The sequence below is a fragment of the Planctomonas sp. JC2975 genome (assembly GCF_012985205.1).
Lineage (GTDB): Bacteria > Actinomycetota > Actinomycetes > Actinomycetales > Microbacteriaceae > Humibacter.
Map to the genome: position 1 here is coordinate 459,121 of NZ_JABEKS010000002.1, position 57,297 is coordinate 516,417.

Below are 57,297 nucleotides of genomic sequence, written 5' to 3' on the forward strand. Positions count from 1 at the left end.
GCAGCAAGCAGGCGTTCGGACACAACGGCAGCAATTGCTGCGTCGCGTGGGCGGATCCCACCCGTGGCCTCGTGTTCGTGCACCTCACCAACCGTCTCGGCGAAGGCCTGGACGCGATCGGGCACCACTCGGCTGTCGCCGACGCCGTGATCGCCTCGTGCGACGCGACGGATGTGGCTGCCGACATCGGCGCCGACGGCTGACGGATCGCACAGCGCGCGGACCCGGCCGTGCGAACCCGCCAGCGCCGAGCCGAAAGCCCGAAGCGTCGGCTCGAGGGCGACTCAACGGGATCCAGCTCGACCGTGGCGGCTCAGTGGTGGCGGCTCAGTGGCGTGGGCTCGACAGCGTCGGCGCGCCGGCGTCGACACGGCTGCGTCGGTTCAGAGCGGCGGGAGCAACTCCGCACGGTGCACGAGCGCGGCCGCGCCGATGAGCGGACCCTCCCCGGAGAGTCCGGACGGCACGACCCGCACCTTGCGCACGAAGCCGAAGTAGTGCGACGCGATCGTCGCGTTGATCACGTCGAAGAGGTCGGGCGTCGCCTGCGAGAACCCGCCGCCGATGGCCACCAGCTCCAGGTCGAGGAGCGCGGTGGCGCTGGCGATGGCCTGTCCGACCGCGTGACCGGTGCGCTCGATGGCCTCACGCGCGATCGGATCGCCGGCCGCGTAGGCCGCAGCCAGGGTCTCGCCGGTCTCTCCGGCGAACCCGCGTCGGCGTGCCCAGGCGACGGTGTGCGGACCGCTGGCGATGGCCTCGAGCGACGTCGCCTTGCCGAACGTGTCCTCGCCTTGGAAGTCGGCGACCTCGACGTGTCCGATGTGGCCCGCGTTGCCGGTGGGCCCGGTGATGACCCGTCCGCCGACGATGAGGCCGCCGCCGATGCCTGTGGAGATCACCATGCCCATCACGTTGTCGACGCCCTGGGCCGCCCCCACCCAGTGCTCGGCCATCGTGATGGCGACGCCGTCCATCTCCAGCGTCACCGGTGCGTCCACGCCCGCGTCGGCGAGCACTGATGCGGCGAAGGAGCGGAGGTCGTAGTCGCGCCAGTTCGGCACGTTCAGGGGCGAGACCAGCCCGCGGGCGCGATCGATCGGCCCGGCGCATCCGATTCCGACGCCGACGATCGACCGCCCGTCGAGCGCCCCGAGCGCGGAGGTCATGACCTCGCGCACAGAGGTCTCCAGCTCCGAGACGGTCGCGTGGCGTCCGGTGGGTGCGCGGTGCCGCGAACCCTCGATCACCTCGCCGTCCGACGCGACGAGGGCTGACTCGACTTTGGTGCCGCCGAAGTCGACGGCGAGAGCGAGGGGCGTGGTCATGCATCAAGGCTATTGGAGCGACGGGCGTGTTCTGAGCGCGCACCGGACCGATGCGTGCTGTGCAGTCCCGACGCGTGGTCACCCTCGCCACGACGTGGGCGCAACAGCTGGAAGCAGAGCAGACCTCAGCGACTCAGTCGCGCGCGACGAGGGCGAGCGACGGAATGCGTCCGCGTCGCTTCAACGCGAGTCGCAGGCGCGACCGCTGCATCATCAGCGCTCCGACGACGATCGCCGTCGTCAGCGGCACGAGACCGGAGACCGCGAGCCCCCAGTCGGGTCCGTACCGTTCGACGATCCATCCCATCACCGGGCCGCCGAGCGCCTGTCCGCCCAGCTGCACGAGGATGTACAGCGCCATCACACGCCCGCGGATGCCGAGGTTCGTCGACATCTGCACCAGCGAGTTCGCGCTCGTGAGGAACAGCAGGCTCGCCGCACCACTGGCCATCATGAGCACCGCGAACACGATCATGTCGGGGGAGAGGGCAGCGGATGCCTGCACCACCCCGAGCACAGCGGCCCCGCCGATCACGAGCCGCAGGCTCACCCCCATGCGTCGTGTCGACAGCACGGCCCCGGTGAGGGCGCCAACGGCGACCAGGGCGTTGAAGAAGCCGTAGCCGGCGGACCCCACCTTGTAGACATCGTTCGCAAAGGCGGCGAGGAGCACGGGCATCGTGTACGCGAACATCGCCACGGCGCCCAGGATGATGATCGTGAACAGGATCGACGGTTTCTGAGCCGCGTACCGCAGGCCTTCGGCGAGCTGCCCTTTGCCTCGCGCGGCGACGGGTGTGTGCAGCAGTTCCTTCGTGTTCATCATGCCGAGTGCGCCGACCACGACGAGGCAGGCGAACGAGTTGATGACGAAGGCCCATCCGCTTCCGACCGCCGAGATGGCGATGCCGCCGACGGCCGGTCCGATCAGCGCACCGAGCTGGAACGTCGATGAGTTGAGGCTGATCGCGTTGCGAAGCAGGCGCGGCCCGACGATCTCGTTGACGAAGACCTGGCGGGCCGGGTTGTCCACGACGGTGACGAACCCGCCGACGAACGCGAGCGCCCAGATGTGCCACACCTGCACCGTTCCGGTCAGGATGAGCACGGCGAGGATCGCCGCGAGCAGGGCCGCGGTGGACTGCGTCAGCATGAGCAGCATCCGCTTCGAGTAGCGGTCGGCGATGACGCCGCCCAGCAGGCCGAAGATCAGCATCGGCGCGAACTGCATCGCGACGGTCACCCCGACCGCCGTCACGCTGCCGGAGAGCTGCAGCACGAGCCAGTCCTGGGCGACGCGCTGCATGCCGAGCGCCGTCGTGGCGACCACCTGAGCGCCGGCGTACAGCCGGTAGTTCGGAACGGCCAGCGAGGAAAACGTCTCGCGCCACGGAGGGCGGTGCTGGGGTACGGGTACGGGTGCGGTGAGGAGCGTGTCGACGGATGAGTGCGCAGGAGCGGTCACGATGGCTTTTCGAGTAAGTGGCTGATCGAACGTGTATTTCAACGCTAAGGTTCGAGCGACCATTCCGCGAACTAATCGGAGCTATAACTACTATTGCGTTCGCGAATATATAATCCGAACATGTTCGATCCGGATCTCCTCGCCACGTTCCTCGCCGTCGCCGAAACCGGCAGTTTCACCAGGGCCGCCGAACGGCTCGGGCTGAGCCAACCGACCGTGAGCCAGCACGTCGCGCGTCTTGAACGGGCAGCGGGCCGTACGCTCGTCGACCGCGACACCCGACAGGTGCGACTGACCGACAACGGGGATGCCATGGCAGGGTTCGCGCGCAGCATCCTCGCCGCGCACGCGGCGGCCGACAGCTACTTCACGGGAACCGCGATGCGGGGACGTCTGCGTTTCGGTGCTGCGGACGACCTGGCCATCACGCAGCTGCCGAGCATCCTCCGCGACTTCCGGCAGGCGTATCCGCAGATCAACCTCGAGCTCACGGTCAGCCAGTCCACGCCGCTCTATCGGCGGCTGAAGGCCGGGCAGCTCGACCTCATCTTCATCAAGCAGATGGCCGGATCGCCTGACGGGGATCGGGTGAGCACCGACGACCTGGTCTGGATGGGGCTCGACAAGACGGAGCTGGGGCCAGGCGATCCCGTGCCGCTCATCGCGTACCAGGATCCGAGCATCAGCAAGCAGATGGCCATCGACGCGCTCGAGGCCGCGGGCCGTGTCTGGCGCATCACGTGCAACACGCGAGAGGTCAACGGCGTGCTCGCAGCGGTCCGCGCCGGACTGGGCGTCGCGCCCTTCCCTCGCACGATCATCCCGAACGACCTCGTCAAAGTGACGAACCGTCTCGGGCTGCCGGAGCTTGGCCAGGTCGAATTCAGCCTGCTGTCGAATCCGCGTGCGGCAGCTGAGCCGGTCGCAGCGCTCACCCGAGCGATCATGGGCCGAACGCTGCACTGAGCGCCGGACCCGTCCGCTCATCCCTTCACCGGTTCCTCGGCGCCTTCGCTCGAACCGTTGCCCGGTCCGGATGCTCACCCCGCTCGAGTGTGCAGATAATGCTCTTCGGGAGACGGGTGCGAGCGTTTTCTGCACGCTCAACGGGAGCCTGGTCTCATGCCAGCGCTCAGATGAGCACAGGATGCCGCACGCGTTGCTCATAAGTGGAGCCGGTTCGTATTCTGGAAAGCGCTATGAACTCCTCAGACGAACTGCTCGCCGTGCGGGCCGCAGAGCTGTATTACGACGAGGGACGCACGCAGGACGAGATCGGAGCCGCGCTGCACATCACGCGCTGGAAGGTCGGTCGCCTGCTGGCGCAGGCGCGGGCCGCCGGCATCGTGCGCATCGAGATCGTGCATCCGCGCGCCCGCCGCGTGCTCGCCGAGCAGGCGGTGAAGAAGCGGTACGGACTGAACGACATCGTCGTCGCCTCGTCGGCCGGCGTCTCCTCGCCCGACGAGCTGCAACGCCGTGTCGCCCAGGCCGCCGCCGACTACCTCGCTGCGATGCGCCCTGCACCCCAGACGCTCGGCGTGAGCTGGGGCCGCACGATGCACGACGTCGCGGCATGCCTTCCGCGAGGATGGGCGCACGGCGTCGGCGTCGTGCAGATCAACGGCGGGCTCAGCCTCACGAAGTACGGGGACACCGCGTCGGCGACGGCGCTCGTGATCGCGCAGAAGGCGGCGGGATCCGCTCACGTGCTGCCGATCCCCGCCATCCTCGAGCACACCGCCACCAAGCGCAGCATCGAGCGGGACCGCGCCATCGCCGGCGTGCTCGACCGGGCGGCGCACGCAGAGGCGTACCTGTTCAGCGCCGGCGTCGCCGGTGCGGACTCCGCGCTCGTGCACAGCGGATACCTGACGGCCGCGGAGGTTGACGCGCTCGTCTGCAAGGGAGCGGTCGGCGACGTCATCGGCCGCTTCGTCGGTGCGGACGGCAAGCCCGTCGACGCGGAACTGGACTCGCGAACGGTCGGCCTCTCGCTCGACCGCATCAAGGCCGCCAAGACGGCGATCGCGGTCGTCGCAGGCGATGGCAAGCACGAGGTCGCGAGAGCGTTGGTCACCAACGGCCTCTGCACGGTGCTCATCACCGACGACCAGACGGCCGCCGCCCTGCTCGAAGAGCCGGCCGTCGCGGACCAGACCCTCGGAAAGCAGGCGTCATGACCCTCGACCTCGCCCGCACCGTCGTCGGCACCGAGCTCAGCGAGCGCAGCCTGCGCGGATTCGTGCTCGGGCTGCCGGGAGTGGACGCCGTCGGCCTCGAGCAGCGCGCCGCATCTCTCGCGACGCGGTCCATCAAGACGACGTCGAAGAAGCAGGCGCTGGACACGATCGTGTCCCTCATCGACCTGACTACGCTCGAGGGCGCCGACACCCCCGGCAAGGTGCGATCCCTCGCCGCCAAGGCCGTGCTGCCGGATCCGTCGGACCCGACCTGTCCGCGCGTCGCGGCCGTGTGCGTGTACGGGGACCTCGTGCCCGTCGCCGTCGAGGCGCTCGGTGCCGCGCACGTCGCCTCAGGCGGCACGGTGTCCGTCGCCGCCGTCGCGACGGCGTTCCCGAGCGGGCGTGCCTCGCTGAACGTGAAGCTTGCGGACACCGCCGACGCGGTGGCCGGCGGTGCCGATGAGATCGACATGGTCATCGACCGTGGCGCCTTCCTCTCTGGCCGCTACACCGAGGTGTTCGACGAGATCGTGGCCGTCAAGGAGGCCTGCCGCCGTCCCGACGGCTCGAGCGCCCACCTCAAGGTCATCCTGGAGACCGGCGAACTCGCCACCTACGACAACGTTCGGCGAGCGTCTTGGCTGGCGATCCTGGCCGGCGCGGACTTCATCAAGACGTCCACCGGAAAGGTGTCGCCGGCGGCGACGCTCCCGGTGACGCTGCTGATGCTCGAGGTGGTGCGGGACTGGCATCGCCTCACCGGCGAACTCGTCGGGGTCAAGCCGGCCGGCGGCATCCGCACGTCGAAGGATGCCGTTCGCTACCTCGTCACGGTCGCGGAGACCGCGGGCGAACGCTGGCTCGACCCTCACCTGTTCCGCTTCGGCGCGTCCAGCCTGCTCAACGACGTGCTGCTGCAACGACAGAAGCTGACGACCGGTCATTACTCCGGCGCCGACTACGTGACCATCGACTAGCGGGCTTCCACGCGTGCGAACCCGACTAGCGGATGCCATCCCCTGAGCCCGACTGGAGCCTCGATGACCTTCCTCGATTACGCGCCGGCTCCCGAGTCGCGCGCCATCCTCCACCTCAAGCCCTCGTACGGGCTCTTCATCGACGGAGAGTTCGTCGACGGACACGGTGAAGCCTTCCGCACGATCTCCCCGGCCTCCGAGGAGACCATCGCGGAGATCTCCACCGCCGACGACCACGACGTCGACCTCGCCGTGCAGGCGGCACGGCGTGCGTTCGATCGGGTCTGGTCGAAGCTGAGCGGCGCGGACCGCGGCAAATACCTGTTCCGCATCGCGCGTCTCGTGCAGGAGCGAGCGCGCGAGCTCGCTGTGGCGGAGAGCCTCGACAACGGCAAGCCGATCAAGGAGAGCCGCGACGTCGACGTCCCCCTCGTCGCAGCCTGGTTCTTCTACTACGCGGGATGGGCCGACAAGCTGGACTACGCCGGCCTCGGGCCGTCGCCGCGAGCGCTCGGGGTCGCCGGGCAGGTCATCCCGTGGAACTTCCCGCTGCTCATGCTGGCCTGGAAGATCGCGCCTGCGCTCGCCGCGGGCAACACCGTCGTGTTGAAGCCGGCGGAGACCACGCCCCTGACGGCGCTGCTCTTCGCGGAGATCGTGCAGCAGGCCGGTCTTCCTGCAGGCGTCGTCAACATCGTGACGGGTGCGGGGGAGACGGGCCGCGCGGTCGTGAACCATCCGGATGTCGACAAGGTCGCCTTCACCGGATCGACGGCCGTCGGCCGCGAGATCGCCCGGTCCATCGCGGGCACGAGCAAGAAGGTGACCCTCGAGCTCGGCGGCAAGGCTGCGAACATCGTGTTCGACGACGCACCGATCGACCAGGCCATCGAGGGCATCGTCAACGGCATCTTCTTCAACCAGGGACACGTCTGCTGCGCCGGATCCCGCCTTCTCGTTCAGGAGAGCGTGCACGACGAGGTCGTCGACCGGCTGAAGACGCGACTCGGCACGTTGCGGCTCGGCGATCCGTTGGACAAGAACACCGATATCGGCGCCATCAACTCGGCTGAGCAGCTCCAGCGCATCCGTGAGCTGAGCGACATCGGCGAGGCGGAGGGCGCCCAGCGCTGGACGGCGGACTGCGCCATCCCCGACAACGGCTTCTGGTTCGCGCCCACCATCTTCGACAACGTGTCCACGTCCAGTCGCATCGCCCGCGAGGAGATCTTCGGACCCGTGCTGTCCGTGCTCACGTTCCGCACGCCGGACGAGGCCATCGCCAAGGCGAACAACACCCCGTACGGGCTCTCCGCCGGCATCTGGACCGACAAGGGCAGCCGCATCCTCGCCGTCGCCGACAGGTTGCGTGCCGGCGTGGTGTGGGCGAACACGTTCAACAGGTTCGACCCCGCCTCGCCGTTCGGCGGGTACAAGGAGTCCGGATACGGCCGCGAGGGTGGTCGCCACGGGCTTGCCGCCTACTTGAAGCAGTCGACATCCGTCGTGCGAGTGACGGCCACTTCGAAGGCCCTGATCCCGTCGGCTGCGAAGGCTGTTGCCGGGTCGGCCGCGGACACCGGCAAGACGCAGAGTCGCACGACGTCGGCCACAACCGCCCGGAGGGCGACCGGCGCGAAGGCTTCCGGCGCGAAGACTTCCAGCACGAAGAAGGGATCCGCACAGTGACCCGCCTCGCCGTCCCCAAGACGTACAAGCTGTTCATCGGCGGCGCGTTCCCGCGCAGCGAATCCGGCCGCACCTACGAGGTCCTCGGTGCAGACGGGTCGTTCCTCGCCAACGCCGCACTGGCATCCCGCAAGGACGCCAGGGATGCTGTCGTCGCCGCCCGCAAGGCCGTGTCCGGTTGGGCGGGCGCGTCCGCGTACAACCGCGGTCAGGTGCTCTACCGGGTGGCCGAGCTGCTCGAGGGCAGACGCGAGCAGTTCGTCGAGGAGGTGCGGGCATCCGAGGGTCTTTCCCGGCAGGATGCCGCTGCGCAGGTCGACGAGGCGATCGACACATGGGTCTGGTATGCGGGCTGGGCGGACAAGTTCGCGCAGGTGACAGGCAACGCGAATCCGGTGGCAGGGGCCTTCTTCAACATCTCCGTGCCGGAGCCGACGGGCGTCGTCGCAGTCATCGCGCCTCAGGGCGGGCTGTCGCTGCTCGGGCTCGTCGCCGTCGTCGCGCCGGCGCTCGTCACAGGCAACTCCGTCGTCGTGGTCGCGGACCAGGAGCACCCGCTCTCGGCGATCTCGCTCGCCGAAGTGCTGGCGACGAGCGACGTGCCGGGCGGCGTCGTCAACGTGCTCACCGGATCCGCGGCCGAGCTCGCACCGTGGCTGGCCTCGCACGCCGACGTCAACGCCCTCGACCTGACCGGTGCCGCGGCGTTGGACTGGGTCGAACTGCAGATCGCCGCGGCCGACACGCTCAAGCGCGTGCTCCCGCCGGACGGCGGCTCCGTCGATCTTCGCTCGCTGGAGCGCATTGCCGCCTTCACCGAGACAAAGACGGTCTGGCACACCAAGAGCATGCGCTGACTGAGCGTTCCACCTCCGCCGGAGGTCCGGCCACGCGAGACCGGCCGACCACGAGGAACGCGCGCGGCTGTGACCGGTGGGTGCGAACGCTCGGGGTGGCTGCGTTCCGCCGATCGGGTCGCGTCGAGCGCAACCTGTGACATCAACCGGTGGCGTGTTGCGGCCTTCCCGGGTCAAGATGGATGTCGGGCAGAAGGAGCGACATGTCGGAAACGGCGGGGACGGTTTTCGTCGGAGACAGCATCACTGCGAGCGGACGCTGGGACGAGTGGTTTCCAGAGGACCGCACCCGCAACCTCGGGGTGGGCGGCGACACGACGGATGCGGTGATCGCGCGCCTCGACGAGGTGGTCGCCCTGCAGCCGGACACGATCGTGCTGCTCATCGGAACGAACGATCTGGCGTGGCGCCGATCGGCCGAGCACATCGTGCGCAACATCGAGACCATTCTCGTGACGTTGCGCAAGGCGCTGCCCGGCGCACAGCTGCTCGTGCAGTCGGTGATGCCACGCGAGGCGGCGTACGCGGACACGATCAAGGACGTGAACCGCCATCTGTGGCAGTTCGCCTCCACGGTGCGGGCGCAGTACCTCGACCTCTGGCCGGTGCTCGCAGGACCGGACGGCGCGATCGACCCGGACTGCTCAGACGACTCGCTGCATCTCACAGACCGCGGATACGAGGCATGGCTGTCGGAGCTGCGCGGAGCGCTCGAGACGCTGCACGACGTTCCGCCGACGAGCCGGCCGATCTTGCTGCCGAAGGAGCACATGCGGCACCGCCACTAGGTGCCGATAGATGGGCATCGATCCAGAGGCCACGCGTGGCGGTCCAGACGTCCGGAATGGTCTGTTGGTTTCTCAACCGCTTGACATCGTCAGCTCGCGGTCGAACGCGCTGAGCGCCCGCTCGGAGAAGAGCACGAAGCGCACGAGGGCGAGGCCGGGCACGGCATCCGCTCGCCCGCGTACGGTGCGAACGGCGACCCTGGCGGCGTCGTCCATCGGCCATCCGTAGATTCCCGCCGAGATGGCCGGGAACGCCACGGATGCCGCGCCCAGCTCCCCGGCGACCGCCAGCGACCGCGCGTACGCGCTGACGAGCAGTCGGGTCCTGTCCTCGTGGGTGGAGTACACCGGACCGACGGCGTGGATCACAAAGCGTGCCGGCAGGCGGCCCGCCGTCGTGGCGACGGCGTCACCGGTCGGCAGGCCGTCGGGGAAACGCGTCTCGCGCAGCATCCTGCACTCGGCGAGGATCTCGGGACCGCCGACTCGATGGATGGCGCCGTCCACGCCCCCTCCGCCCATGAGCGCCGAATCGGCAGCGTTGACGACGGCGTCCACGTGCTGCTCGGTGATGTCGCCCGGCACGGCTTCGATGCGAACCGAACCGACGACGGTGGCGCCCGTTTCAGCCTCTGTTGTTCGAGAGCTCGAAGACGCGCAGCAGCTCTTCGATCGCTCGCTCGCGCTCGTCGCCGCCGGCCTCGAACTGCGCCGCAACGTGGGTGCGCAGATGATTCTCGACGAGAAGCTTGTTGAGCGATCCGAGCGACTTCTGGATGGCGAGCGACTGCGTCAGGATGTCGACGCAGTAGTCCTCGTTCTCGATCATCTTCTCGAGCCCGCGGAGCTGGCCCGAGAGAATGCGCGTGCGGTGCAGCGCCCGCTTCTTGATGTCCTCGATCACGGTCTCAGGGTAGGCCACGTGCCGCCTGGCGCCAGCGGAGTTCGAACGACGCGGGGACGGTTCCGGATGCCTGCCGACCCGCGAATCCGAGCCGAATGCGCAGATGAGCGCGATCGACCGATCCGGAGAACGCTTACCCGCGTCTTGACGGGCCTGGAGAACGTTTGCTCGTGCCTCGAAGAGGGGCGCACCGACTAGTGCGCTCCCAAAGGGGGACTGCCTCGAGACCAGAGGCTTGCATACCCTCGGCTCAGGTGCTATCCGGATGCAGCTTCCGACCCGAAGAACGAGGTTGCGTTGTCCGGCCTGCGGAATGTTCCGACCCGAGGGGAAAGTGGGGTGCCCGGGTGCTCAAGAATCTCTCACCGATAGTGTCCGGTGCGCTCCTTCGTGCACTCGACGAGACCCCGAGTTCGGCATGGATCGCGATCGTGAGCCCCGAGCACGACGCGCCCCACGGCATCCGGGTGGCACACGACTCCGTCGAGGAGGTCGTGACGGCGCTTCTGACCGTGACCCCGCTCGATGACGACGCACCCATCGTGATCGAGGGGGAGCACGATCTCGAGGACATCGCCTTCGCCGTCGCCGGTCTGGCAGCGGATGCCGAGGGCCACCGTGTCGAGACGCTTGCCGTCTCCGAGGCGGCGTTCGGTGCCCTTCTCACGGTGAGCAAGGTGACGGTGGTCGTGGACACCATCGACTCCTTCGGATTCCTGCTCTGCAAGGGACGTTGCTGAGCCGACCGGATGTCGTCGGCGAGGCGTTCCTCGGCCGGCACCGTCGCGGCCACTCATCCGGGCGCACCTCTGGGAATGGGCTCGCGCCGTGCGACCTAGACTTCTTGTGACATGTCGCGCCCTGCCCAAGAAACCTCGTACGCCCGACTCGCCCTGCTGCCGGGGCTGCTGGGTGCCATCATCCTCATCGCCGCGCTGGCACTGATCGGCGGCGCCTGGTACGTCTGGGTGCAGTTCGCCGTCGCGATCCTGGCTCTGATCATGTGCGTCTTCGCCGTGCAGGGCAAGGCGTACTGGTGGCTGATCGGCCTCGTGCCGATCGCCGTGGTGTTCAATCCGGTGTGGCCGTTGCCGATCGACGATCTCTGGTTGCGGATCCTGCACCTGGCGGGTGCCGTCGTCTTCATCGCCGTCGGGGTCTCCATCAAGGTCCCGGTCGAGGCGAAGACCGCCGGCCCGGCCGGCCGGTACGACGGCAAGGCGACGTCCAAGCAGAACACGCGCGGGGGAAGCGCGCCACGAGGAAGCGGCACGAAGGGGAAGTGACGTGTCGTTCGTCATCAAACGTGCATACGATCCTGCATCGCCTGAGGACGGGCACCGCGTGCTCGTGGACCGGCTCTGGCCGCGGGGCGTGAGCAAGGAGCGAGCGGATCTCGCGGAGTGGGACAAGGACGTCGCCCCCAGTACCGCCCTCCGCGAGTGGTTCGACCACGACCCGGCGAAGTTCGACGAATTCCGGGTTCGGTATCTGGCCGAGCTGCACGGCAGCCCGGAGCTGGAGCGGCTGCGTGAGCTCGGCGAGTCCGAGCCGGTCACACTCGTGTACGCGGCGCGCGACCCGAAGATCAACCACGCCGTCGTCTTGAAGGACGCGCTCGAAGGCGCCGCCTGACATCATCCGACGCACGGCCGGAGCACGTGTGATGCGATCCGTTGCCGCGCGAGAGTGGCGGCGCGCCGCGCCGAGGTGACGAGCGGGCGCCGCGTGCCGTAAAATGGTTGCTCGTCGGGGTCCTGGCATCCGCCGGACACGTCTCGTCGGCTGCATCGCAGACGACCTTCGGGCCTGGTTCACGCATTCGCAGCGGTCCGAACACCCGCATCGGTCTCGTCGCTCACGGCCTTTCACGGCCCGAGAAGGACGCATGCGGGTGATCACTTCCGGGCGCCCCGACGGCACACCCACGAGTGCCCGTGAAGCACGGGCCCTCACGCACAGGAGGATCATGCCGCACACCGGCGATCGCACCGCTCAGGTTTCCCGTCGTTCCGGCTCTCGCCACTCGAACAACGACGGTCTCATTCCCGTCCTCGCGCGCCGCGTGCGCGAGGTCGAGGCGAAAGCGACAACGGGCAAGAAGCTCGGGCCGACCAACCGCACGAAGTTCCAGGTCATCGCGTTGTTGATGCGCGAAGAGCGGGCACGCGCCAAGTCCGATCCGACGCTCGGAGACGCGGCTCGCGCCGAGCAGCTGAAGCGTCTCGACGGCATCGCCACGATTCTGGCGAAGACGGCCGCGCGCGACACCTCGCTCATCTCGTTGCTGGAATCGACGGCCCCGCCGAGCGCCGCAGCGCAGAAGATGCGCAGGGACTGGCTGCTCGAGTCGGGAGCCGAGCTCGAGCCGGACGACCTCATCATCACCACTGAAGCACCGAAGCCGAAGCAGGAGGTGCTGCTGTCACCGGAACTGGCCCAGAAGCAGGTCGTTCCGCAGTCGGTCCGTGCCCGTCAGCTTTCGAACCCGTTCCTGGCCCCGGACTTTGCGCTGGCGCAGCATTCGACGCCCGCACCGCGTCGACGGCTCGACTCGTGGGAGCTGCTGGGTCCGCTGTTCAAGTCGTTCGAATACGGGTCCGGCAAGGCGGCGAGCATGGAGCTGCCACCGGCGCCCAAGCTCGACCGCTACTCGCCTTCCGGTCTCGAGCTCATGAAGCACCAGGCCAGATTCATCGAATCCGTGCGGCTCGGGCACCGCTCGTTCCTGCTCGCAGACGAGCCCGGGCTCGGCAAGACCGCGCAGTCGGTGCTGGCGGCGTCCGTCGCCGGCGCGTATCCGCTGCTCGCCGTCGTGCCGAACGTCGTGAAGATGAACTGGGCCCGCGAGGTGGAGAGGTGGACGCCGCACCGCCGTGCAACGGTCATCCACGGCGACGGCGAGGGGCTCGACGCCTTCGCCGACATCGTGATCGTCAATTACGAGGTGCTCGATCGGCACCTGTCGTGGCTCTCCGAACTCGGATTCCGTGGCATGGTCGTCGACGAGGCGCATTTCATCAAGAACCTGCACTCCCAGCGCTCCCGGTACGTGCTCGGACTCGCGGATGCCATCCGGCGCTCCGTCTCCGACCCACTGATGATCGCGCTCACCGGTACGCCGCTGATCAACGACATCGACGACTTCCGCGCCATCTGGCAGTTCCTCGGCTGGATCGACGGATCCAAGCCGACGTCCGAACTCATGGAGCGCCTCGACGAGAGCGACCTCACCCCGGCCGACCCCGGCTTCTACACGTCGGCGCGTGAGTCCGTGATCGACATGGGCATCGTGCGCCGCAAGAAGATCGACGTCGCGGCCGATCTCCCGTCTCGAAGGGTGGTCGACCTGCCGGTCGAGCTCGACGACGAGTTGGGACGCTCGATCAAGGCGGCGGAGCGCGAACTCGCCGCGCGACTCGTGCAGCGATTCCGTCGCGCTCAGGAGGCCGGTGTCGGTGACTCCCATTCCGGCGACGACGATGAGCGGCGAGAGCATCTCATCCGCATGGTGGCGCACGCGGAACTAGAAGAGTCCAAGGGCCAGAAGTCGGGCGAGAACGTCTTCACGATGGTGCGCAAGATCGGCCAGGCCAAGGCCGGGCTCGCCGCCGACTATGCGGCCCAGCTGGCGCGCTCGGTGGGCAAGGTCGTGTTCTTCGCCAAGCACATCGACGTCATGGATCAGGCGGAGGAGGCGTTCGCGTCGCGCGAGCTGCGCTCCGTGTCCATCCGAGGCGACCAGACGGCGCTGGCCAGGCAGCGGGAGATCGACGCGTTCAACAACGATCCGGGTGTCGCCGTCGCTGTGTGCTCCCTGACAGCTGCGGGGGTCGGGCTCAACCTGCAGGCGGCATCGAACGTGGTGCTCGCCGAGCTCAGTTGGACGGCGGCGGAGCAGACGCAGGCGATCGACCGCGTGCACCGCATCGGTCAGGAGGAGCCGGTGACGGCGTGGCGTATCATCGCGGCGCAGACCATCGACTCCAAGATCGCTGAGCTCATCGACGCGAAGCAGTCACTGGCGCTGCGCGCGCTGGACGGCGTGGACATCGAGCCGGGCTCGGCGGACTCCGTGCAGCTCGACGCGCTCATCTCGCTGCTGCGCGACGCACTCGACGCGTAGGCCTCAGGCGTCGTCCGCGTCCGGCTCGTCGTCGAAGACGACGATGCGGTCCTCATCGGGGAAGCCGTCGTCATCCAGATCGTCGACGGGTCGCTCGTCCTCGTCGGCAAGGCCCTCTGCCTCGTCGACGTCCGGCTCGTAGTCGCCGTCCTGAGCGGCGGCGAACTCGTCGAAGTCCGCATCGGAATCTTCGTGCCGTGCCTCGCTGTGCTCGGTCATGCTGCCAGGGTAGCCCTGCACCGAGACGCTGCCCAGGGTCTCGTCGAAAGGCGGTCGTCGCACGGACCCGTAGGCGCCGCCCGGCTCGTCCGGCAGCATGGTCATCGGGTCCGCGGTACCTGCGCAAGACTGGGGCGATGACGAAGCACGGAACCTCCACGATCGAGATCGAGCGCAAGTACGACGTGACCGAGACGGCCGAGGAGCCGCGTTTCGTCGGCGTCGGCCCGATCGCGGTCGTCGAGGCGCCCGAGATCCGCGAGCTGGATGCCGTGTACTACGACACCGCGGATCTCGCGCTCGCCCACGCGCGCGTCGCGCTGCGCCGCCGCGAGGGCGGTCCGGACGCGGGATGGCACGTCAAGCGCGATGCCGGAGAGGGCCGGCTCGAGCAGCACTGGGCGTTCGGCGAGGGGGAGGACGAGCAGGGGAAGGCATCTGTTCCGGATCCGTTGCGCGAGGCCGTGCGCGAGCTCGTCGGCGATGCAGAACTCGCTCCCGTCGCCCGCGTCCGCAACCATCGGGTGGTGTCGCGATTGCTGGACGCGGCGGGATATCCGGTCGCGGAGTACTGCGACGATCACGTCACGGGGGAGAACCTCGTGACGGGCGGCAGCGAGACGTGGCGCGAGTGGGAGGTCGAGCTGTCTGCGGCTGCGCCCGACAGCCGAAAGGCCAGAGGCGAGTTGCTTGACGGACTCGAAGCGGTGGTCGTCGCGGCTGGCGGACATCCGTCGGCCAGCTCGTCCAAGCTGGAACGTGCGCTGAGCGCGAGCTGACGTTCGCCTTGAAACGACGGCGACCATCGGGTGGCCGTTTTGGAGCGGACCCGCGGCATCCGGCATGATCATTGACGTATCGGCCGATACAGCGGCGTATCGACGTGCAAACAGACGTCATTCCTGTATGTGCGAAAGAGGCGCGTAATGAAGATCGGTATTCTCACCTCCGGCGGTGACTGCCCAGGCCTGAACGCTGTCATCCGGGGGGCGGTCCTCAAGGGCGATCGCGTCTTCGGTGACGAGTTCGTCGGATTCCGCTACGGATGGCGCGGCGTCGTCAACGCGGACATGGTCACTCTCGACCGCCACAGCGTGCGCGGACTCTCGCGTCAGGGCGGAACCATCCTCGGCTCCAGCCGTACGAACCCGTTCGAGGGCGATGGCGGAGGACCGGAAAACATCCAGCGGATGATGGACGAGAACGGCATCGACGCCATGATCGCCATCGGCGGCGAAGGCACGCTCACCGCGGCTCGCCGGCTGGTGGACGAGGGCGGCATCAACGTCATCGGAGTTCCGAAGACCATCGACAACGACCTGGCCGCAACGGACTACTCGTTCGGATTCGACACCGCCGTCGAGATCGCCACCGAGGCCATCGACCGGCTGCGCACGACGGCGGAATCGCACCAGCGTTGCATGATCGTGGAGGTCATGGGACGCCATGTGGGATGGATCGCCCTGCACTCCGGCATGGCTGCTGGTGCGCACGCCATTCTCATTCCTGAGCATCCGCAGTCGATCGATCAGATCTGCGCCTGGGTCGAGCACGTGCGCGATCGGGGACGCGCGCCCGTTGTCGTCGTGTCGGAGGGATTCCACCTCGACACCATGGAGGAGGCGCACTCCCACAAGGGCTTGGACGCGTTCAACCGCCCGCGCCTCGGCGGCATCGGCGAGCTCCTCGCGCCGATGATCGAGGAGCGCACCGGCATCGAGTCGCGCGCGACGGTGATCGGCCACATCCAGCGTGGAGGAGTGCCCAGCGCGTATGACAGGGTGCTCGCCACGCGTCTCGGTATGGCAGCGGTGGATGCCGTGCAGACGCAGCAGTGGGGCTCGATGGTCTCGCTGAAGGGCACTGACGTGGAGATCGTGTCGATCGCGGAGGCGACGGTCGGCCTGAACATCGTGCCCGATTATCGCTACGAGGAAGCCGCACTGCTCTTCGGGTGAGCCGGCCGGGCCCACGAGTACACACCGCTCGAGGGCACGCGCCACCAAGCACACGCACCACCAGGAACACGCGCCACCACCAACACGGCCGCCGGATCACTGCCGGAACATCGACCCGGAAATCGAAACATGACTGACGACACTCGAAGCCCAGGGACGTGGCGAGCGCCCGTCGCCGCTCTCGCGAACGACGACGCCCGAACGGTCTACGCACGACTGGCCGCCGGAATGACGGGATCGGACGTCCAGGGCGGCCTGTCGACCTCGAAGTGGGAGCGAGCACTGCAGACGCTCGCCCGTGGTGGGCTGCTCGCCTTCGACGAGGCGTCGGGCGAGCCCGTTCCGCTTGCTCCGTTCGCCGCGATCCTGGCGGCGAACCCTGTCGAGTCCGCCGCCGGGATCGACAAGTTCCTGCGCGGCGGCCGGATCGACCGGTATCCGATGTCGGCGGGGGAGCGTCACGCGCTGCTCCTGCACGTGGCGGAGCGTGCGTTCCGTCCGGCCGAGGAACTGACGGAAGCGCAGGTGAACGAGCGGCTGCGGGTCTTCACCGACGACCACGTGACGCTGCGCCGGTATCTCGTCGATGCCGGCATCCTTGAGCGGTCTCGGTCCGGCGGGTCCTACGCGCTCAGCGCTCAGCGCGACCAGCCGCTCTGAGCCGCACGGCCCGGAAAGCGAGCCCCGGCGCCTTCTGCGTCAGACCGCCAGAACGTCGAGCAGCCACGCGAGCTCGAACGCGCGCTCGCGCCACGCGTTGTAGCGTCCGCTGACCCCACCGTGCCCGGCCGACATCTCCGTCTTCAGCAGCACGGGTGCGCCGGCCGCGCGCAGCCGTGCCGTCCACTTGGCGGGCTCCACGTACAGCACGCGCGTGTCGTTGAGGCTCGTGACCGCGAGGATGCGCGGGTAGGAAGTGGCATCCGTCGCGACGTTCTCGTACGGCGTGTACGACTTCATGTAGTCGTAGACCGCCTTCTCGTGCAGCGGGTCGCCCCATTCGTCCCACTCGATCACCGTCAGCGGCAGATCGGGATCCAGGATGCTCGTCAGCGCGTCCACGAACGGCACGTCGGCCAGGATGCCGGCGAAGAGCTCCGGCGCGAGGTTCGTGACAGCACCCATGAGCAGGCCTCCAGCGCTCCCGCCCTCGGCGACGAGCCGGTCTGGGGAGGTCCACCCGGTGTCGACGAGGTGCTCGGCGCACGAGACGAAATCGGTGAACGTGTTGCGCTTGTTCGTCAGCTTGCCGTCTTCGTACCAGTGCCGGCCGAGTTCACCTCCGCCGCGCACGTGGGCGATGGCGAAGACGACGCCGCGGTCCAGCAACGACAGCCGGGCGATGGAGACGGCCGGATCGATGCTGTGCTCGTACGATCCGTATCCGTAGAGCTCCAGCGGAGCGGGAGTTCCCGGCGTGACGAGGTCGCGCCGGAACACCAGCGAGATCGGCACCAGCGTGCCGTCGCCGGCCGTCGCCCACTCGCGGCGCTGCTCGTAAGCATCCGGGTCGTAGCCGCCGAGGATGGGCTGCCGCTTCAGGAGGCGAAGCTCGTCTGCGCCGGGCTCGGCGTCGGGGAGCCAGTCGTACACGGTCGAAGGGGTGACGAGGGATCCGTATCCCAGTCGAACGGTCGGCTGCGTCCACTCGGGGTTGCCCGCTGTGCCCACCGTGAAGATCGGCTCGTCGAACCCGAGCTCGCGCAGGTCGCCGTATCCGTCGTTCGTCAGCGGCAGCACGGCCACCCGGGTGAGACCCTCGCGGCGGTACTCGACGACGATCCTGGAGGCGAATGCGTCGACGGATTCGAGGCGGCGGCCGGGGAGGTGCGGCAGCACGATGCGCCTGGTGCCCTGCGGATCGGATGCCGCGACATCCGAGAGCTCGAAATCCTCGGCGTGGTCGTTGTGCACGATGAGCAAGCGGTCCTCGCCCGAGACGATCGCATGCTCCACGTCGTACTCGACGCCTTCGCGTCTCGGCCAGACGAGCGCCGGCTCCGCCGTCGGATCGGATGCGGGGATCAGCCGCGACTCGCTCGTGATCGAGGAGCCGATGCCGATCTCGATGAAGCCCCTGCTGCGCATGACGCCGACGCCCACCCAGTACCGCTCGTCGGGCTCGTGGTGCACCACGACGTCGTCGGCAGCGGTGGTGCCCAGTTCGTGGCGCCAGATCGTGTCGGGTCGCCACGCATCATCGACCGTCGCGTAGAACGCGTATCGGCCATCGGGGGAGAGCACCGCGCCCGCCGAGGTGTTCGGCACTTCATCGTCGAGGTCGGCGCCGGTCGCGAGCTCGCGTACCCGGAGCGTGTACCGTTCGTCGCCGACAGTGTCCGTTGCATAGAGAAGCCTGCGCCCGTCGGCGCTGACGTCGAAGGTGCCGAGCCGGAAGAACTCGTGGCCTTCCGCCTCCGCGTTCGCGTCGAACAGCACCTCCTCGCCGGGCAGCGCCGGCGTGCTCGCGTCGACCTCGGCGATGGTCGGCGGCGTCCAGTCCTCGTCGGAGGAGATCGGGGCGCGGCACTGCACGCCGTACTGCCTGCCCTCGAAGGACCGCGAGTAGTACCACCATCCGCCTTCCCGCATCGGCACGGAGAGATCGGTCTCCTGTGTTCGGGAGCGGATCTCCTCGAAGATCCGTTCGCGCAGCGGCGCCAGATGGGCCGTCTGCTCGTCGGTGTAGGCGTTCTCAGCGCTCAGGTGGGCGATCACCTCGGGATCGTCCTTGTCGCGCAGCCACTCGTAAGGATCCTCGACGCTGTCGCCGTGGTGGGTGCGCGTGAACGGCACCTGCTTCGCGACCGGCGGAACGGTGGAGGACGCTGCGGAGAACTCTGGCATGGGTCAACGCTACCGACCCGGACGCGCTGTCCTGGCACGGTTTCGAGTCGGTGCGACTCGCCGACGCGCCGTGGTCGGTAGCGTTGAGGCATGAGCATTCCGCAGTACGAACTGAACGACGGAACCTTCATCCCCGCCACTGGATTCGGCACGTATCCGCTGCGTGGCGACGAGGGTGCGAAGGCCGTCGCCGACGCGATCGCGGTCGGGTACCGTCTTCTCGACACGGCCGTCAACTACCGCAACGAGGATGCCGTCGGCCGCGGCATGAGGGCATCCGGCGTCGACCGCTCGGAGCTCATCGTGCAGACGAAGATCCCCGGTCGCCACCACGGATACGACGAGACCCTGAAGTCGTTCGAGGAGTCTCGCAGCGCGCTCGGCGTCGACATCATCGACGTGTACCTGATCCACTGGCCCAACCCGAGCGTCGACAAGTACGTCGACACGTTCAAGGCGATGATCGACCTGAGGGATCGCGGGCTCGTCCGCACCATCGGCGTCTCGAACTTCACCGAGGAGTTCCTCACGCGCCTGCAGCGGGAGACCGGTGAGCTGCCTTCCGTGAACCAGGTGGAGCTGCATCCGTACTTTCCTCAGGAACGGTTGCGCGCGTTCCACGCCGAGCACGGCATCGTCACCGAGGCGTGGAGCCCGCTCGGCAAGAACTCGCCGGTGCTGTCCGAGAAGGCGATCACCGATGCTGCGGCTGCCCACGGCGTCACACCCGCCCAGGTCGTTCTCCGCTGGCACGTGCAGCTCGGCTCCGTCGCCCTGCCGAAGTCGAGTTCCGTCGAACGGCAGCGCGAGAACTTCGGCATCTTCGGCTTCGCGCTCAGCGACGACGAGGTGGCCGCGATCACTGCACTCGGCAAGCGCGACGGCCGCCTGTTCGACGGCGACCCGAACCACCACGAGGAGCAATAGTCTCGCGAGCGGGCGTCCGCATCCGCATCGGTCGGGCATGGCGGCGGGATCGCGCGCCCGGTAGGCAGACGAGGAGTCGACCATGACGGATCACGGCCACCCGAGCACCGAGGGCACGCCGGAGGCCGCGCCGCCGGAAGCCGTGGCACGGGAGACCGTTGAGGACATCGCGCGCATGTTCGACGGGCGTGCAGCCACGTACGACGAGTCGGCTTTCCATCGCGCCCTCGCAGCCGAGACGGTGCGCTTCGCACTGGCGGATGACGCGCCCGACGCGCAAGGCACGCCCGAGGTGCACCGCGTGCTCGACATCGCGACGGGCACGGGCCTGGTGCTCAGGGCGCTTCCGTCGACCGTCACGCGTCGCTGCGGCGTCGACGTCTCCGCTGGGATGCTCGCCGTGGCCCGCGCCGAGCTCCCGGAGGCGGAACTGGTGCAGACGGATGCGTCGGGTGAGCTGCCGTTCCCCGCCGGATCCTTCGACCTGATCACGTGCGTGACGGCGTTCCACCTCATAGCGGGCCCGCCGGAAGCCCTCCGCAGCTGGCGCGGTCTCCTCGCGCCCGGCGGACGCGTCGTGGTGGCGGTGTTCCGTACCGATGCCGCCGACGAGGTCCCAGAGGTCGCAGCTGCCCTTGCGCGCGGTGCTGAGCGCCACGCGCACGGCGCGCACGACCATCTGCACCGCCGGACGGGGACCCCGGCCGCCCTCGCAGGGATCGCCGAGACCGCCGGTTTCCGGCTGACGCGCTCGGAGACCTGGATGATGCCGGATCCGTTCCAGGTGTGCCTCGTCGCGGAGCTCGTGCCGGCGGACTGACCGGCCTTCGGATGCCGCACGCGAGGCATCCGTGCGTCCATGCCCGTTCCGTGCGACTCCCGCACCGATTCCGCCGGATCGACCGTTCCCGGCGCGGGCCGCTGGCGCATAATGGCGGGATGATCACGACCCAGCTGGCACGCGAGCTCAAGGATCACGGCCTGGTGTGGCATCCGTCGTCGGGCGATGTGTTCGCGATCGATTCCGGCGAGTTCGACGGCGAGACCTTCACCGTCAGCGACATGACCATCGAGGCGCACGAGTTCGACACCGGCACCATCCTCGGCTTCAACGGGACCACGGAGTGGGCCCTGGATTCCGTCGCGCTGGACAACGCGCTCTGGCTGCCGCGCGAAGACCAGCTGCGCGGCCTGCTCGGTGGTACGTTCGCGTCGCTGAGCCGCGCCGAGAGCGGCGGATTCGTCGTCGAGACCGCGCGCGACGGCATCCGCGCCAGGTTCGAGGCGACGGAGGCCGAAACCGCATACGCCCAGGCCGTGCTCGCGCTGATCGGGCAGGCGACCGAAGCCACGGCCTGAGCCGGACGGCACCCCGTCCGATGACCGGGCCGTAGGGTGGGCCGGCCCCGAGAGGCGTCGGTCGTGCAGGGGGTCAGCCGGGAGCGAGCGTGTCGCGGGTGATCTCGGCGATGGTCGTGCATCCCGCCAGCGCCATGGTGATGTCGAACTCGGCGAGGATGTTGCGTAGCACGTCCCTGGCACCCGCCTCGCCGCCGGCGGCCAGCCCGTAGACGTATGGGCGGCCGATCCCGACCGCGGATGCTCCGAGGGCGAGCGCCACGAACACGTCGGCTCCCGAACGCACCCCGCTGTCGAACAGCACCGGGATGCGTCCGGAGACGACGTCGACGATGTTCGGCAGGGCATCCAGCGCGGCGACTGCGCCGTCGACCTGGCGTCCGCCGTGATTCGACACGATGATGCCGTCCACGCCGGAGTCCAGGGCGCCCCTCGCGTCGTCCGGATGCAGCACGCCCTTGAGCACGATCGGCAGGTTCGTGATGGAGCGGAGCCACGTCAGGTCCGGCCAGGTGAGGGTCGGATCCGCGAACAGGTCGAGGAACGTCTCGACCGCCGCGCGCGGCACGGGTGATCGGAGGTTGTGGGCGAGTGACCCGGGCGTGCGCGAGGACATCTCGACGAGCGTGCGCACTGCCTGCGGCGTGACCTTCGGCCGGGGTCGCGCCTGGGTCGCGGCGATCCGCCCGTTCACCAGGCGCATGAAGACCGGATCGCTCGTGTACTGGGCGATGCCGCGGCCGCGCGCGAACGGGAGGAATCCGAGGTCGAGATCCCGCGGGCGCCAGCCGAGAAGGTGCGTGTCCAGCGTGACGAGCAGCGCCTCGCATCCGCTCGCCTCCGCTCGTCGCACGAGGCTCTCGGTGAGCTCGCGCGACGAGCTCCAGTACAGCTGATACCACGCCTCGGCACCGCGGATGGCGGAGGTCACCCGCTCCATCGGCGTCGACGCCTGGGTGGAAAGTGCGACGGGGATGCCCAGGCCGGCGCCGGCTCGAGCGGCCCCCGTGTCGGCATCCGCATGCGCCAGGTCGAGCACGCCGATCGGTGCGAGGTACAACGGCGTCGACCTGCGCGTGCCGAAGAGCTCGACGGTCGGATCGCGGGTCCCGACATCCTTGAGCACGCGGGGCACGATCCTGTGCCTTCCGAACGCGCGACGGTTGGCGCTCGCCGTGGTCTCGAGGCCGGCGGATCCGGCCACGTACGCGAACGCCTCCTTCGACATGGCGCGCTTCGCCGCCTTGACCAGGCGCGGATACGAGACGGGTACCCGCGGAATCCGTCCGAGAACGCCGTCGAGGTAGATCTCGGACTGTCGCGCGCGGCCGGCTGACTCCGTCATGTCATCAACTTACGTGCACGTGCGGGCGTCTCTTCGTGTCGGGCTCGGTCTCGCGCAGCACCTCACGGGTGACCGGCGCCACCTCGCCCGTGCCGGTGACGAGGAAGCGCAGCATGTTCGAGACCGGATTGCCCTCAGTCCACTCGAAGTAGATCTCGGGCACGACCCCCGTCTCGTCGCGGATCTGCAGCAGAACGGCAGCGATGGTGTTCGGCACGTTCGCGCTCGTGACCTGCAGCACGCGATAGCCGTGCTTGGCCACGCCGACGACCTCGAGGTCTTCCTCGAAGTCCGAGGAATCGCGGGGCAGCACCTCGAGGAAGATGATGGGCGAGCCCTGCGGAATGTGCGCGAAACGTCGCTCGTCCTTGCTCTTCTGGGCGTACTCCTGCACGGTGTCGACGTCGGGCTCGTGCGAGACGATCCGGATGGTGCCGAACTCCTCCGCGTCTTCGGAGACGAATCCCGCCGCCGTGAGGCTCAGGCGCACAGAAGTCGCACGAAGCTGGAACGACCGGCGCACCCGCGACAGGATCGAGACCAGGATGATCCCGAGGATGAACCAGGCCGCGATCCGCACGCCGTCAGGGCGTTCGACGATGTTGTCGATCGTCGTGTAGACGAACACGGCGGCGATCACGAAGAAGGCGATCAGGCGCCAACGCTGACGCTTGCGCCACGCGGAGAGCGCGACGGCGACGGCGGCCGACGTGATCAGCACGAGCACGCCCGTTGCGTACGCGCCGCCCTGACGATCGACGTTGGCGTCGAAGATCCACGTGATGAGGAACGCGATCAGCGTGAAGACGACCACAAGGGGGCGGATGGCGCGTGCCCACTGCGGTGCCATCCCGTAGCGGGGCAGGTAGCGCGGCACGAGGTTGAGCAGCCCGGCCATCGCTGAGGCTCCGGCGAACCACAGGATCGCGATGGTCGAGATGTCGTACACGGTGCCGAACACCGGACCCAGGTACTCGTGCGCGAGGAAGGCAAGGGCCCGCCCGTTCGCCGCGCCTCCCGGCTGGAACTCCTTCTGCGGAATGAGGATCGTCGTCACGAAGCTCGACGTGATGAGGAAGCAGCTCATGATGATGGCGGCCGTGGTGAGGAGACGTCCCGCACCGCGGATCCGTCCGGCCGGCTTGTCAGGGGTGTCCGTCGGATCGCCCTTGATCTGCGGCATGACCGCGACGCCCGTCTCGAATCCGGACAGGCCGAGCGCGAGCTTCGGGAAGACCAGCAGTGCTATGCCCACCACGAGCAGCGGATCGCCGTGGGTCGCCGTGAGGGCGGCCCACCAGTCCGTCACCTCCATCGGACGCTCGGCCACCTGACCGAGCGCGACGGCGACCACCACGACGTTCAGCGCCAGGTACACGCCGACGAGAACGGTGGCCACGCCGATCGCCTCGGAGAAGCCCATCAGGAAGACGGCGCCCAGCAGGATGATCAGGATGAGCGTCACCGGCACGTTGCCGCCGTGCATCCAGGCCGGAGCGAGTGGATTCTCGATGGCGTGCGCTGCGCCGTCCGCGGCAGACAGCGTGATGGTGATCATGAAGTCGGTTGCCGCGAATCCGAGCAGCACGAGAACGAAGAGCTTGCCAGCCCACCACGGCAGCAGGCGCTCGAGCATCGCGATCGAGCCGGATCCGCGGAAGCTCTCCTTCGCCACCCGTCGGTACACGGGCAGGGCGCCGAGAAGTGTCAGGGCGACGAGCACGATCGTGGCCAGCGGCGAGATGAGGCCGGCCGCAAGAGCCGCAATGCCCGGCTGGTATCCGAGGGTCGAGAAGTAGTCGAGACCGGTCAGGCACATAACTCGCCACCACGAGTGGGTCTTCTCGACAGACTCGGCGTGCGGTCCCTGGCTGGGTGCGGCCATGCCTTGCAGGAACCACGACCGGAAACGGCCGCGCGGCTGTGCAGTTGTGGTCACCCGGTCAGACTAAGCGCCCATCACCTGTGCGGATGCCCGGCCGAAGCCGAGTCGACATCGTCACGTCTCAGGGTTCGCAAAGGTTCACCCAAGGGTCGACGTAGATGACCGGCATCCGCCGTCGAACCCAGCCGCGTCGAGTTGACCCGCTCACCGCCACATGTGACCATCGACTGAGGTCTTAACGCACGGTGTCAGACGGGTGAACTCCCGGATGCGCCGCCCGGTGCATTCCGGAGCGGGCTGACCGCAACCGTGCCCGTTCCTCGAGAAAGACGTCGGTGGAGTTCACCCTGATCGTCGTGCTGGTGATCGTGCTGGCGCTCTTCTTCGATTTCACCAACGGCTTTCACGACACCGCCAACGCGATGGCGACGCCGATCGCCACCGGCGCGATGAAGCCGAAGATCGCCGTCGCACTCGCCGCGGTGCTCAATCTGGTCGGCGCGTTCCTGTCCACCGAGGTGGCGAAGACCATCTCGAGCGGCCTCATCAAGGAGGGCGACGGCGGCGTGCAGATCACGCCGACGATGATCTTCGCCGGACTGGTCGGCGCAATCATCTGGAATCTCGTCACGTGGCTGTACGGACTGCCATCGTCCTCCAGTCATGCGCTGTTCGGCGGACTGATCGGCGCCGCCATCGTCGGCGCCGGATTCGCGTCGGTGGACTACGTCGTGCTGCTCGACAAGGTGATCCTGCCCGCTCTGCTCTCACCTGCGATCGCCGGCCTGGTCGCCTTCGGCGCCACCCGCCTCGCCTACGCGATCACGAGGCGGTACGACAATCTTCCCGACGGCCGCGCCGGATTCCGCTTCGCCCAGATCTTCTCGTCGTCACTGGTGGCGCTGGCGCACGGAACGAACGACGCGCAGAAGACCATGGGCGTCATCACGCTCGTGCTCATCTCGGCCGGGGTGCTCGCTCCCGGGTCGAATCCGCCGGTCGCCGTCATCGCGGCGTGCGCCCTGGCCATCGCGATCGGCACCTACACGGGCGGATGGCGCATCATCCGCACGCTCGGCAAGGGCCTGACCGATGTGAAGCCCGCTCAGGGCTTCGCGGCAGAGACGAGCACGGCGGCGACCATCCTTGCCTCATCGCACCTCGGATTCGCGCTGTCGACCACGCAGGTGGCATCCGGTTCCGTGATCGGATCCGGCCTCGGGCGCCGCGGCTCCAGCGTGCGCTGGGGCACGGCAGGCCGCATCGGTCTCGGCTGGCTCATGACCCTTCCAGCAGCCGCGATCGTCGGTGCCATCACCGCCTTCATCGGACTTCTCGGCCCTGTCGGCGTCGCGATCGACCTCGTGGTGGCGGTGGCTGTCATCGTGCTGATCTTCGCCCTCTCGCGGCGCAACAACGTGCACGCCCACAACGCCTTCGAGGGCGTCAGCGAGGTCGCGGAGTCCGGCCGCGTCGTCAAGATCCGCAAGGTCAAGCCGAAGGACGCGAGACGGAGCGCAGCATGATCGACTGGATCGCCTTCCTCCTCGTCGCCGCTGCGGCGCTGCTGTCTGCGTGCATCGTCGTCTCGCTCTACGCGCTCGGGCTGCGGATGCTCTCTACGGCCGGCAAGGCGCCGAACGTCACCCCCGCCGAGTTCACCGACGCGATCACCATCGTCACTCCGACCGAGGCTGCGGCGGAGGCCAAGCGCATCAAGAAGGCGGCGAAGCGCAACCCGCTGACGCCGTTGCAGAAGCGTCTTGCGCTGATCGTCGCCTACGTGTGCTTCGTGCTGTGCGGTGCCGTCGTGCTCTTCGGTATCTACCTCATCGTCCCGGCGCTGCACCAGTAGCCCCAGCGCCCCTCCTCGCGAGGGTGCGCGTCTTCTCCTCCTGAGGGTGCGCGTTTCTCCTCCCGAGGGTGCGCGTTTCTGCCGGTCAGTCCGTGCCGCGCCAGCGTCCGATCGCGTTCATCAGGTGGTAGATCACGATGGCGGCGACGGTTCCGAGCACGATTCCGCCGAGCAGGATGCCGCTCTTCGGGTTGCCGATGACCCAGGTCAGGTTGCCAACGCCGATGACGAGCGCGACGGCGGCGGTGAACTGGTTCTTCGGCTTCGAGAAATCCACGTGGTTGTCGAGCCAGATCTTGATGCCGACGACGCCGATGAGCCCGTACAGCGCGAGTGTCGCACCGCCCAGCACCCCGGCGGGGATGGTGTTCAGCACGGCGCCGACCTTGGGGGAGAGGCCGAGCAACACGGCGACGATTCCGGCCACCCAGTACGCCGCAGTGGAATACACCTTGGTGGCCGCCATCACGCCGATGTTCTCGCCGTAGGTGGTCGTTCCGGAACCTCCGAAGAACCCGGCGAGAGTGGTGGCGAGGCCGTCGGCGAAGAGCGCGCGTCCGGTGAGCACGTTGACATCCTTGCCGGTCATCTGAGCCACGGCGCGGATGTGTCCGACGTTCTCGGCGATGAGCACGAGTACGACGGGGAGGAAGACGGGCAGGAGGCCCCAGAGTGCGGCATTCGCGAAGGGGTTCGCCGGAAGAGAGAACGTGGGCAGACCGATCCAGGCGGCCTTCGCCACCGGCGTGAAGTCGACCTGACCGAGCAGGACGGCCGCGACGTACCCGACGACCACGCCGACGAAGATCGACATGCGCCCGAGCATCCCGCGGAAGATCACCGTGCACAGGATGATCACGGCGAGGGTGATGATCGCCACCAGCGGTGACGTGCTGAAGTTCGCGACGGCGGTCGGAGCCAGGTTGAAACCGATGAGCGCCACGATCGCGCCGGCGACGATGGGTGGCATCAGCGCGTCGATCCATCCCGTACCGGTGAGCATCACGATGGCGCCGACGATGGCGAGGAGGACGCCGACGGCCAGGATCCCGAAGAGCGCCCCGCCCATTCCGTGGCTCGCGGTCGCGGCCGTGATCGGCGCGATGAATGCGAACGAGGATCCGAGATAGCTGGGGAGCCTGTTGCGGGTGATCAGGAGGAACCCGATGGTTCCGATGCCCGAGAACAGCAGAGTGGTGGACGGCGGGAAGTGCGTCAGCAACGGCACGAGGAAGGTCGCACCGAACATGGCGACGACATGCTGCGCGCCGATGCCGATCGTGCGCGGCCAGGTGAGCCGTTCGTCCGGCGCCACGACGGTCTCCGGCCTGATCGTCTTGCCGTCGCCGTGCAGAGTCCACAGGGTCGCCATCAGGCCCTCATTTCGTCGTTCCCGCGTGGGGGAGAATGGAACGCGTCGCCCGCCAGGGATCGGCATCGTCCGCGATGCTAGCGCCGTCTGGCAGTTGCCTGACAATATCGTCTCGACGCACCGCGTTCACCTTTCCTTCGCCCGATCGGAGAGAGTCCCATGTCCCAATCCGCCACCGAAACGACAACTGAGGCGCCGCCGGCCGGACGCCTCAACACGTTCTTCGAGATCTCGAAACGCGGATCCTCCTGGTGGCAGGAGGTGCGCGGCGGACTCGTCACCTTCGTGACGATGGCGTACATCATCGTGCTGAACCCGATCATCCTGTCCGGCAGCCCCGACGTGGATCACCACAAGCTGCAGTTCACGGCCGTCGCCGCGGTCACCGCGCTGACGGCGGGCGTGATGACCATCTTGTTCGGCCTCATCGCGCGACTGCCGTTCGCGTTCGCGGCCGGCCTCGGCATCAACTCGTTCCTCGCGGTGAGCGTCGTCGGACAGGTCACCTGGCCGGAGGCCATGGGACTCGTGGTGATCGACGGCGTGATCATCGTCATCCTGTCGGCGACCGGTCTGCGACGGCTGATCTTCGACGCCGTCCCGTACTCGCTGAAGATCGCGATCACCGTCGGTATCGGTCTTTTCATCGCCTTCATCGGGCTGGTGGATGCGGGATTCGTGACCACCACGAAGCTCTCGTCCCCGCCGATCGGCCTCGGCCTCGCGGGATCGATCGGGACCATCCCGACAGTCGTCTTCGTGCTCACGCTCCTGATCACGGGCGTGCTGGTGGCGCGCAAGATCAAGGGCGCCATCCTCATCGGCCTCGTCTCCGGCACCATCCTGGCGGTCGTCGCCCAGCTCATCTGGCACCTCGGTGCGCAGCCGAAGGACGCGTCGGGCTGGAACCTGAACATCCCCGAGATCACCAACTGGGTTTCGCTGCCCGACTTCAGCCTGGTCGGACAGGTGAGCTTCGACTTCAGCAAGCTCGGCGCGCTGACGGCGATCATGCTGATTTTCACCCTGGTGTTCAGCAACTTCTTCGATGCCATGGGCACCATGACCGGTCTGTCGAAGGAGGCGGGCCTCGCGAACGACGATGGGACGTTCCCGCGTCTGCGCAGCGCCCTGATCGTCGAGGGTGTCGGAGCCGTCGCCGGTGGTTTGACGTCGAGTTCGTCCAACACGGTCTTCATCGAGTCCGGCGCCGGCATCGGCGAAGGCGCTCGCACGGGCTTCTCGAACGTGGTCACGGGCGGGCTGTTCCTGTTGGCGATGTTCTTCACCCCGATCGCCCAGATCGTGCCGTCCGAGGTGGCAGCGGCCGCACTGGTCATCGTCGGTGCGCTGATGATGTCCCAGATCCGCAGCATCGACCTCTCCGACTTCTCTGTGCTGCTGCCTGTGTTCATGACGGTGATCGTCATGCCGCTGACGTACTCCATCGCCAACGGCATCGGTGCCGGGTTCATTACCTGGGTCATCGTGCAGGCGTTCTCCGGCAAGGTGCGCTCGATCAGCCCGCTGCTCTGGGTCGTGGCCGCCGGCTTCGCGATCTACTTCGCCCGCGGCCCGATCGAGTCCCTGTTCCCGCATTGATCGGGCACCGACCGTGAGCTGAGCGAAGAAGGCGCCCGGCGCGAGAGCGGCTCTCGCGCCGGGCGTCGTGCACTCCCGGAGAGGAGCTCGGGCACGCTCGCGGAAGATGAGTTGGTCATTCGACCAACAGCCGTAGTCTGTGCGCATGACTTCTGACGACATCGCAGGCATCGTGGCCGAGCGACGGCGGGCATTCGACACCGGGATCACCAAGCCGCTGAAGTGGCGGAGGGCACAGCTCGAGGGCATCCGCCGCATGCTCACCGAGCGTTCGGCGGAGTGGGAGGCGGCGCTCGCCGCCGACCTGCACCGTCCGCCGACCGAGACCCACCTCGCCGACATCAACGTCGTACTGAGCGAGATCGCTCACGCGCTGAAGCACCTGCGCCGCTGGGCTGCACCGAAACGGGTGGCGCTTCCGATGGCTCTCCAGCCCGGTCGTGGCTACGTGCTGCGCGAGCCGCTCGGCGTCGTGCTGGTGATCTCGCCGTGGAACTATCCGGTTCAGCTCCTGCTCGGGCCGGTGGTCGCCGCGCTTGCGGCCGGCAACGCCGTGGTCATGAAGCCCAGCGAGCTCGCGCCGGCCACATCCGCCGCGTTCGCAAAGCTCGTCCCGCAGTATCTGGATGCCCGCGCCGTCGCCGTCGTGGAGGGCGCGGTTCCCGAGACCACGGCGCTGCTTGAACAGCGCTTCGACCACATCTTCTACACGGGCGGAGCCCGCGTCGGACGGATCGTCGCCCGCGCCGCCGCGGAACACCTCACGCCGATCTCGCTCGAGCTCGGCGGCAAGTCCCCGTTGTACGTCGACGACTCGGTCGACCTCGCGGCAGCAGCGAAGCGGATCGCCTGGGGCAAGTTCCTGAACGCCGGCCAGACCTGCGTCGCGCCCGACTATCTCCTGGCGACGAAACCGGTCGCCGCCAAGCTCGTGCCGCTCATCGGTGATGCCGTCGCTGAGCTCTACGGCTCCGACGCGCAGGCATCGGGCGACTACTCGCGCATCGTGAACCCGGCGAGGTTCCGGGTGCTCGATGCGATGCTGGCCGACGGCACCGTCGCCGTCGGCGGCGGAACGGACGCCGACGACAAGTACATCGCCCCGACCGTGCTCACCGAGGTGGCCGAAGACGCTCCGGTGATGCAGGAGGAGATCTTCGGGCCGATCCTCCCCGTGATCGAAGTGGACGGGCACGAGGATGCCGTGCGTCGCATCGCCGCGCGCGAGAAACCGCTCGCGCTGTACGTGTTCTCGAACCGTGATGACGTGCGCAAGGCGTTCCTGCGGGGCACGTCCTCCGGTGCTGTCGGCTTCAATGTGGCCGTGGTGCAGCAGACCGTGATCGGCCTGCCGTTCGGCGGCGTCGGCGAGAGCGGAATGGGGCGCTATCGGGGTGAGGCCGGGTTCACGACGTTCAGCAACGAGAAGGCTGTGCTCAGCAAGCCGCTCGCTCCGGAGTCGCTCACGATGATTTTCCCGCCGTACACGAAGCGGACCGACGGCTTCGTGCGAGGGATGCTCCGCAAGCTGTCCTGAGCGCGATCGGGACGGCGTATGCCGTTCCGGACATGAACGGCGGCCGGCACCGCTCCGAGGGCGGATAAGCCCGGCCGCCCTGGTGTCCGGTCCGCCGGACACGCGTGCCGGATCGGGGTGCGGCGAGCCGCGTAGAGTCGCGACTGTGGACGCGCAGATGCGCCCGGAAAGGCTCAGGCCTCGTGACAGCCACCCGCGAGATCCCCGTTCAGAAACCCGACTCCGACATGTCGCCGCCGTCCGGATGGGATGCGAGCGATGGCGAGTACCGGATCGAGACGGACTCGCTCGGCGAGCGGCGCATCCCTGCTGACGCATACTGGGGGATCCACACGTCGCGCGCTCTGGAGAACTTCCCGATCGCCCACCGGCCCATCTCGGTGTACTCGACGTTCGTCGACGCTCTGGCCATGGTCAAGCTGGCAGCAGTGCGAGCCAACGCGGAGATCGGCGCGATCGATCCGGGCAAGGCGCGGCTCATCGAGCAGGCCTGCCAAGAGGTGCTGGACGGCAAGCTCCACGACCAATTCGTGGTGGGCATCATCCAGGGCGGCGCAGGCACGTCGACGAACATGAACGCCAACGAGGTGATCGCCAACCGGGCGCTCGAACTCGGCGGGTGGGAGAAGGGCGACTACGCCCGCATCCATCCCATCGACGACGTCAACCGCAGCCAGAGCACCAACGACACGTATCCGACGGCCGTGAAGATCGCGCTGTCGGTGCTGCTGCGGTCGCTGCTCGACGAGCTGTGGGCGCTGCGCGAGTCGTTCTCGCGCAAGGGCGTCGAGTTCAAGCACGTGCTCAAGGTGGGCCGCACCCAGTTGCAGGATGCCGTGCCGATGACCCTCGGACAGGAGTTCCACGGCTTCGCGACAACGCTCGCCGAGGACTACGAACGCCTGAAGGAGACCACCTGGCTGCTGTCCGAGATCAACCTCGGGGCGACGGCGATCGGCACGGGCATCACCGCCGACCCGCGCTATGCGGCTGCCGCCGTGGGCCACCTGCGGCAGATCTCCGGTCTCGAGCTCGAGTCTGCGCCCGACCTCATCGAGTCGACGAGCGACGCCGGGGCCTTCATGTCGTTCAGCGGCGCGCTCAAACGCAGCGCTGTCAAGCTCTCGAAGATCTGCAACGACCTCCGCCTGCTCTCCAGCGGCCCGCAGGCGGGCTTCGGCGAGATCACGCTTCCACCGCGCCAGGCGGGCTCCAGCATCATGCCGGGCAAGGTGAACCCGGTGATCCCCGAGGTCGTGAACCAGGTGGCGTTCAGCATCATCGGAGCGGATGCCACCGTCACGGCCGCCGCGGAAGCCGGCCAGCTTCAGCTCAACGCGTTCGAGCCCGTGATCGCCAACTTCCTGCTGCAGTCCATCACCTGGCTGAGGCAGGCGTGCCTCACTCTGCGCATCAACTGCATCGACGGGATCAGTGCCAACCAGGAGCGCCTGGACGCGATGGTCGGCTCCAGCATCGGCGTGATCACCGCGCTGACGCCGCACATCGGATACGCGGCAGCCGCAGCGCTCGCGAAGACCGCGTTGCTGACCAATCGCAACGTGGGGGACCTCGTCGTCGAGGCCGGACTGCTGCCGAGGGAGCAGGTCACCAAGCTGTTGTCCCCTGCCCGTCTCAGCGGCCTGGAGACGATCACGACGTCGATCCCGATCGTGCCCGAACATCACGGGAACCCGGACGAGCGTCTCTGACCTTCGGCGATCTCCGGATCCGAGCCGAACGGTTCCCGGCGTCGTCCGTGCCGCGAAGACTCTGAAGCATCGCCCTCACGGGCCGCGATCGTAAGGCGTGGGTTCGCCGCAACCGGGCGTCAGACCACTCTGCAGTAGGTCGTCAGGCTTCCGATGCCGGAACACGACACGGTCACCTTCGATCCGTCCTTCAGGAAGATCGGCGGCGTTCGGGAGTATCCGGCGCCGCCAGGGCTGCCGGTGGAGATGAGCGTCCCCGGTTGCAGGGTTGTGGAGCGAGAGAGGAAGGCGATCAGTTCGGCAACGGATCGGACCATCCCCGAGGTGGACGCATCCTGCAGGAGGCGTCCGTCCACCGTCGTCGCGAGCCACAGGTCCTGCGGATCGGGGATCTGGTCAGCTGTGATCACCACAGGACCGGTAGGCGTGAATCCGTCGAACGACTTGCACCGCGACCACTGGGCCTCGGAGAACTGCAGGTTGCGGGCCGTGATGTCGTTCACGACGGTGTACCCGAACACGTAGTCGAGAGCGTCGGCGACGCGTACGTTGCGGGCAGGACGTCCGATGATCACGCCGAGCTCCGCCTCGTAGTCCACCTCATCGGACAGTTCGGCAGGCCAGGTGGTTGTGGATTCGTGCGCCGTCAGAGAGTTCGGCCACAGCGCGAAGACCGTCGCGGCCTTCTCCACCTTGAGCGCCAGCTCGGCCGAGTGCGCGGCGTAGTTGGCGCCGATGGCCAGGATGACCGGCGGACGCAGCACAGCCGACGCGTGCCGCAGCTCGGAGACCGGATGCCAGAGTTCTGGCCGGCCGGCGGAATCCTTCGACGCGTTCTCCAGCATCGCCGTGAGGCCAGGACCCCGATCGATGAGGTCCTGCAGGTCGCGGGGCGCGTCATCGATCAGGTCGTCGGCGAATACGGCCCTGTCGTCGACGACGACCGCCAGGCGCGCGCCGGAGTCGTCCGGGGCTCCGAGGTGCGCGAATCTCACCTCGAAAGGCTATCCCGATGGATGGCCGGGCGTGTCGAACGGTTTCCGGGCGCGGCGCGTGCTGCCCGAACCGTGCTCGCTGCACAGGGCAATTAGGGTAGACGCGTGTCCATCGAGGAAGACCGCGCAGACGCTTCCGCGGCGGGCGGTGACCGCGGCGAGGCCCGTCGTGCTGCCGTTGCGGCGGACGCGGCGATCGGCGAAATCGACTGGGCTGTCCCGCCGGAGGGTACCGTCGTCGGGTCCTTCGACGCGCCGAGCGGGGCACTGGCGACGTGGTCGATGGGCGACCCGGCCGATCCGCGCGTCGTGCTCGTTCCCGGGGTGACGGGGTCCAAGGAGGACTTCGCGCTTCTCGGCCCGATCCTCGTCGCGGCCGGTTACAGCGTCGTCAGCTACGACCTGGCCGGCCAGTACGAGTCGGCGGATGCCGGTCCCGGGCCTGACGGCCACTACACGTACGACCTGTTCGTGGACGACCTCACAGCCGTGCTGGAGGCCGGAACGCCCGCCCACCTCCTCGGATACTCGTTCGCCGGCACCGTCGCGCAGATCGTGGCATCCAGTCGTCCTGATCTCGTGCGCAGTCTCACGCTGCTCACGGCGCCCCCGCTGCCTGGGCAGACGTTCCGCGGCGTGCGCATGATCGGCTGGATCAGCCACCTCACGAACGCCCACCAGAACGCGGGACTGATGATCTGGGGTGTCGTCACGAACAAGAACAAGGTGGGGCCGCTTCGACTGGACTTCGTACGGTCTCGCTTCGAAACCACCAGGCGCGCGTCCGTCGACGACATCATCCGTCTCATGCGGCACACTCCAGACCTGGCCGAGCCGCTGAGGGCGACGCGCATCCCCTCGTTGGTCGTGACAGGTGAGCACGACCTCTGGCCGGTCGAACTGCACGCCGCGTTCGCCGACAGGATCGGGGCCCGCCTCGCCGTCTACCGCACCGGTCACAGTCCGTGCGAGACGGCTCCGCACCAGCTCGCCCACGACATGCTCGAGCTGTTCGCGGTCGCCGAAGGCACGGCATCCTGACGGAACGTGCGGGCGGGGCCGGCCGGTAGAACGGCCGAGATGCCGGTCGCGCCTGGCTGACTGAACTCCGTCAGACGGTGCTCGTCGCGTCGCCGTCGTCGGTGGCGTGCTCCGCCTGATACGCCTCGCGCGCGTCGCGGATGCGCCACGGCGCCGCCTCCGGCCAGTTCATGCGGAACGTGAGGAACGCCCAGCCGAGGCGCCGGCCGAAGCCGCGCCAGGTGGCGAACGGACGCGCGGAGATGCCGACGCGCAGCGTGTCGTCGACACGCACTATCGCGTCTGGCGGGAGGTGAAGGCTCAGATCGAGGTCGTCGTGCACTCGGCGCAGGTCGCTGTGCACGAGCGTGCGCACCCGTCCCCAGAGTTCCCGCCGCATGGCGAAGTTGGACCCGAAGATCGGCCCGTTGTCGAGCCAGAGCGCGCCGAACCAGAAGTATCCGCCGATGTACAGGTTCTCGCCGAGCCAGGTGACGAGCGGATTGCCGTCGTAGAACTCGCCGGGGCCGGTAAGCGCGCCGATCTCCGGGGAAACCGTGAACTCGGCGTCGATGTGCGCCAGCCAGTCGGCGGGCGGTCGGGAGTCGGCATCCAGGCGGGCGATGATGTCGCCGGACGCGGCGTCGTAGCCGGCGGACGCCGCGGGGAAGATTCCGCGAATGGGCTGGTGCACGACTGTTGCGCCGAGCGAGCGCGCGACATCCGCCGTCTCGTCCGTGCTCGCGTTGTCGACGACGATGATCTGGTCGGCCTGGCGGATCTGCTCCTTCAACCGATGGAGGCATTCGCGCAGCATGACCGCGTCGTTGTAGGCGGGGATCACCACGGAGATCGTGGACACGTTCTGCGGCACTCCTCACCGGCAGAGCGATCGGTGATGCCTCGGCTGCCGTCCCCCGATCCTACGCGTAAGATTCCCGTGCGCGCGGCGGTCGGCGCGCGAGCCAGCACGACGACCAGGCGACGGCCGATGACGACCCACGAGGAGCCGGATGCCCGATCCGATCGAACGACTCACGGCCGAGCTCGGGGACGCGTTCACAGCGGATCCCGCCGCAGTGCAGGGGGCGCGGGCCGACAGATCGGGGTGGGTGTCGGCATCCGCTCCGCTCGGGATCGTGCGGGCGACGGGCGTCGAGCACGTGCAGGCCGCGATGCGGATCGCGACGGAGCACCGCCTTCCTGTCGTTCCGCGCGGCGCGGGGACGGGTCTCGCGGGCGGAGCAGCGGGATCCGGCGGCGAGATCGTCATCGACGTCTCCGGCATGAACCGCGTGCTGGAGATCGCGCCGGGCGATGAGCTGGCGGTCGTGGAACCCGGCGTGATCAATGCCGACCTGGACGCAGCGCTGGCGCCGCACGGACTCTGGTTCGCACCGGATCCTGCCAGCAAGGCCATCTCGACGGTCGGCGGCAACATCGCGACGAACGCGGGAGGCCTGCTCTGCGCGAAGTACGGGGTGACGCGCGAAGCGGTGCTCGGTCTGGCGGTCGTGCTCGCCGACGGACGTCTGCTCACCACGGGCCACCGAACGGTGAAGGGAGTCACCGGCTACGACCTGACGGCGTTGTTCGTGGGGTCGGAGGGCACGCTGGGTGTCATCGTCGAGGCCACGGTGCGTGCGCTTCCGAGGCCGCCACGAGCCGGATCCACCGTCGTCGGGCTCTTCCCCGGCGTGCGCGAGGCGGCGGCCGCCTCCGCCGCGATCACGGCCGCGAGGCTGCGGCCGTCGTTGTGCGAGCTGATCGACGGCACGGCCCTCGGCATCATCCGCGAGCACCTGGCCGACGATGCCGGGCGTGCGGAGGAGCTGCTCGGCACGGGCGGGGCCGGCGCATCGCTCATCGTTCAGTTCGACGACGCGGATGCCGCGACCCGCGCCGCAGCATCCGTCGCGCTCGTGCAGAGCGCAGGGGGAACGGCACGGGTGTCGTCCGATCCCGAGGAGTCCGAGCGCCTGCTCGAGCTGCGCAGGGCCTTCCATCCGGCGCTCGTGGCGCACGGTGAGGTGCTGATCGAGGATGTCGCGGTTCCCCGCACCAGGCTTGCGGACATGTTCGAGGAGATCGGGCGGATCGAGCGCGAGTTCGGGGTGAGCATCCCGACAGTGGCGCACGCGGCTGACGGCAATCTGCACCCGAACTTCGTCTACGAAGGGGGAGACGTTCCAGAAGTGATCTGGCGTGCGGCAGACGAACTGTTCACCGCGGCGCTGCGACTCGGCGGGACGCTGACCGGCGAGCACGGCGTCGGCGTGTTGAAACGGCGTTGGCTGCGCGATGAGCTCGGTGAGGACTCCTACGATCTGCAGCGGGGGATCAAGACCGTCTTCGATCCGCTCGGCATCCTCAATCCCGGAAAGGTCTTCATGTGACGAACGGCACACCGGCCGGCCGGCCATCAGGCGCTCCGCCGCTGCCAGCTCCGCCCCTGCGCCCGCGCACGAAGACCAGCACGGTCGTGTGGACGATCATCGGGCTCATCCTGCTCACGCAGCTCCTGGTCGTCGTCTTCGCGTACCTCGTGCTGGCATTCGGCGCAGGGCTGGTCGCGGTGAGCGCACTGCTGGCGCTCGTGCCTCTGGCCATCGTCGTGCTCACCGCGTTGTGGATCGATGCGTGGGAGCCGGAGCCGTGGGCCGCGAAGCTGTTCGCGGCGCTCTGGGGTGCGGCGGCGGCGATCACGATCGCGTTGCTGGTGGACATCGGACAGCACTTCTTGACGCCGATCCCTGAGGACTCCATGCTGTCGGCCGTCGTCCGTGCGCCGATCGTCGAGGAATCGGCGAAGGGCGCCGCGCTGCTCATCCTCGTGTTCGCGGCCAGGCGCACCTTCGACGGACCCATCGACGGCATCGTCTACGCGGCGTTCACCGCAGGCGGATTCGCGTTCGTGGAGAACATCCAGTACTTCGGGACGGCCATCCACGACGGGGGCGCCGGGCAGGCGGCGACGGTGTTCGTGCTGCGCGCGCTGTTCTCGCCGTTCGCCCACGTGCTGTTCACCTCGTGCACCGGCCTGGCCCTCGGGCTGGCGGCACGCAAGAGGGGCGTCGGCAGGATTCTCGCCGCGTTCATCGTCGGGCTGGCAGCCGCGATCGTGCTGCACGCGGTCTGGAACTTCGCTGGCTACGTCGGATTCTGGGGGGTCTACCTGTTCTTCGAGCTGCCCATCTTCGTCGCGGCGGTCGTCACGGTGGTGCTGCTTCGAGTGCGCGAGCAGCACCAGACCAGGGAGCGGCTCGAGGATTACGGGCGAGCCGGCTGGTTCACCCCTGACGAGGTGGCGCTGTACGGAACCCGCGCCGGCCGGCGCCGGGTCCGCGCCTGGGCGAGGGCGAGAGGTGGCGAGGCGCCGGCGATCATCCATTCCATGGTGAGGGAGACGACTCGTCTCGCCATGGACCGGCAACGCGTGGTCACCGGTTCGGCGGACGCCGACACCGCGGCCGACGAGGCTGCTCTGCTGGCCGACATCAGCGCCTCCCGCACCAGGCTCTACGCCCTCGGATGACGGTCGACGGCCCCGACGCAAAACTCACCGCCCGGTGGTGCGGCAATGCCTGCAGCCGAATCCGGACGGCGAGTTGGTCTTTACCCAGAGTGCGCCGCTCGGCACAGGATTGCAAGCTCTGCGGGTGCTGCTGTTCGCGCGTGGCGGATCCGCTTTGACCTCGTCGCCCCTGTGCCCTTGGATGGAGTGATGAGCGATACGCAGAAGTCCAAGCCCGAGATCGAGGCCCCGCAGGGTCCCGCGCCCGAGGCGCTGGAAATCGTCGACATCGTCGAGGGCGACGGCGCAGAGGCCACAGAAGGCGCCACCGTCGACGTGCACTACCTCGGGGTCGACTACGACTCCGGAGAGGAATTCGACTCCTCCTGGAGCCGCGGCCAGTCCATCCAGTTCCCGCTGCGCGGACTGATCCAGGGCTGGCAGGACGGCATCCCGGGCATGAAGGTCGGTGGCCGTCGCCAGCTCACCATTCCGCCGCAGCTGGCCTACGGACCGGCCGGAACCGGGCATCCGCTCGGCGGCAAGACGCTGATCTTCGTGATCGATCTGCTCGACGTCAAGTAGGACGAAGGGCGTCTGCGACGCCCATCGATGACCACCGCGATGCACCCGGCGCTCACGGCGTCGGGTGCATCGCGTCGTAGTGGCGGAAAGTCGGCTGGAAGCGCAGCAGCAGAAGCAGCGCGGCGATGATCACGACACCGCCGAACGCGGGCGGGAACCACAGCGCGACGAGCGCTGCGGCTGCGCCGGCGTAGAGGTCGCCGAGGCGCGGGCCGCCCGTCACCACGACGGTGAAGACGCCTTGGATGCGTCCGCGCATGGTGTCCGGTGTCGCGGTCTGCAGAATCGTCTGCCTGAAGATCGACGACACGTTGTCCGCGGCTCCCGCGCCGGCGAAGAGCAGGCACGCGACGACGATGGCCGGAACGTTCGGATGCGCGGCATCGGCCTTCCCGAACCATCCGGTCGTGAGAAGCCCCAGTTCGATCCCCAGCGCGAGGATGAACGCGCCGTAGACGATGACGGACCGCCCCACCGCGAGCCCCTGGAACCTGACGTGTCCCAGCGGACCGGAGAAGACGCTGCTGATCAGCGCACCGATCGCGAACGCCGCCGTGAGGACGCCGACCGTCACGGCTCCGCCGCCGAGCAGCAGCGCGCCGGCCGCAGGCAGGAGCACCCGTGCCTGGCCGAATGTCATGGCGATGATGTCGGCGATGAACGACATCCGCACGTTCGGCGCCGTCCGCAGGAAGCGCAGGCCCTCGACGACGGATGCCCAGCCGGGCTTGGCGGCCTCGCCCTCAGGGACGATGGAGGGCAGCGTAGCGATGCCGAGGAATGCGAACACGAACAGCACGACGTCGACGGAGTAGGTCCAGCCGAAGCCGACGGCCGCGACGAGAACGCCGGCGAGGGCCGGTCCTAGCGTCACCGAGACGCCGGTGGAGATGCCGCCGAGGGCGGAGGCTGCAGGGATGAGCCTGCGGTCCAACAGTCGCGGCAGGATCGCCATCCGCGTGCTCGAGACGACCGTTGCCGCCACGGAGTTCACGGTGGCGAGCACGTAGAGAAGCCAGACGTTGTCCACGTGGAACCACGCGAGCAACGCGATCGTGACGGTGGACCCCCATGCCAGGATCGCGGAGAGCAGCGCGAGCAGACGGCGGTCGACGACATCCGCGAGCATGCCGCCGTAGATGCCGAAGAACACCATCGGCAGGAGCGCGAAGAGCGCGACGCCCGAAACGGCCAGGGTGGACTGAGTGAGGTCGTAGACCTGGAGGCCGATGGCCACGATCGTCATCTGGCCACCGATACCGGAGATCGATCCGCCGATCCAGAGACGGGCGAAGGCCGGACTGCTGCGCAGCGGGCTCAGGTCGACGAAGAGGGAGCGGCGGCGGTGCGCGACCGCATCGGCTTCGGAAGTATCGGGGGCAGGGCTCTCGCCCTCGGGATGGTGGTGCGGCACGGCTTCCGACGCTACACGGCCCGCGCACGGGTGCGTGGCGCGCGGTTGGGCGGGAGTCGTCCGAGGATGACGCGCTGAGCCCGGCGCCGGCCGGGCGAGCACGCCTAGAGTAGGCGGGTGAGTCGCGCGCGTGAGGAACTGGACCGTCTGCTCGTAAGCGTCCCGGATTTCCCGGAGCCCGGCATCCTCTTCCGTGATCTGGCACCCGTCTTCGCCGACGGCATCGCCTTCCGGGCACTGGTCGACGACCTCGCGGCGCATTTCGAAGGCGGATTCGACGCCGTCGCCGGAGTAGAGGCACGAGGGTTCGTGCTGGCGGCCGCTGTCGCGTATGCAGCAGGGGTCGGCGTGCTCGTCGTGCGCAAGGCCGGCAAACTCCCCGGCGTCGTCCTCAGCGAGACGTACGACCTGGAGTACGGCACGGCCACCCTCGAGCTGGAGCCAGACCGCCTGCCACAGGGCTCGCGCGTGCTGGTGCTCGACGACGTGCTCGCCACCGGCGGAACGCTGGCGGCGTCGGCACGCCTCATCGCGGGTGCCGGCTATTCGGTGGCCGGCTTCGGCGTGGTTCTGGAACTCGCCGACCTGGCAGGGCGCGAGCGGCTCGGCGACACCCCGGTGTACAGCATCGCTGCGCTCTGACGCTCCTCGAGCGCCTTCGCCTCGCCCGTCACCGCCCGCGCACGGACCCTTCCAGGATGGAGCCCGCACTCTCCGGGTGAGAATGCGGCGAAACCCACCGAGGACGGCATCCGCGTGCCTAGCCTGATGCGGTGAACGGGAGGAATACGACGGTCATCGGCGCCGACGAGAGGATGAATCCCGTCGTCGCCACGGTGCAGGGCGAGGTGCGCGGTGTGTACGGCGGAGAGCTGTATGCGTTCAAAGGGATCCCTTACGCGGCACCGCCCGTCGGTGGACTCCGGTTCCGCGCCCCGCGTCCGCCCGAGCCGTGGAACGGTGTGCGCGACGCCACGACGTTCGGGCGCATCGCCCCGCAGCCGATCCAGAGCGGTCCAGGTGCCCAGAGACGTGAGATGAGCGAGGACTGCCTCACCGTCAACGTGTACACGCCCGAACTGGGCGACGCAGGGCTGCCGGTGATGGTGTGGATCCACGGCGGCGCGTACTACGTGGGATCCTCGGCGGATCCGCTCTACGACGGCACACGGCTCGCGCGGCTCGGCGTGGTCGTCGTCACGTTCAACTACCGGATCGGGCCGCTCGGATACATCGACCTGTCGTCGTTCTCGACGGCTGACGACGTGTTCGAGAGCAACGTGGGGCAGCGCGACCAGCTGGCGGCGCTGGCCTGGGTGCGGGACAACATCCGGGCGTTCGGCGGATCGCCGGACCGTGTCACGCTCTTCGGCGAGTCCTCAGGCGCAGGTGCCGTCACGACCATGATGGCGACGCCGAGCGCTGAGGGGCTCCTGCACAAGGCGATCGCGCAGAGCTCGCCTGTGGGCAGCGTGTACAGTCCGGAAACGGCACGCGTCGCAGCCGAGCGCTTCCTGCGCAGGCTGGACGTCACGGCCGATCAGGTTCGCCGACTGCGACGCATTCCAGCGGGAGCGCTGATCGAGGCGGGTGCGAGGCTCGTCGTCGACACGAGCACCACGGAGCCGGGGACCATTCCGGTGGCGCCGGTCGTGGACGGCGAACTCGTGACGGAGTATCCGCTCACCGCGATGGCCAAGGGAGACGCGCTGCGCATCCCGCTCCTGATCGGATCGAATCGCGACGAGGCGATGCTGTTCCGCCTGCTGCGCTCGCCGATCGTGCCGAACACGTCGAAGGCCGTCCAGCTCATGGTGGAGCGTCTCGGCACGCCGGAGGCGCTGGCCGTGCCGTCCGGGTATCGCGGATACCCGCGGTTGCGACCCGCGCTCCAGCTGTCGACGGATGCCGCCTTCCGCATGCCGACGGTGTGGGCCGCCTCGGCGCAGAGCCGTTTCGCTCCGACCTGGGCGTACGAGTTCGACTTCGCCCCACCGCTTCTGCGCGTCGCCGGCCTCGGGGCGATGCACGGCGCCGAGCTGCCTCACGTCTTCGGCACGCCCGTGCCGCGCTGGGTCGCTGCGGGGGCCGTTTCCTCCGGGCGCAAGCTCACCGAGCGGATGCAGCGTCGCTGGGTCTCGTTCGCGACAGACGGCGATCCCAACCCGGTCGGCATGGAGCCGTTCTGGCCGCGTTACGACACGGACTCGCGCTACACCTATGTCTTCGGCGGGCGCGATCGCATCGTCTCGGATCCGCATGGACGCATCCGTCAGGCGTGGGGCGACGGGATCATCGCCTTCCGCTGACCCGGATTCACGACGTTCCGCTGAACGGGGCGGCGCGTCAGGCGGTCGCGAGCAGCGCTCGGCGCAGCAGTGCCCACAGCTCCGGCTCGGCCAGCACGCGGAAGTGGCCGGCGGAGGGCAGACGAATGTTGGCACGGGCATCCGGAAGCACGCTTCCGCCGGGGATCTGCGGATCGAAGGCAGGGAACGCGGAAACGATCGCACGATTGGCCGAGTGGTTCACGGCCAGCTCGAGAAGCGTCTCGTCGGCGGGGGAGAAGTCGCGCAACGACCGCAGCGGCGCATGGGTGGCGAAGACGGATCCGGAGAACGGCGTCGCGACGGCGACCATGCCACGGATGCGCCGGCTCGTGCGCTCCCAGGTCATCACCTGCTTGCCGACGAGTCCGCCCTTGCTGTGCGCGATGATCAGCACGTCGCGGAGATCGTGGCGTTCCAGGTAATCCGCCGTCTGCAGTGCTGTTGCCGTGATCGGACGCACATTGCGGTGCAGCGCGGTGACCAGGTGGGGCTGCCGTCCGTTCGCGAGCGCGAGAGCAGCGAACGGGTCGAGGAACCGCGGCGACTCGTGCACTCCTGGCAGCAGGAGCACTGGCGATCCGTTGAGCGGATGCCGCCCCTGACGCTGCATCCACCTCCGAGCCCTCGCCCCCAGCAGGTGCCACGCCGGAAGGAACGCGGAGTCGACGCCCCCGACGGCGGCCGCGGTCAGCACGCCGATCGCCGTGAGCTCGGAATCGCTCGCCGCGCCCGCGGCACCGCGGCCATCATCCGCCATGTGTTCACGGTAACGTTCCGCGGCTCGCGCGCACCGACGGGCCCTCCCCCGAACAGGGCAGGTAGTGTCGTTCGGGTAGTTCGCGAACCGGCCCACGACATTCGTGCGGCCCGAGAGGAGGCCACCTGTGACCCCGACGAGGAAGACCAGCCCGCGCACAGAAACACCGGAGGCCGAGTCCGAGTACACCGTCGAGGACATCGCGGCCGAGGCTTCGGGCGAGCCGTGGCAGGCGCCCGCGCCGATCGAGGACGCCGACCGCTCGGCATCCGCACCCGTTCCGACGCCCAGCCCGGCGCGCGCTCCCGAGCCGGCACCGCTCACAGCGACGCAACTGCTGAACGATCCGCTCCTCGGGACCCATGACGAGATCATCGTCGACCTGGGCCTCAAACTGCGCTGGGCGGCCGTCGGGTATGCGCTGCTCGGCGTCGTGGCATCCTGGCTCATCGCCGCAGAGGTGGCGGTCGCCACCAAGAGCGGGGCTCCCTTCGGATGGGCGCTGGCGGCGACCATCCTCATCTTCGCGGCAGCCGTCTGGTACTTCGCGGATGTCTCCAGCCGCTTCGCCTCAGTGGCCGCGTACCGCAAGGCGAAGACGCCGCAAGCCATCGCCCGTCTCAACCGCGGTGCCGTCGTCGGCCTCTACAGCGTCGTCGGCGCGTGGATCGGAGTCGCCCTCGGCGTGCTCGTGGTGATCAGCGGAGCCGTGACCGCTGTGCTCACTCTCGCGGTCGGCGCAGCAGGATGGACCTGGTTCTTCGGCGCCATCCCCGCCGTGCTCCTCTACGTGTACTGCTTCGGGCTGCTGCACTACCGGTTGCTGGAGAAGGCGCGCGACGCCGTCGCGTGAGCCGGTCGCGCACTCTCGGGCGTGATCGCCGTCACTTCTTGCAGCGCGGTGCTGCTAAACTCTTCAGGTTGCCGTCATGACGGCCGCGGAAAAAGAGCGCCCGGACAGTCGGTCCGAGGCACCGCGCAACGAGAGGAAGGGGATCGAATCTATGGCACTCGATGCAGATGTCAAGAAGGCGATCATCGAAGAGTACGCAACCCACCCCGGTGACACCGGATCCCCCGAGGTTCAGGTCGCGATCCTGACCAAGCGGATCAAGGACCTCACCGAGCACCTCAAGGAGCACAAGCACGACCACCACTCGCGTCGTGGCCTGCTGCTTCTGGTTGGTCAGCGTCGCCGCCTGCTGGGTTACCTGCAGGAGATCGACATCAACCGTTACCGCTCGCTCATCGAGCGTCTCGGTCTGCGCCGATAAGGAGCAGTCGAGAACGGTTGCCGATACGGCAGCTCTTCGCGTGACAACGCGAACTCTTGGGGAACGGCCCGTCACTTCGGTGGCGGGCCGTTCTCGTTGTCCGGCCAGCCCGCGTCCGCCGACAGCGCCCGAGGTCCCGTTTCGATCACAAAGGGTGCCGACCACCCGCGTGGTCAATCGCAATTCCTGTCATCGAAACGGGACCTCGCTGCCGTTCGGCGCCGGCCTAGTCGGATGCCCACGTGCGACGATCTCAGTCGCGGAAGGCCTCGATCGAGGCACCGAGCGAGACGAGCCGCTCCTGCAGGCTCTCGTAGCCGCGGGCGATGATGTCGACGTTGCGCAGCACACTCTCGCCCTTGGCGGCGAGCATGGCGATGAGGATCACGACCGCCGGACGCAGCGCGGGCGGGCAGCTCACCTCCGCACCCGAGAGGTGCGCCGGGCCCGTCACATCGAGGCGGTGCGGATCGCGCAGGGTGACGCTGGCGCCGAGCCGCGTCAGATCGAGCAGGTGGATCGCGCGACCCTCGTAAACCCAGTCGTGGATCAGCGTCGTGCCTTCGGCCATGGCAGCGATGATGACGAAGAACGGAAGGTTGTCGATGTTGAGCCCCGGGAAGGGCATCGCGTGGATTTTGTCGATCGGCGCGCGCAGACGGGACGGATGCACGGTGATGTCCACGAGCCGCGTGCGACCGTTCGCCGCCGGATACTCCTCGCTCACCTCGAACTCCAGCCCCATCTCCGCAAGGGTGGCCAGCTCGATCTCGAGGAACTCGATCGGTGCTCGCGTCACCGACAGCGTCGACTCCGTGACGATTCCGGCGGTCAGCAGACTCATCGCCTCCACGGGATCCTCGCTCGGCCAGTAGTCGACCTCCGCGTCGATCTCGGGCTTGCCGACGATGCGCAGCGTCGTCGTTCCGATGCCGTCGATGCGCACGCCGAGGAGCTCCAAGAAGAAGCACAGGTCCTGGACCATGTAGTTCGGACTGGCATTGCGGATGACCGTCTCACCGTCGTGGGCCGCCGCGGCGAGGATGGCGTTCTCGGTCACCGTGTCGCCGCGCTCGGTGAGCACGATCCGTCGTGGCCCGGCCTTCGCGCGATCGACGGATGCCTGGTACCAGCCTCCCGTCGTGTTCACGCTCAGGCCGAACGGACGCAGCGCGATGAGGTGCGGTTCAACGGTGCGGGTGCCGAGGTCGCATCCGCCGGCATAGGGCAGACGGAAGGAGTCGAACCGTCCGCTCAACGGCCCGAGGAACATGAGCACGCTGCGCGTGCGGCGTGCCGCGGCCGCGTCGATCGCATCGAGGCGCAACTCCTCCGGCGCGATGATCTCGAGCGTTTCGCCGTCTTCCGACCAGGTGACGCTTGCACCGAGACTGCGCAGCACATCGATGATCCTGTCGACCTCGACGATGCGTGCCATGCGATGCAGTCGGGTGACGCCGCGGTTCAGCAGCGAGGCGCACAGCAGCGCGACCGCGCCGTTCTTGCTCGAGTTGACGGCGATGGATCCGCTCAGCTTGTGGCCGCCCTGCACCCTCAGGTGCAGGTGCTGCGGCGCATTGCCGATGGAGACGATCTGCTGGTCGAGCGCTGCGCTGATGCGGGCGATCATCTCAAGGCTGAGGTTCTGGCCGCCCTGCTCCATGCGGTTGACGGCGCTCTGACTGGTTCCGATCCGTTCCCCCAGCTGCGCCTGGGTCAGGCCGCGGCCCTTGCGTGCACTGCGGATGAGTGCCCCGACTTCGCGTGACGGGCTTGCCGGAGCGGATGCGACGTTGTCGGTCGCGGATCGCGCATCCTGCTCAGGGGCAGCGGCATCGTGAACAAGAGCCTGCACATCGGTCATGACGCCACCGTAACATCATGGATGAGATATTGGTTCGCGTGCGGGAGGCGTGGCGCGCGTGCGTCAGGCCGTGGCATCCGTTCGAGCGAGTTCCGTGGCGAGCTGACGTGTTCCCTTGTTCCACGGGGTGCCGTGGCCGGGCAGCACCCAGGTCGCGTCGATCGAGGCGAGCTTCGCGTGGGACAGCGCGGCGGCATCCGTATCGTCGGTGAACGGTGCGGGCTGAGGCCCCTTGGCACCGGTCAGCACGTGGCGCGTCGTGAACGCATCGCCGACGAACACGGCGTCGACCGAGGGGACCACGATCGCGATGCTGCCGGCGGAGTGGCCGGGCAGGGAGACGATGCGCGGGTTGCCAGGCAGGTCGAGCACGTCGCCGTCGTGAACCGTGACGACCTCGGTGAGGAACTTCGTGCGCATTCCACCCTTGCGCAGCGTGTACCAGAGGAACTGGGTCGTCGCCCCGAGGTGCATCGAACCCCATGCCGGATGCGTCGACTCTTCGCCACGCGCGCGTGCCGCGTCGGCCTCGTGCACGTAGACCGGGATGCCGAACTTGCTGCGCAGCCGCTCGGCGTAGCCGATGTGGTCGGTGTCGCCGTGGGTGAGGATGACTCCGCGGACGTCGGTGACGGAGCGGCCCATGGTCGTGAGCTCGCGCTGCAGGTCGGCGTACTGGCCGGCGATGCCGGCATCGATGAGGGTGAGGCCGTTGTCGCCCTCGACGAGATAGGCGGCGACGAGGTCGTTTCCGACTCGGTGGAGGCCGGGGGCGAGTTCCATGATCGATTCCTTTCGGGTGAGGCACGGCGGGAATGCTGTGCGTCGATGAAGGCTACGATAGTTAGCCATGTAGGCTAATGTCAATAGCCAAAGTCGAGAACGTGCCGATCACCACGGGATCCAGGCGCGATGGACGACGAGGAGCCGTGATGCCAGCACCGACACGAACCAGCAACGACGCCATCGTGACAGCAGCCCTCGACCTCGTCGACAGCGGCGGACCGGACGCGCTGACCATGCAGGCCGTCGCCGACCGCGTCGGCGTGCGTGCTCCGTCGCTCTACAAGCGGGTGGAGAGCAGGGACCACCTGCTCGGGCTCCTCGTGGAGCGCATCACGGTGAAACTGGCATCGGTGCTCGACGGCGCAGCGGATGCCGAAACCGACGACCCGTTCGCCGGCGTGGTGTCGATGGCGCAGGCACTCCGCGGGTTCGCGCACGAGCATCCGCACCTCTTCGGGCTCGTCTTCGGACAGCTTCCGGATGCGGCCAAGCCGCCGCGCGAGTCCCTGGCCCGATCCGCCGCCGCTGTGCTGACCGTGTCGGAGCGTCTCGCGGGGCCGGATGCCGCACTGGACGCGGCGCGGACGATCACCGCCTGGGCATACGGATTCCTCACGATGGAGCTGGCCGGAGCGTTCCAGCTGGGCGGGGATCCCGAGGCCGCCTTCGATTACGGCGCCGCGGCGATCGCGCGCTCGATCGACGCGCGGAACGGCATGCGCGCGCACGAGTGATGCGTGCCGCCGCAGGGCTCCTGCGAGTTTCGCAGCGCGCCCTGGCCCCGCATGGGGCCGTCGTCGTACCCTGAAAAGGACGCTCGGCAATGGTGCCGCGCGGGCCGGCTCGCCACAAGCATCAGCCGGTCACGATCGATGAAGGCTGCGTACAACGATGCTCACCATCCGACCTGGTACAGACACGTCAACACGGCAGGGGTCCCTTGCCCGGCTGATAGCCCCCGACGGACAACGGCTGAACGACCCAGACCTCGACCCGTGGGTCGCCGATGTGTTCGAGGAGCAGCTCCTCGGGCTGTATCAGGACATGGTGGTCGCACGCCGTATCGACACCGAGGCGACAGCCTTGCAGCGTCAGGGGCAGCTGCTCCTCTGGGCTCCGCTCACCGGCCAAGAGGCCGCGCAGATCGGATCGGCACGAGCGCTCCGTCCCGACGACTTCGTGTTCGAGACCTACCGCGAGAACGCCGTCGCGTACGTGCGCGGCGTCTCGATGTCCGACCTTCTGCGCGTCTGGAAGGGCTCGCAGTTCTCCGGGTGGAACCCGTACGAAGTCAACATGGCGACTCCGACGGTGATCATCGGCGCTCACACCCTGCACGCTGTCGGCTACGCGATGGGCATCACGCGCGACGAAGCCGACGCCGTCGCGATCGCCTACTTCGGCGACGGCGCGACGAGCGAGGGCGACACCAACGAGGCGATGATCTTCGCCGCCGCCTACAACGCACCGGTCGTCTTCTTCTGCCAGAACAACCAGTACGCCATCTCCGAGCCCGTCGGCCTTCAGGCGCAGAAGCCCATCGCCGACCGGGCGCCCGGGTTCGGCATCCCGAGCATTCGCGTGGACGGCAATGACGTGCTCGCCGTGCTCGCGGCGACCAGGATGGCCCTCGACCACGCTCGCACGGGAGAGGGTCCGATGTTCATCGAGGCCGTCACGTACCGCATGGGGCCGCACACCACCTCGGACGATCCGACCAAGTACCGGGACAAGGACGAGCTCGAGTCGTGGAAGGAGCGCGATCCGATCGAACGGATGCGCCTCCTCCTGACCGACTCCGGCATGTTGGACGAGGAGCGTGCAGCGGCCGTCAAGGCGAAGTCCGACGAGGTCGCGGCATCCCTCCGTGAGGCGTGCCTGGCGCTGCGACCAAGGGATCCGCTCGCCATCTTCGACGACGTCTACGCGCAGACGCCGCCGTCGCTCGCCAGGGAGCGGGACGCCTACGCCGCCTACCTCGCGTCGTTCGAGAACACGAACGGCGCCGACGGTGAGGGGGTGTCACGATGACGGAGCTGACGCTTGCGAAATCCATCACGACCGGACTCGCAGATGCCATGGAGGCCGACGAGCGCGTGCTGCTGCTCGGCGAAGACATCGGCAAGCTCGGCGGCGTGTTCCGTGTGACGGATGGCCTGCAGGCTCGGTTCGGAACGGATCGCGTCGTCGACACACCGCTCGCCGAAGCCGGGATCATCGGCACGGCGATCGGCCTGGCGTACCGCGGATTCCGCCCGGTGTGCGAGCTGCAGTTCGACGGATTCGTGTTCCCCGGCTTCGACCAGGTCGTGGCGCAGGTGGCGAAGATGCGGTACCGCACGCTCGGCGCCGTGAGCATGCCGATCACGATCCGGGTGCCGTTCGGCGGCGGGATCGGATCCGTCGAGCACCACTCCGAGTCGCCGGAGGCGTACTTCGCCCACACACCGGGGCTGCGCGTCGTCGCGTGCTCGAACCCGCAGGACGCGTACACGATGATCCGTCAGGCGATCGAGTGCGACGACCCCGTGGTGTTCTTCGAGCCGAAGCGGCGCTACTGGGCGAAGGGCGATGTTCTGCCCGATGTCGCCGACGCACCATCCCTCGACCAGGCGCGCGTCGTCGTCGCGGGAACGGATGTGACGCTGGTGACGTACGGCCCGCTGGTGCAGACCGCGAAGGACGCCGCCGTCGCCGTAGAGGACGACGGCGTGTCGATCGAGGTGATCGACCTCAGGTCGCTGTCGCCGTTGGACGAGGATGCGATCACCGCATCGGTCGCCAAGACCGGACGCATCGTGATCGCGCACGAGGCGCAGCGGTTCGGCGGCCTGGGAGCGGAGATCGCCGCGATGGTCACCGAGCGCTGCTTCGATCGGCTCGTCGCTCCTCCGTTGCGGGTGACGGGGCACAACATCCCGTATCCGCCGTCGGAGCTGGAGGACCACCACGTGCCGGATCTCGACCGCATGCTCGACGCGGTCGACCGTGTGATGGGGGTGAGGGTGTGAGCGTCAAGGAATTCGCCCTCCCCGATCTGGGTGAGGGGCTGACTGAATCCGAGGTGGTCGCCTGGCGTGTCTCGGTCGGCGAGACGGTGGAGTTGAACCAGATCATCGCCGAGGTCGAGACGGCGAAGGCGCTCGTCGAGGTGCCCTCGCCGTTCGCCGGCGTCGTTCGCGCCCTGCACGCCGAACCGGGGGAGACCCTCGAGGTCGGCGCGCCCCTGATGTCCTTCGACGTCGACGATGGGAGCGGCGGGAGCGCTGATGTCGTGCCGGAGGGTGCGGAAGCCGATGCCTCGGCTGGCGAGCCCGCTCGCGTTCCGGAGCCGGTCGGCGCCGCGGTGGGTGCCGCATCCGGCACACGTTCCGGGCGACCGGTCGTCGGCCACGACAGCGGACGGCCGAGGGTGGAGGCGGCGACGGGACCCGGGCCGAACGCACCTGTGGAGGGCGGCGCGGACGAGGAGCGTCACGCCATGCTCGTCGGGCGGGGCCCCAAGGCGCAGTCGTCCAAGCGACCGCAGCGACGCTCGCGATCCGGTCGTCTCGTCGAGCCGTTTGTGTGGGAACGCCCGGCTGGTGTCGGGAAGAGCAGTGCCGCGGCCTCCGTGCGCTCCGAGGCCGCAACCGACCGAGCCGCAGGGTCTGCGACGGAGTCGAGCGGATCCCGCGGCGAGACGGCGTCAGGCGAGGTCCGAACCGCGGCGACCGGTGTGCGCAGACGCACGGCGGAGGCCATGGCGCGCAGCGCAGCGGTGCCGCAGGTGACGGAATTCCTGACGGTCGACGTGACGCGCGGCATCCGCCTCCTCGACCGCCTAGCTGACACGGCGGAGTTCCGCGGTCGCCGGCTCACCGTGCTCACGCTCGCCGCCAGGGCGCTCTGTCTCGCTCTCGAGTCGACGCCGGAGGCCAACACGCGCTGGGACGAGACGACGGGTGAGATCGTCGCGCCGCCGACGGTCAACCTCGGCATCGCGGTGGCGATGCAGCGCGGACTCGTCGTGCCGAACATCCGCGATGCGGCGAGCATGCGGATGCCCGACCTGGCCGACGCGCTGGTCGCGCTCGTCGACCGTGCACGGTCCGGCAAGTCGACGCCCTCCGAATTCTCGGGCGGCACCATCACGATCACGAACGTCGGCGTCTTCGGCGTGGATGCCGGCACGCCTCTGCTGAACCCTGGCGAGACTGCGATCCTCGCTCTGGGCGCCGTTGCCCGACGTCCGTGGGAGCACAAGGGAAAGGTGCGTTTGCGGCAGGTCATGACGTTGAGCCTCACGTTCGATCACCGGGTGATCGACGGCGAGCAGGGATCGCGGCTCTTGCGCGATGTGGCGCGCATCCTGTCGGATCCGGCCACAGCCCTGGCCGTGGCCTGAGCGCCACGATGCGGCTCGGCTGCGCGGTGAGCGCATCCTGGGCCGCATGAACTCCGGCGGGTCCCCCTCCCTGAGCGGGTGGAGCATGTCGAGGCGCACAACTCATCAGTAGCTGCGCCCGCCCAGGGTGACCCCGCCGGTGCGGTCGGCGTGGTCTCGACACGCTGCCGACGCCGGGTCGGCGCCGCGTCTACCGGAACACGCACGATTCGCCGTACGGAGATCACGGTTTCCGTACGGCGAATCGTCTGTTCAACGGTGCCGTGGCCCGGGTGTTGTCGGCGCGACGCGGTAGGGAGAAGCCACGCAGCGTCGACTACGACCGATGAGGGTGGGTGCGTCGTCAGTTCAGCGCGGCAGGCGGCAGCAGGCACGCGGATGCCATCTCCCGCAGCAGCGCCCCGACCACTGCCAGCGGCGGCCTGCTCGCGGTGTGCGCACGACTGGAGTGCGGCGTCGAGTTGATCAATCCGAACACGGCAAGCGCGCGTACCCGCAGTGCGCGGCGGTCGTCTTCCGGGTGGAGGTCTTGCAGCACATCAACCCAGAGTTCGACGTACGTGCGCTGCAGGGTGCGCACGCGGGCGGCATCCGTCGCCGACAGGCTGTCGAGGTCGCGGTCCTGCGCCCGGATGACGTCGGGCTGGGAGAGCGCGAAGGCCACGTGGAATGCGACGAGTGCCGCCAGCGCGTCCCGCGCCGACGGGGCATCGGTGACGCATGCGCGGCCGCCGGACAGCAGACCTTCGCTGACATCGATCAGAAGCGCGGCGAGCACGGCCTGTTTGCCGCTGAAGTGCTTGTACACGGCCGGACCGCTGACGCCCACAGCCGCACCGAGGTCCTCGATCGAGACCCCGGCGAACCCGCGTTCGGCGAACAGGGTGGCTGCCGCTGCCAGAAGTGCCTCGCGGCGATCCGCCTTCGCGCGACTGCGCGGCGTCGCCTCCTGCGACCCGGTCTTGCCCGGATCCCTTGAGGCGGGCGCACCCGCGCCGGCCGGTCGCCCCGCCCGGGTCGTCGCCGCACTGGTCATCCCTCGACTCTAGACACTTCGGTTAATGATCGCTAACCTTATTTCGGTTAGATACCACTAACCGAAGTGTGCGATCCGGCATCCGGAATGCCATGGAGAACAGCGACCTTCGGCGGATCCCGAGGTCGGGTAATGCGGCGACGAGGCCACCGTCCGGCGTCGCGGCGAGCGCGAGGAGGCGACCAGCGATGTCGATGACGGAAGTCGCATCGGATACTCGGCCACCGGCATCCGCGGGCACCCAGCGCGAGCTCGTCGCCGAGCTGCGGGAGCGTCTTGCGCTGGCCGCACGGGGCGGAAGCGACGTCGCGCGCGAGCGGCACACGTCGCGCGGCAAGCTGCTGCCCCGGGAACGGGTGGAGCGGTTGCTGGATCCTGGCAGTCCCTTCCTCGAGATCGCGCCTCTCGCGGCGTCCGGCATGTACGACGACGAGTGTCCTGCGGCCGGCGTCATCGCAGGCATCGGGCTCGTCTGCGGGAGACACGTGATGATCGTGTGCAACGACGCGACGGTCAAGGGCGGCACCTACTTCCCGATGACGGTCAAGAAGCACCTCCGTGCGCAGGAGATCGCCCTCGAGAACCGACTTCCGTGCGTCTATCTCGTCGATTCCGGCGGCGCCTACCTGCCTATGCAGGACGAGGTCTTCCCCGATCGCGACCATTTCGGCCGCATCTTCTTCAATCAGGCGCGCATGTCCGCTGCCGGCATCCCGCAGATAGCAGCCGTGCTGGGATCGTGCACCGCCGGCGGCGCGTACGTGCCGGCGATGAGCGACGAGAACATCATCGTTCGCGGTCAGGGCACGATCTTCCTCGGCGGCCCGCCGCTCGTGAAAGCGGCCATCGGCGAGGTGGTCACGGCAGAGGATCTCGGCGGGGGAGATGTGCACTCGCGCGTCTCCGGCGTCACCGACCACCTGGCGGAGGACGACGAGGATGCCCTCCGCATGGTCCGTGAGATCGTCGCGACCCTGCCGCGGCCGTTGGAACCGGCCTGGGAGGTCGTCGCGAGCCGTGCGGCCCCGAAGGATCCGGCATCGGTGCTCGACGTCGTGCCCGTCGATCTGCAGACCGCCTACGACGTGCGCGAGGTGATCGAACGGACCGTCGACGCCGATACGTTCACCGAGTTCAAACCGGAGTACGGGACGACGCTGGTCACGGGATTCGCCCGGGTGCACGGGCATCCGGTCGGGATCGTCGCCAACAACGGCGTGCTCTTCAGCGAGTCGGCCCTCAAGGGCGCCCACTTCATCGAGCTGTGCGACGCCAGGGGCGTTCCGCTCGTCTTCCTGCAGAACATCTCCGGATTCATGGTCGGAAAGGACGCCGAGGCCGGCGGCATCGCGAAGCACGGCGCGAAGATGGTCACCGCCGTCTCCACGACCAGGGTGCCGAAGCTGACCGTCGTGATCGGTGGATCCTTCGGCGCGGGCAACTACTCGATGTGCGGGCGCGCCTACTCGCCGCGGTTCCTCTGGATGTGGCCGGGCGCACGCGTCTCGGTCATGGGCGGGCGGCAAGCCGCTTCGGTGCTGTCGACGATCCGTCGCGACGGCATCGAGAAACGCGGCCAGACGTGGAGCGCCGACGACGAGGAGGCGTTCGCCGAGCCGATACGACAGCGCTACGACGAGCAGGGCAGTCCCTACTACTCGACAGCACGGCTCTGGGACGACGGCGTCATCGATCCGGCCGACACCCGCACCGTGCTCGGTCTCGCCCTCGACGTGGTCTCCCGTTCCCCGCTTCCGGCGGCCGGCGAGCCGCGCTTCGGCCTTTTCAGGATGTGACGCGATGAGTGAATCCCGATTCGACACTACTCCGGCGCGCGACTCCACGCCCGTCTTCAGCACCGTGCTCGTCGCCAATCGCGGCGAGATCGCGTGCCGCGTCATCCGCACGCTGCGCTCCATGGGCATCCGCTCCGTCGCGGTGTACAGCGACGCGGACGCCGGAGCCCGACACGTGCGCGAAGCCGACGAAGCAGTCCGCATCGGGCCGGCGGATGCCGCACGCAGCTACCTGGACATCGACGCCGTGCTCGGCGCGGCTCGCCGGACGGGTGCGCAGGCGATTCATCCGGGATACGGGTTCCTCTCCGAGAACCCCGCGTTCGCCGCAGCGTGCGACGACGCGGGGATTGTCTTCATCGGACCGTCCGCGTCAGCGATCGAGGCGATGGGCGACAAGGTTCGCGCCAAGCGGCTCGTCGCCGACCACGGCGTGCCCGTCACGCCCGGCGTCGATGACCGCAGCCTCGACGACGGCGCGCTCGCCGCAGCCGCCGAGCGGCTCGGGCTCCCCGTGCTGGTGAAGCCGTCGGCCGGCGGCGGCGGCATGGGCATGGCCGAGGTGCGAGAGGCGTCGGAGCTGCCTGCGGCACTCCGCACTGCGCGACGAATCGCCCTGGCCGCGTTCGGCGACGACGCGCTCTTCGTCGAACGGCTCATCGAGACCCCTCGTCACATCGAGGTGCAGGTGCTCGCGGATGCCCACGGTCACGTCGTGCACCTCGGCGAGCGCGAGTGCTCGCTGCAGCGGCGCCATCAGAAGGTCGTCGAGGAGTGTCCGTCGCCCGCCGTGAGCGCAGACCTGCGTGCCAGGCTCGGATCCGCCGCCTGCGACGTGGCCAGGAGCGTGGGCTACACGGGCGCCGGGACGGTCGAGTTCCTGGTCTCCGCGAGCGATCCGAACACCTTCTACTTCATGGAGATGAACACACGGCTGCAGGTGGAGCATCCGGTCACCGAGCTCGTCTGTCGCATCCAGCAGCAGGACGACGCACCGGAGCGCCGCATCGACCTCGTCGAGCAGCAAGTGCGGATCGCGGCGGGCGAGGCACTGGCGTTCGAGCAGGGCGACGTGGGTCTTGATGGGCATGCGGTGGAGGTCCGCGTCTACGCGGAGGACCCGGCGCGCGGTTTCCTGCCCGCCACCGGCACGATCCTCGTGCTGCACGAGCCAGAGGGCGAGGGCATCCGCGTCGACAGCGCGCTCCTTCCGCAGCTCGCAGTGACCGATGCGTACGATCCGATGCTGGCCAAAGTGATCGCGTGGGGGAGCGATCGCGACGAAGCGTTCCGGCGGCTGTCGGCAGCACTCCGCGAAGCGACGGTGCTCGGTGTCCGCACCAATCTGAGGTTCCTGCTCGACCTCATCGACCACGGCGACGTGCGAGCCGGCAGGCTCGACACCGGGCTCATCGCACGGATGCTCGACGCGGCGCAGGAGCGCAGCTCGCGCTCATCCGGCACCGAAGTGGAGACCGACCCGTTCGAAAGCCGCTCCCTCGATCGCGATGCGCCGCGCGCCGCCGCTCTGCTCCTGCACGACGATGCGTGGAACACCGGATCGGATGCCCCGTGGTCCCGTCCGAACGCCTGGCGCATCGGTGGCCAGCAACCTGTCCACTACGTCTTCCGGTCCGGTGACGAGACCGTCGACGTCGCTCTGCACGGAACTCCCGCCGCAGCGACGGTGACGGTCGGGACGAGTCCTCGTGTTCGCGTCAGCATCCTCGACCGTTCCGGGCACGACCTGCTCGTCGAGCTCGACGGACTCAGCAGACGATTCCGCACAGCGCGCGACGGAGACACGGTGTGGCTCGCGGCCGAGGGATCCACGTGGGTGCTGCGAATGCTTCCCCCCGTCCGGTCGGCAGCCGAACGCGGCACTGCGGCGAGCGCGTCGGGTGCCGCAGCGGACTCCCGCGTGCGCGCACCCATGCCCGGCACCGTGGTCGCTGTGGACATCTCCGATGGGGAGACGGTCGAGGAGGGCGCCGGACTGCTCGTCATCGAGGCGATGAAGATGGAGCACCGACTGACGGCACCGCACGCCGGTGTGGTGCGGCTCGCAGTCGGTGTCGGCGACCGCGTGGCATCCGAGCAGGTGCTCGCGAGCGTCGATGCGACCGCCGGTCCCGATGCACAAGACCTCGGTGCTTCGGGCACTGGCAACTCCGAGACTCGCGTCTCCGGGGGCAGTGCGCCCGAGACCGGTGATCAGGCGATCAGCGCTTCCGCCCAGACCCAGGGCGGCACTCTCGCGGCCGATTCCAGCCGCACCATCCTCACGACGGAAGGACCATCATGATCGACACCGCTGCGAAACGGAGCGTCAGCAATCCGGTGGGCGACGACCCGCGTCTCACGCCGGACCACCTCCAGCTGCGGCACACGGTCCGAGAGTTCGCCGACCACGTCGTCGCGCCGCAGGCGTATCACTACGACACTCAGCGCTCGTTGCCGATGACGATCATCGCCCACATGGGACAGCTCGGACTGTTCGGTCTTCCGTTCCCGAAGGAGTACGGCGGTGCCGGACGCGACTACCTCTCGCTGTGCATCGCCGTCGAGGAACTGGCGCGTGTCGACCAGTCGATCGCCGTC

At 68.4% G+C, this 57,297-nt stretch carries 53 protein-coding genes (2 of these 53 cut by a window edge); 37 read left to right on the top strand and 16 right to left on the bottom strand.

The features are described 5' to 3' along the window. Positions 1-203 carry the end of a serine hydrolase domain-containing protein gene (locus HII28_RS15520; protein ID WP_170026705.1) on the top strand. It extends 892 nt beyond the left edge of the window, so the window shows 203 of its 1,095 coding nt (coding positions 893-1,095); the start codon falls outside the window, past its left edge; its stop codon occupies positions 201-203. 180 nt (positions 204-383) lie between these two features. Here the strand turns inward: HII28_RS15520 and HII28_RS15525 are convergent, their stop codons facing one another. Together HII28_RS15525 and HII28_RS15530 are read right to left on the bottom strand one after the other, a co-directional pair. Then, positions 384-1,328 carry an ROK family protein gene (locus tag HII28_RS15525; RefSeq protein WP_170026707.1) on the bottom strand — a complete coding sequence of 315 codons (945 nt, stop codon included), beginning with the start codon at positions 1,326-1,328 and terminating at the stop codon, positions 384-386. A gap of 133 nt (positions 1,329-1,461) precedes the next feature. Further along, positions 1,462-2,793 carry an MFS transporter gene (locus HII28_RS15530; protein WP_346769361.1) on the bottom strand — a complete coding sequence of 444 codons (1,332 nt, stop codon included), beginning with the start codon at positions 2,791-2,793 and terminating at the stop codon, positions 1,462-1,464. 120 nt (positions 2,794-2,913) lie between these two features. Here HII28_RS15530 and HII28_RS15535 point away from each other — a divergent pair, with 120 nt between their 5' ends. From HII28_RS15535 to HII28_RS15560, 6 genes are all read left to right on the top strand, one after another. After that, positions 2,914-3,759, top strand: a complete 846-nt coding sequence (locus HII28_RS15535) for a LysR substrate-binding domain-containing protein (RefSeq protein ID WP_170026711.1) — start codon at positions 2,914-2,916, stop codon at positions 3,757-3,759. A gap of 233 nt (positions 3,760-3,992) precedes the next feature. Then, positions 3,993-4,976, top strand: coding sequence for a sugar-binding domain-containing protein (locus tag HII28_RS15540; RefSeq protein WP_170026713.1), 984 nt, complete (start codon positions 3,993-3,995; stop codon positions 4,974-4,976). Next, positions 4,973-5,956 (top strand): deoxyribose-phosphate aldolase, encoded by a 984-nt coding sequence (gene deoC, locus HII28_RS15545; RefSeq protein WP_170026715.1) that lies wholly within the window; start codon positions 4,973-4,975, stop codon positions 5,954-5,956. Before HII28_RS15540 ends, deoC begins: the two co-directional genes overlap by 4 nt. A 63-nt stretch (positions 5,957-6,019) precedes the next feature. Further along, complete coding sequence (locus HII28_RS15550) at positions 6,020-7,645, top strand: aldehyde dehydrogenase family protein (RefSeq protein ID WP_240978117.1); 1,626 nt, start codon at positions 6,020-6,022, stop codon at positions 7,643-7,645. Next, positions 7,642-8,502, top strand: coding sequence for an aldehyde dehydrogenase family protein (locus HII28_RS15555; protein ID WP_170026717.1), 861 nt, complete (start codon positions 7,642-7,644; stop codon positions 8,500-8,502). Before HII28_RS15550 ends, HII28_RS15555 begins: the two co-directional genes overlap by 4 nt. A gap of 203 nt (positions 8,503-8,705) precedes the next feature. Continuing rightward, positions 8,706-9,290 (top strand): GDSL-type esterase/lipase family protein, encoded by a 585-nt coding sequence (locus tag HII28_RS15560; RefSeq protein ID WP_170026719.1) that lies wholly within the window; start codon positions 8,706-8,708, stop codon positions 9,288-9,290. Positions 9,291-9,362: 72 nt separating this feature from the next. Here the strand turns inward: HII28_RS15560 and HII28_RS15565 are convergent, their stop codons facing one another. Next, positions 9,363-9,884: an O-acetyl-ADP-ribose deacetylase gene (locus tag HII28_RS15565; protein WP_170026884.1), complete on the bottom strand. Its 522-nt coding sequence runs from the start codon at positions 9,882-9,884 to the stop codon at positions 9,363-9,365. Between the two features lie 31 nt (positions 9,885-9,915). After that, positions 9,916-10,194, bottom strand: coding sequence for a metal-sensitive transcriptional regulator (locus tag HII28_RS15570; protein WP_170026721.1), 279 nt, complete (start codon positions 10,192-10,194; stop codon positions 9,916-9,918). A gap of 347 nt (positions 10,195-10,541) precedes the next feature. Between HII28_RS15570 and HII28_RS15575 the strand changes: the two genes are divergently transcribed. From HII28_RS15575 to HII28_RS15590, 4 genes are all read left to right on the top strand, one after another. Next, a complete protein-coding gene (locus HII28_RS15575) occupies positions 10,542-10,934 on the top strand; it encodes a hypothetical protein (RefSeq protein ID WP_170026723.1) in 393 nt (130 codons plus the stop codon). A gap of 111 nt (positions 10,935-11,045) precedes the next feature. After that, positions 11,046-11,480 carry a DUF6804 family protein gene (locus HII28_RS15580; RefSeq protein ID WP_205864964.1) on the top strand — a complete coding sequence of 145 codons (435 nt, stop codon included), beginning with the start codon at positions 11,046-11,048 and terminating at the stop codon, positions 11,478-11,480. Between the two features lies 1 nt (position 11,481). Then, positions 11,482-11,829 (top strand): DUF488 domain-containing protein, encoded by a 348-nt coding sequence (locus HII28_RS15585; protein ID WP_170026725.1) that lies wholly within the window; start codon positions 11,482-11,484, stop codon positions 11,827-11,829. 334 nt (positions 11,830-12,163) lie between these two features. After that, positions 12,164-14,320: a DEAD/DEAH box helicase gene (locus HII28_RS15590; protein ID WP_170026727.1), complete on the top strand. Its 2,157-nt coding sequence runs from the start codon at positions 12,164-12,166 to the stop codon at positions 14,318-14,320. 3 nt (positions 14,321-14,323) lie between these two features. On the opposite strand, the gene HII28_RS15595 is transcribed toward HII28_RS15590, so the two are convergent. Continuing rightward, positions 14,324-14,644 (bottom strand): hypothetical protein, encoded by a 321-nt coding sequence (locus tag HII28_RS15595; RefSeq protein WP_170026728.1) that lies wholly within the window; start codon positions 14,642-14,644, stop codon positions 14,324-14,326. 32 nt (positions 14,645-14,676) lie between these two features. Here HII28_RS15595 and HII28_RS15600 point away from each other — a divergent pair, with 32 nt between their 5' ends. The 3 genes from HII28_RS15600 (at position 14,677) to HII28_RS15610 (ending at position 17,157) form a co-directional block, all read left to right on the top strand. Then, on the top strand, positions 14,677-15,318 hold the full coding sequence (locus tag HII28_RS15600) for a CYTH domain-containing protein (protein ID WP_170026730.1): 642 nt from the start codon (positions 14,677-14,679) through the stop codon (positions 15,316-15,318). Between the two features lie 147 nt (positions 15,319-15,465). Further along, positions 15,466-16,497 carry a 6-phosphofructokinase gene (locus HII28_RS15605; protein WP_170026732.1) on the top strand — a complete coding sequence of 344 codons (1,032 nt, stop codon included), beginning with the start codon at positions 15,466-15,468 and terminating at the stop codon, positions 16,495-16,497. Positions 16,498-16,626: 129 nt separating this feature from the next. Continuing rightward, positions 16,627-17,157, top strand: a complete 531-nt coding sequence (locus HII28_RS15610) for a DUF2087 domain-containing protein (RefSeq protein ID WP_170026734.1) — start codon at positions 16,627-16,629, stop codon at positions 17,155-17,157. 39 nt (positions 17,158-17,196) lie between these two features. Here the strand turns inward: HII28_RS15610 and HII28_RS15615 are convergent, their stop codons facing one another. Continuing rightward, positions 17,197-19,344, bottom strand: coding sequence for a S9 family peptidase (locus HII28_RS15615; protein ID WP_170026736.1), 2,148 nt, complete (start codon positions 19,342-19,344; stop codon positions 17,197-17,199). Positions 19,345-19,434: 90 nt separating this feature from the next. On the opposite strand from HII28_RS15615, the gene HII28_RS15620 reads away from it, so the two are divergent. The 3 genes from HII28_RS15620 (at position 19,435) to HII28_RS15630 (ending at position 21,630) form a co-directional block, all read left to right on the top strand. Then, positions 19,435-20,271: an aldo/keto reductase gene (locus HII28_RS15620; protein WP_170026738.1), complete on the top strand. Its 837-nt coding sequence runs from the start codon at positions 19,435-19,437 to the stop codon at positions 20,269-20,271. An 82-nt stretch (positions 20,272-20,353) separates the two neighbouring features. Continuing rightward, the gene (locus HII28_RS15625; protein ID WP_240978127.1) at positions 20,354-21,091 is read left to right on the top strand and encodes a methyltransferase domain-containing protein; all 738 of its coding nucleotides are present in this window, start codon (positions 20,354-20,356) and stop codon (positions 21,089-21,091) included. Positions 21,092-21,210: 119 nt separating this feature from the next. Further along, a complete protein-coding gene (locus HII28_RS15630) occupies positions 21,211-21,630 on the top strand; it encodes a hypothetical protein (protein ID WP_170026741.1) in 420 nt (139 codons plus the stop codon). Between the two features lie 73 nt (positions 21,631-21,703). On the opposite strand, the gene HII28_RS15635 is transcribed toward HII28_RS15630, so the two are convergent. After that, complete coding sequence (locus HII28_RS15635; protein ID WP_170026743.1) at positions 21,704-22,975, bottom strand: alpha-hydroxy-acid oxidizing protein; 1,272 nt, start codon at positions 22,973-22,975, stop codon at positions 21,704-21,706. Positions 22,976-22,979: 4 nt separating this feature from the next. After that, a complete protein-coding gene (locus HII28_RS15640; protein WP_240978314.1) occupies positions 22,980-24,860 on the bottom strand; it encodes an amino acid transporter in 1,881 nt (626 codons plus the stop codon). Positions 24,861-25,195: 335 nt separating this feature from the next. Here HII28_RS15640 and HII28_RS15645 point away from each other — a divergent pair, with 335 nt between their 5' ends. Then, on the top strand, positions 25,196-26,386 hold the full coding sequence (locus tag HII28_RS15645) for an inorganic phosphate transporter (protein ID WP_170026746.1): 1,191 nt from the start codon (positions 25,196-25,198) through the stop codon (positions 26,384-26,386). Further along, complete coding sequence (locus HII28_RS15650; protein WP_170026747.1) at positions 26,383-26,715, top strand: peptidase; 333 nt, start codon at positions 26,383-26,385, stop codon at positions 26,713-26,715. Before HII28_RS15645 ends, HII28_RS15650 begins: the two co-directional genes overlap by 4 nt. An 85-nt stretch (positions 26,716-26,800) precedes the next feature. Here HII28_RS15650 and HII28_RS15655 read toward each other — a convergent pair whose 3' ends face one another. After that, positions 26,801-28,087, bottom strand: coding sequence for a solute carrier family 23 protein (locus HII28_RS15655; RefSeq protein ID WP_170026748.1), 1,287 nt, complete (start codon positions 28,085-28,087; stop codon positions 26,801-26,803). A gap of 159 nt (positions 28,088-28,246) precedes the next feature. Between HII28_RS15655 and HII28_RS15660 the strand changes: the two genes are divergently transcribed. The 3 genes from HII28_RS15660 (at position 28,247) to HII28_RS15670 (ending at position 32,938) form a co-directional block, all read left to right on the top strand. Further along, positions 28,247-29,689 (top strand): NCS2 family permease, encoded by a 1,443-nt coding sequence (locus HII28_RS15660; protein WP_170026749.1) that lies wholly within the window; start codon positions 28,247-28,249, stop codon positions 29,687-29,689. 145 nt (positions 29,690-29,834) lie between these two features. Further along, entirely contained in the window at positions 29,835-31,226 is a 1,392-nt protein-coding gene (locus HII28_RS15665) for an aldehyde dehydrogenase family protein (protein WP_170026750.1), read from the top strand. Positions 31,227-31,453: 227 nt separating this feature from the next. Further along, positions 31,454-32,938, top strand: coding sequence for an aspartate ammonia-lyase (locus HII28_RS15670; protein ID WP_170026886.1), 1,485 nt, complete (start codon positions 31,454-31,456; stop codon positions 32,936-32,938). A gap of 119 nt (positions 32,939-33,057) precedes the next feature. Here HII28_RS15670 and HII28_RS15675 read toward each other — a convergent pair whose 3' ends face one another. Then, the gene (locus HII28_RS15675) at positions 33,058-33,933 is read right to left on the bottom strand and encodes a fumarylacetoacetate hydrolase family protein (protein ID WP_170026751.1); all 876 of its coding nucleotides are present in this window, start codon (positions 33,931-33,933) and stop codon (positions 33,058-33,060) included. Positions 33,934-34,038: 105 nt separating this feature from the next. Here HII28_RS15675 and HII28_RS15680 point away from each other — a divergent pair, with 105 nt between their 5' ends. Then, on the top strand, positions 34,039-34,974 hold the full coding sequence (locus tag HII28_RS15680; protein ID WP_346769362.1) for an alpha/beta hydrolase: 936 nt from the start codon (positions 34,039-34,041) through the stop codon (positions 34,972-34,974). Between the two features lie 70 nt (positions 34,975-35,044). Here the strand turns inward: HII28_RS15680 and HII28_RS15685 are convergent, their stop codons facing one another. Next, positions 35,045-35,815 (bottom strand): glycosyltransferase family 2 protein, encoded by a 771-nt coding sequence (locus tag HII28_RS15685; protein ID WP_170026752.1) that lies wholly within the window; start codon positions 35,813-35,815, stop codon positions 35,045-35,047. Between the two features lie 151 nt (positions 35,816-35,966). Between HII28_RS15685 and HII28_RS15690 the strand changes: the two genes are divergently transcribed. The 3 genes from HII28_RS15690 to HII28_RS15700 all read left to right on the top strand — a co-directional run bounded on the left by HII28_RS15690 (position 35,967) and on the right by HII28_RS15700 (position 39,052). Continuing rightward, positions 35,967-37,349: an FAD-linked oxidase C-terminal domain-containing protein gene (locus tag HII28_RS15690; protein WP_170026753.1), complete on the top strand. Its 1,383-nt coding sequence runs from the start codon at positions 35,967-35,969 to the stop codon at positions 37,347-37,349. Then, positions 37,346-38,488: a PrsW family intramembrane metalloprotease gene (locus HII28_RS15695; protein ID WP_170026754.1), complete on the top strand. Its 1,143-nt coding sequence runs from the start codon at positions 37,346-37,348 to the stop codon at positions 38,486-38,488. The genes HII28_RS15690 and HII28_RS15695 overlap by 4 nt, the downstream gene beginning before the upstream one ends. A 189-nt stretch (positions 38,489-38,677) precedes the next feature. Then, entirely contained in the window at positions 38,678-39,052 is a 375-nt protein-coding gene (locus HII28_RS15700; RefSeq protein WP_170026755.1) for an FKBP-type peptidyl-prolyl cis-trans isomerase, read from the top strand. 52 nt (positions 39,053-39,104) lie between these two features. Here the strand turns inward: HII28_RS15700 and HII28_RS15705 are convergent, their stop codons facing one another. Then, a complete protein-coding gene (locus HII28_RS15705) occupies positions 39,105-40,466 on the bottom strand; it encodes an MFS transporter (protein WP_170026756.1) in 1,362 nt (453 codons plus the stop codon). Between the two features lie 117 nt (positions 40,467-40,583). Between HII28_RS15705 and HII28_RS15710 the strand changes: the two genes are divergently transcribed. Both HII28_RS15710 and HII28_RS15715 read left to right on the top strand, forming a co-directional pair. After that, positions 40,584-41,108 (top strand): adenine phosphoribosyltransferase, encoded by a 525-nt coding sequence (locus HII28_RS15710; protein ID WP_170026757.1) that lies wholly within the window; start codon positions 40,584-40,586, stop codon positions 41,106-41,108. 131 nt (positions 41,109-41,239) lie between these two features. Continuing rightward, a complete protein-coding gene (locus HII28_RS15715; protein ID WP_205864965.1) occupies positions 41,240-42,775 on the top strand; it encodes a carboxylesterase/lipase family protein in 1,536 nt (511 codons plus the stop codon). Between the two features lie 37 nt (positions 42,776-42,812). Here the strand turns inward: HII28_RS15715 and HII28_RS15720 are convergent, their stop codons facing one another. Further along, the gene (locus HII28_RS15720; RefSeq protein ID WP_170026758.1) at positions 42,813-43,553 is read right to left on the bottom strand and encodes an alpha/beta hydrolase; all 741 of its coding nucleotides are present in this window, start codon (positions 43,551-43,553) and stop codon (positions 42,813-42,815) included. Positions 43,554-43,680: 127 nt separating this feature from the next. Here HII28_RS15720 and HII28_RS15725 point away from each other — a divergent pair, with 127 nt between their 5' ends. Both HII28_RS15725 and rpsO read left to right on the top strand, forming a co-directional pair. Then, on the top strand, positions 43,681-44,406 hold the full coding sequence (locus HII28_RS15725) for a hypothetical protein (RefSeq protein ID WP_170026759.1): 726 nt from the start codon (positions 43,681-43,683) through the stop codon (positions 44,404-44,406). 151 nt (positions 44,407-44,557) lie between these two features. After that, entirely contained in the window at positions 44,558-44,827 is a 270-nt protein-coding gene (rpsO, locus tag HII28_RS15730) for a 30S ribosomal protein S15 (RefSeq protein ID WP_146317451.1), read from the top strand. 253 nt (positions 44,828-45,080) lie between these two features. On the opposite strand, the gene HII28_RS15735 is transcribed toward rpsO, so the two are convergent. Together HII28_RS15735 and HII28_RS15740 are read right to left on the bottom strand one after the other, a co-directional pair. Further along, the gene (locus tag HII28_RS15735) at positions 45,081-46,691 is read right to left on the bottom strand and encodes a UDP-N-acetylglucosamine 1-carboxyvinyltransferase (RefSeq protein ID WP_170026760.1); all 1,611 of its coding nucleotides are present in this window, start codon (positions 46,689-46,691) and stop codon (positions 45,081-45,083) included. A gap of 63 nt (positions 46,692-46,754) precedes the next feature. Then, on the bottom strand, positions 46,755-47,474 hold the full coding sequence (locus HII28_RS15740) for an MBL fold metallo-hydrolase (RefSeq protein ID WP_170026761.1): 720 nt from the start codon (positions 47,472-47,474) through the stop codon (positions 46,755-46,757). A gap of 149 nt (positions 47,475-47,623) precedes the next feature. Between HII28_RS15740 and HII28_RS15745 the strand changes: the two genes are divergently transcribed. The 4 genes from HII28_RS15745 to HII28_RS15760 all read left to right on the top strand — a co-directional run bounded on the left by HII28_RS15745 (position 47,624) and on the right by HII28_RS15760 (position 51,864). After that, positions 47,624-48,211 carry a TetR/AcrR family transcriptional regulator gene (locus HII28_RS15745; RefSeq protein ID WP_170026762.1) on the top strand — a complete coding sequence of 196 codons (588 nt, stop codon included), beginning with the start codon at positions 47,624-47,626 and terminating at the stop codon, positions 48,209-48,211. A gap of 157 nt (positions 48,212-48,368) precedes the next feature. Next, positions 48,369-49,508, top strand: coding sequence for a pyruvate dehydrogenase (acetyl-transferring) E1 component subunit alpha (pdhA, locus tag HII28_RS15750; protein WP_170026763.1), 1,140 nt, complete (start codon positions 48,369-48,371; stop codon positions 49,506-49,508). Beyond that, complete coding sequence (locus HII28_RS15755) at positions 49,505-50,488, top strand: alpha-ketoacid dehydrogenase subunit beta (RefSeq protein ID WP_170026764.1); 984 nt, start codon at positions 49,505-49,507, stop codon at positions 50,486-50,488. The genes pdhA and HII28_RS15755 overlap by 4 nt, the downstream gene beginning before the upstream one ends. Beyond that, complete coding sequence (locus tag HII28_RS15760; RefSeq protein WP_170026765.1) at positions 50,485-51,864, top strand: dihydrolipoamide acetyltransferase family protein; 1,380 nt, start codon at positions 50,485-50,487, stop codon at positions 51,862-51,864. The genes HII28_RS15755 and HII28_RS15760 overlap by 4 nt, the downstream gene beginning before the upstream one ends. Positions 51,865-52,207: 343 nt before the next feature. On the opposite strand, the gene HII28_RS15765 is transcribed toward HII28_RS15760, so the two are convergent. Next, complete coding sequence (locus tag HII28_RS15765; protein ID WP_170026766.1) at positions 52,208-52,900, bottom strand: TetR family transcriptional regulator; 693 nt, start codon at positions 52,898-52,900, stop codon at positions 52,208-52,210. 194 nt (positions 52,901-53,094) lie between these two features. Here HII28_RS15765 and HII28_RS15770 point away from each other — a divergent pair, with 194 nt between their 5' ends. The 3 genes in view from HII28_RS15770 to HII28_RS15780 are tightly spaced (at most 4 nt apart) and all read left to right on the top strand, a layout consistent with a single transcriptional unit that may run on beyond the window. Next, entirely contained in the window at positions 53,095-54,696 is a 1,602-nt protein-coding gene (locus HII28_RS15770) for a carboxyl transferase domain-containing protein (RefSeq protein ID WP_240978317.1), read from the top strand. 4 nt (positions 54,697-54,700) lie between these two features. Further along, positions 54,701-57,001, top strand: a complete 2,301-nt coding sequence (locus HII28_RS15775; protein WP_170026768.1) for a biotin carboxylase N-terminal domain-containing protein — start codon at positions 54,701-54,703, stop codon at positions 56,999-57,001. Then, positions 56,998-57,297: the 5' portion of an acyl-CoA dehydrogenase family protein gene (locus HII28_RS15780; RefSeq protein ID WP_170026769.1), read on the top strand. The gene runs 912 nt beyond the window's last position; the window shows 300 of its 1,212 coding nt (coding positions 1-300); its start codon is at positions 56,998-57,000; its stop codon lies beyond the right edge, outside the window. Before HII28_RS15775 ends, HII28_RS15780 begins: the two co-directional genes overlap by 4 nt.

Excerpts from the sequence above, each read along its gene's own strand:
- HII28_RS15525 (WP_170026707.1), bottom strand. The coding sequence starts at position 1,328 with ATGACCACGCCCCTCGCTCTCGCCGTCGACTTCGGCGGCACCAAAGTC.
- HII28_RS15535 (WP_170026711.1), top strand. The coding sequence starts at position 2,914 with ATGTTCGATCCGGATCTCCTCGCCACGTTCCTCGCCGTCGCCGAAACC.
- HII28_RS15540 (WP_170026713.1), top strand. The coding sequence starts at position 3,993 with ATGAACTCCTCAGACGAACTGCTCGCCGTGCGGGCCGCAGAGCTGTAT.
- deoC (WP_170026715.1), top strand. The coding sequence starts at position 4,973 with ATGACCCTCGACCTCGCCCGCACCGTCGTCGGCACCGAGCTCAGCGAG.
- HII28_RS15550 (WP_240978117.1), top strand. The coding sequence starts at position 6,020 with ATGACCTTCCTCGATTACGCGCCGGCTCCCGAGTCGCGCGCCATCCTC.
- HII28_RS15560 (WP_170026719.1), top strand. The coding sequence starts at position 8,706 with ATGTCGGAAACGGCGGGGACGGTTTTCGTCGGAGACAGCATCACTGCG.
- HII28_RS15580 (WP_205864964.1), top strand. The coding sequence starts at position 11,046 with ATGTCGCGCCCTGCCCAAGAAACCTCGTACGCCCGACTCGCCCTGCTG.
- HII28_RS15590 (WP_170026727.1), top strand. The coding sequence starts at position 12,164 with ATGCCGCACACCGGCGATCGCACCGCTCAGGTTTCCCGTCGTTCCGGC.
- HII28_RS15595 (WP_170026728.1), bottom strand. The coding sequence starts at position 14,644 with ATGACCATGCTGCCGGACGAGCCGGGCGGCGCCTACGGGTCCGTGCGA.
- HII28_RS15600 (WP_170026730.1), top strand. The coding sequence starts at position 14,677 with ATGACGAAGCACGGAACCTCCACGATCGAGATCGAGCGCAAGTACGAC.
- HII28_RS15605 (WP_170026732.1), top strand. The coding sequence starts at position 15,466 with ATGAAGATCGGTATTCTCACCTCCGGCGGTGACTGCCCAGGCCTGAAC.
- HII28_RS15610 (WP_170026734.1), top strand. The coding sequence starts at position 16,627 with ATGACTGACGACACTCGAAGCCCAGGGACGTGGCGAGCGCCCGTCGCC.
- HII28_RS15615 (WP_170026736.1), bottom strand. The coding sequence starts at position 19,344 with ATGCCAGAGTTCTCCGCAGCGTCCTCCACCGTTCCGCCGGTCGCGAAG.
- HII28_RS15620 (WP_170026738.1), top strand. The coding sequence starts at position 19,435 with ATGAGCATTCCGCAGTACGAACTGAACGACGGAACCTTCATCCCCGCC.
- HII28_RS15625 (WP_240978127.1), top strand. The coding sequence starts at position 20,354 with ATGACGGATCACGGCCACCCGAGCACCGAGGGCACGCCGGAGGCCGCG.
- HII28_RS15630 (WP_170026741.1), top strand. The coding sequence starts at position 21,211 with ATGATCACGACCCAGCTGGCACGCGAGCTCAAGGATCACGGCCTGGTG.
- HII28_RS15635 (WP_170026743.1), bottom strand. The coding sequence starts at position 22,975 with ATGACGGAGTCAGCCGGCCGCGCGCGACAGTCCGAGATCTACCTCGAC.
- HII28_RS15640 (WP_240978314.1), bottom strand. The coding sequence starts at position 24,860 with ATGGCCGCACCCAGCCAGGGACCGCACGCCGAGTCTGTCGAGAAGACC.
- HII28_RS15650 (WP_170026747.1), top strand. The coding sequence starts at position 26,383 with ATGATCGACTGGATCGCCTTCCTCCTCGTCGCCGCTGCGGCGCTGCTG.
- HII28_RS15655 (WP_170026748.1), bottom strand. The coding sequence starts at position 28,087 with ATGGCGACCCTGTGGACTCTGCACGGCGACGGCAAGACGATCAGGCCG.
- HII28_RS15660 (WP_170026749.1), top strand. The coding sequence starts at position 28,247 with ATGTCCCAATCCGCCACCGAAACGACAACTGAGGCGCCGCCGGCCGGA.
- HII28_RS15665 (WP_170026750.1), top strand. The coding sequence starts at position 29,835 with ATGACTTCTGACGACATCGCAGGCATCGTGGCCGAGCGACGGCGGGCA.
- HII28_RS15670 (WP_170026886.1), top strand. The coding sequence starts at position 31,454 with ATGTCGCCGCCGTCCGGATGGGATGCGAGCGATGGCGAGTACCGGATC.
- HII28_RS15690 (WP_170026753.1), top strand. The coding sequence starts at position 35,967 with ATGCCCGATCCGATCGAACGACTCACGGCCGAGCTCGGGGACGCGTTC.
- HII28_RS15700 (WP_170026755.1), top strand. The coding sequence starts at position 38,678 with ATGAGCGATACGCAGAAGTCCAAGCCCGAGATCGAGGCCCCGCAGGGT.
- HII28_RS15720 (WP_170026758.1), bottom strand. The coding sequence starts at position 43,553 with ATGGCGGATGATGGCCGCGGTGCCGCGGGCGCGGCGAGCGATTCCGAG.
- rpsO (WP_146317451.1), top strand. The coding sequence starts at position 44,558 with ATGGCACTCGATGCAGATGTCAAGAAGGCGATCATCGAAGAGTACGCA.
- HII28_RS15735 (WP_170026760.1), bottom strand. The coding sequence starts at position 46,691 with ATGACCGATGTGCAGGCTCTTGTTCACGATGCCGCTGCCCCTGAGCAG.
- HII28_RS15740 (WP_170026761.1), bottom strand. The coding sequence starts at position 47,474 with ATGGAACTCGCCCCCGGCCTCCACCGAGTCGGAAACGACCTCGTCGCC.
- HII28_RS15745 (WP_170026762.1), top strand. The coding sequence starts at position 47,624 with ATGCCAGCACCGACACGAACCAGCAACGACGCCATCGTGACAGCAGCC.
- pdhA (WP_170026763.1), top strand. The coding sequence starts at position 48,369 with ATGCTCACCATCCGACCTGGTACAGACACGTCAACACGGCAGGGGTCC.
- HII28_RS15755 (WP_170026764.1), top strand. The coding sequence starts at position 49,505 with ATGACGGAGCTGACGCTTGCGAAATCCATCACGACCGGACTCGCAGAT.
- HII28_RS15765 (WP_170026766.1), bottom strand. The coding sequence starts at position 52,900 with ATGACCAGTGCGGCGACGACCCGGGCGGGGCGACCGGCCGGCGCGGGT.
- HII28_RS15770 (WP_240978317.1), top strand. The coding sequence starts at position 53,095 with ATGACGGAAGTCGCATCGGATACTCGGCCACCGGCATCCGCGGGCACC.
- HII28_RS15775 (WP_170026768.1), top strand. The coding sequence starts at position 54,701 with ATGAGTGAATCCCGATTCGACACTACTCCGGCGCGCGACTCCACGCCC.